The 54,291-nt window shown below is 70.0% G+C and carries 55 protein-coding genes and 1 pseudogene (1 of these 56 only partly in view); 26 read left to right on the forward strand and 30 right to left on the reverse strand.

Translation table 11 applies throughout. The annotated features are described in order from the left end of the window. Positions 1-165: pseudogene (locus ABS772_RS10825) on the forward strand (UDP-glucose 6-dehydrogenase); the annotation flags it as partial. 34 nt (positions 166-199) lie between these two features. On the opposite strand, the gene ABS772_RS10830 reads toward ABS772_RS10825, so the two are convergent. Beyond that, on the reverse strand, positions 200-544 hold the full coding sequence (locus tag ABS772_RS10830) for a hypothetical protein (RefSeq protein ID WP_238255145.1): 345 nt from the start codon (positions 542-544) through the stop codon (positions 200-202). Positions 545-1,330: 786 nt separating this feature from the next. On the opposite strand from ABS772_RS10830, the gene ABS772_RS10835 reads away from it, so the two are divergent. Next, positions 1,331-1,474 carry a hypothetical protein gene (locus tag ABS772_RS10835; RefSeq protein ID WP_350394419.1) on the forward strand — a complete coding sequence of 48 codons (144 nt, stop codon included), beginning with the start codon at positions 1,331-1,333 and terminating at the stop codon, positions 1,472-1,474. Positions 1,475-1,745: 271 nt separating this feature from the next. Further along, positions 1,746-2,018, forward strand: a complete 273-nt coding sequence (locus tag ABS772_RS10840; protein WP_238255143.1) for a hypothetical protein — start codon at positions 1,746-1,748, stop codon at positions 2,016-2,018. Positions 2,019-2,042: 24 nt separating this feature from the next. Here ABS772_RS10840 and ABS772_RS10845 read toward each other — a convergent pair whose 3' ends face one another. The 3 genes from ABS772_RS10845 to ABS772_RS10855 all read right to left on the reverse strand — a co-directional run bounded on the left by ABS772_RS10845 (position 2,043) and on the right by ABS772_RS10855 (position 4,741). Further along, positions 2,043-2,366, reverse strand: a complete 324-nt coding sequence (locus ABS772_RS10845; protein WP_350394420.1) for a hypothetical protein — start codon at positions 2,364-2,366, stop codon at positions 2,043-2,045. Positions 2,367-2,507: 141 nt separating this feature from the next. Then, entirely contained in the window at positions 2,508-4,046 is a 1,539-nt protein-coding gene (ilvA, locus tag ABS772_RS10850; RefSeq protein ID WP_350394421.1) for a threonine ammonia-lyase, biosynthetic, read from the reverse strand. A 119-nt stretch (positions 4,047-4,165) separates the two neighbouring features. Further along, positions 4,166-4,741 (reverse strand): PilZ domain-containing protein, encoded by a 576-nt coding sequence (locus ABS772_RS10855; RefSeq protein WP_350394423.1) that lies wholly within the window; start codon positions 4,739-4,741, stop codon positions 4,166-4,168. 450 nt (positions 4,742-5,191) lie between these two features. Here ABS772_RS10855 and ABS772_RS10860 point away from each other — a divergent pair, with 450 nt between their 5' ends. Both ABS772_RS10860 and ABS772_RS10865 read left to right on the forward strand, forming a co-directional pair. Further along, on the forward strand, positions 5,192-5,410 hold the full coding sequence (locus ABS772_RS10860; RefSeq protein ID WP_238256422.1) for a SlyX family protein: 219 nt from the start codon (positions 5,192-5,194) through the stop codon (positions 5,408-5,410). Positions 5,411-5,471: 61 nt separating this feature from the next. Beyond that, positions 5,472-5,795, forward strand: a complete 324-nt coding sequence (locus ABS772_RS10865) for a porin (protein ID WP_350394425.1) — start codon at positions 5,472-5,474, stop codon at positions 5,793-5,795. Between the two features lie 40 nt (positions 5,796-5,835). Here the strand turns inward: ABS772_RS10865 and dksA are convergent, their stop codons facing one another. From dksA to ABS772_RS10910, 9 genes are all read right to left on the reverse strand, one after another. Next, on the reverse strand, positions 5,836-6,255 hold the full coding sequence (dksA, locus tag ABS772_RS10870) for an RNA polymerase-binding protein DksA (RefSeq protein WP_012455095.1): 420 nt from the start codon (positions 6,253-6,255) through the stop codon (positions 5,836-5,838). A gap of 256 nt (positions 6,256-6,511) precedes the next feature. Continuing rightward, the gene (locus tag ABS772_RS10875) at positions 6,512-7,531 is read right to left on the reverse strand and encodes a hypothetical protein (RefSeq protein WP_350394427.1); all 1,020 of its coding nucleotides are present in this window, start codon (positions 7,529-7,531) and stop codon (positions 6,512-6,514) included. 142 nt (positions 7,532-7,673) lie between these two features. Continuing rightward, the gene (locus ABS772_RS10880) at positions 7,674-9,581 is read right to left on the reverse strand and encodes an AAA family ATPase (RefSeq protein WP_350394428.1); all 1,908 of its coding nucleotides are present in this window, start codon (positions 9,579-9,581) and stop codon (positions 7,674-7,676) included. A 196-nt stretch (positions 9,582-9,777) separates the two neighbouring features. Further along, positions 9,778-10,197, reverse strand: a complete 420-nt coding sequence (locus tag ABS772_RS10885; RefSeq protein WP_350394430.1) for a hypothetical protein — start codon at positions 10,195-10,197, stop codon at positions 9,778-9,780. Next, positions 10,194-10,679 carry a hypothetical protein gene (locus ABS772_RS10890; RefSeq protein WP_350394432.1) on the reverse strand — a complete coding sequence of 162 codons (486 nt, stop codon included), beginning with the start codon at positions 10,677-10,679 and terminating at the stop codon, positions 10,194-10,196. Before ABS772_RS10890 ends, ABS772_RS10885 begins: the two co-directional genes overlap by 4 nt. Positions 10,680-10,824: 145 nt before the next feature. Next, positions 10,825-12,870, reverse strand: a complete 2,046-nt coding sequence (locus ABS772_RS10895; protein ID WP_350394433.1) for a hypothetical protein — start codon at positions 12,868-12,870, stop codon at positions 10,825-10,827. Then, on the reverse strand, positions 12,867-14,387 hold the full coding sequence (locus ABS772_RS10900; RefSeq protein WP_238275878.1) for a site-specific integrase: 1,521 nt from the start codon (positions 14,385-14,387) through the stop codon (positions 12,867-12,869). Before ABS772_RS10900 ends, ABS772_RS10895 begins: the two co-directional genes overlap by 4 nt. 71 nt (positions 14,388-14,458) lie before the next feature. Then, entirely contained in the window at positions 14,459-15,496 is a 1,038-nt protein-coding gene (locus tag ABS772_RS10905; protein ID WP_350394435.1) for a tyrosine-type recombinase/integrase, read from the reverse strand. 492 nt (positions 15,497-15,988) lie between these two features. Further along, complete coding sequence (locus ABS772_RS10910; protein WP_350394437.1) at positions 15,989-17,362, reverse strand: MBOAT family O-acyltransferase; 1,374 nt, start codon at positions 17,360-17,362, stop codon at positions 15,989-15,991. Positions 17,363-17,702: 340 nt separating this feature from the next. Here ABS772_RS10910 and ABS772_RS10915 point away from each other — a divergent pair, with 340 nt between their 5' ends. Then, positions 17,703-17,996 (forward strand): GCG_CRPN prefix-to-repeats domain-containing protein, encoded by a 294-nt coding sequence (locus tag ABS772_RS10915; RefSeq protein WP_350394439.1) that lies wholly within the window; start codon positions 17,703-17,705, stop codon positions 17,994-17,996. A 60-nt stretch (positions 17,997-18,056) separates the two neighbouring features. Here the strand turns inward: ABS772_RS10915 and ABS772_RS10920 are convergent, their stop codons facing one another. Further along, positions 18,057-18,494, reverse strand: a complete 438-nt coding sequence (locus ABS772_RS10920; RefSeq protein WP_350394441.1) for a flagellar assembly protein FliX — start codon at positions 18,492-18,494, stop codon at positions 18,057-18,059. A 254-nt stretch (positions 18,495-18,748) separates the two neighbouring features. Between ABS772_RS10920 and ABS772_RS10925 the strand changes: the two genes are divergently transcribed. The 5 genes from ABS772_RS10925 to ABS772_RS10945 all read left to right on the forward strand — a co-directional run bounded on the left by ABS772_RS10925 (position 18,749) and on the right by ABS772_RS10945 (position 21,703). Further along, positions 18,749-19,879, forward strand: coding sequence for a flagellar basal body P-ring protein FlgI (locus ABS772_RS10925; protein WP_350394442.1), 1,131 nt, complete (start codon positions 18,749-18,751; stop codon positions 19,877-19,879). A gap of 23 nt (positions 19,880-19,902) precedes the next feature. After that, positions 19,903-20,262: a rod-binding protein gene (locus tag ABS772_RS10930; protein ID WP_350394444.1), complete on the forward strand. Its 360-nt coding sequence runs from the start codon at positions 19,903-19,905 to the stop codon at positions 20,260-20,262. Then, positions 20,252-20,731 (forward strand): hypothetical protein, encoded by a 480-nt coding sequence (locus ABS772_RS10935; RefSeq protein WP_350394446.1) that lies wholly within the window; start codon positions 20,252-20,254, stop codon positions 20,729-20,731. Before ABS772_RS10930 ends, ABS772_RS10935 begins: the two co-directional genes overlap by 11 nt. Before the next feature lie 134 nt (positions 20,732-20,865). Further along, positions 20,866-21,294: a hypothetical protein gene (locus tag ABS772_RS10940; protein WP_350394447.1), complete on the forward strand. Its 429-nt coding sequence runs from the start codon at positions 20,866-20,868 to the stop codon at positions 21,292-21,294. A 232-nt stretch (positions 21,295-21,526) separates the two neighbouring features. Continuing rightward, positions 21,527-21,703, forward strand: coding sequence for a hypothetical protein (locus ABS772_RS10945; protein WP_350394449.1), 177 nt, complete (start codon positions 21,527-21,529; stop codon positions 21,701-21,703). Positions 21,704-21,721: 18 nt separating this feature from the next. Here the strand turns inward: ABS772_RS10945 and flgH are convergent, their stop codons facing one another. From flgH to flgF, 4 genes are read right to left on the reverse strand one after another with little or no spacing between them, the layout of a single operon-like run. After that, positions 21,722-22,492, reverse strand: coding sequence for a flagellar basal body L-ring protein FlgH (gene flgH / locus ABS772_RS10950; RefSeq protein WP_350394451.1), 771 nt, complete (start codon positions 22,490-22,492; stop codon positions 21,722-21,724). Positions 22,493-22,544: 52 nt separating this feature from the next. Next, positions 22,545-23,594 (reverse strand): flagellar basal body P-ring formation chaperone FlgA, encoded by a 1,050-nt coding sequence (flgA, locus tag ABS772_RS10955; protein ID WP_350394453.1) that lies wholly within the window; start codon positions 23,592-23,594, stop codon positions 22,545-22,547. A gap of 11 nt (positions 23,595-23,605) precedes the next feature. Beyond that, entirely contained in the window at positions 23,606-24,397 is a 792-nt protein-coding gene (gene flgG / locus ABS772_RS10960) for a flagellar basal-body rod protein FlgG (RefSeq protein ID WP_238256913.1), read from the reverse strand. A gap of 20 nt (positions 24,398-24,417) precedes the next feature. After that, a complete protein-coding gene (gene flgF / locus ABS772_RS10965; protein ID WP_238256914.1) occupies positions 24,418-25,158 on the reverse strand; it encodes a flagellar basal-body rod protein FlgF in 741 nt (246 codons plus the stop codon). 274 nt (positions 25,159-25,432) lie between these two features. On the opposite strand from flgF, the gene fliL reads away from it, so the two are divergent. The 4 genes from fliL to ABS772_RS10985 are packed head-to-tail and all read left to right on the forward strand — an operon-like array spanning position 25,433 to position 28,542. Continuing rightward, the gene (fliL, locus tag ABS772_RS10970) at positions 25,433-25,954 is read left to right on the forward strand and encodes a flagellar basal body-associated protein FliL (RefSeq protein WP_350394455.1); all 522 of its coding nucleotides are present in this window, start codon (positions 25,433-25,435) and stop codon (positions 25,952-25,954) included. A 58-nt stretch (positions 25,955-26,012) separates the two neighbouring features. Next, a complete protein-coding gene (gene fliM / locus ABS772_RS10975; RefSeq protein WP_238256916.1) occupies positions 26,013-27,227 on the forward strand; it encodes a flagellar motor switch protein FliM in 1,215 nt (404 codons plus the stop codon). A 14-nt stretch (positions 27,228-27,241) separates the two neighbouring features. Further along, positions 27,242-27,748 (forward strand): DUF6468 domain-containing protein, encoded by a 507-nt coding sequence (locus tag ABS772_RS10980; protein ID WP_350394458.1) that lies wholly within the window; start codon positions 27,242-27,244, stop codon positions 27,746-27,748. After that, on the forward strand, positions 27,745-28,542 hold the full coding sequence (locus ABS772_RS10985; protein WP_350394460.1) for a MotE family protein: 798 nt from the start codon (positions 27,745-27,747) through the stop codon (positions 28,540-28,542). The genes ABS772_RS10980 and ABS772_RS10985 overlap by 4 nt, the downstream gene beginning before the upstream one ends. Here ABS772_RS10985 and ABS772_RS10990 read toward each other — a convergent pair. Continuing rightward, complete coding sequence (locus tag ABS772_RS10990; protein ID WP_350394462.1) at positions 28,531-29,040, reverse strand: glutathione peroxidase; 510 nt, start codon at positions 29,038-29,040, stop codon at positions 28,531-28,533. The genes ABS772_RS10985 and ABS772_RS10990 overlap by 12 nt on opposite strands. 188 nt (positions 29,041-29,228) lie before the next feature. Between ABS772_RS10990 and ABS772_RS10995 the strand changes: the two genes are divergently transcribed. Genes ABS772_RS10995 through ABS772_RS11005 form a run of 3 tightly spaced genes read left to right on the forward strand, consistent with a single transcriptional unit; the run spans position 29,229 to position 31,824 of the window. Then, positions 29,229-29,942: an invasion associated locus B family protein gene (locus ABS772_RS10995; protein ID WP_350394464.1), complete on the forward strand. Its 714-nt coding sequence runs from the start codon at positions 29,229-29,231 to the stop codon at positions 29,940-29,942. A 51-nt stretch (positions 29,943-29,993) separates the two neighbouring features. Next, positions 29,994-31,235: a lytic murein transglycosylase gene (locus ABS772_RS11000; RefSeq protein WP_350394466.1), complete on the forward strand. Its 1,242-nt coding sequence runs from the start codon at positions 29,994-29,996 to the stop codon at positions 31,233-31,235. Positions 31,236-31,239: 4 nt separating this feature from the next. Then, complete coding sequence (locus ABS772_RS11005) at positions 31,240-31,824, forward strand: NAD(P)H-dependent oxidoreductase (RefSeq protein ID WP_350394468.1); 585 nt, start codon at positions 31,240-31,242, stop codon at positions 31,822-31,824. A 21-nt stretch (positions 31,825-31,845) separates the two neighbouring features. Here the strand turns inward: ABS772_RS11005 and ABS772_RS11010 are convergent, their stop codons facing one another. The 3 genes from ABS772_RS11010 to ABS772_RS11020 form a co-directional block, all read right to left on the reverse strand. Continuing rightward, on the reverse strand, positions 31,846-32,727 hold the full coding sequence (locus ABS772_RS11010) for a translation factor GTPase family protein (protein ID WP_350394469.1): 882 nt from the start codon (positions 32,725-32,727) through the stop codon (positions 31,846-31,848). Between the two features lie 115 nt (positions 32,728-32,842). Further along, the gene (locus tag ABS772_RS11015) at positions 32,843-33,238 is read right to left on the reverse strand and encodes a GFA family protein (protein WP_350394471.1); all 396 of its coding nucleotides are present in this window, start codon (positions 33,236-33,238) and stop codon (positions 32,843-32,845) included. 158 nt (positions 33,239-33,396) lie between these two features. Beyond that, positions 33,397-34,746, reverse strand: a complete 1,350-nt coding sequence (locus tag ABS772_RS11020) for a dicarboxylate/amino acid:cation symporter (RefSeq protein ID WP_350394473.1) — start codon at positions 34,744-34,746, stop codon at positions 33,397-33,399. Between the two features lie 313 nt (positions 34,747-35,059). On the opposite strand from ABS772_RS11020, the gene ABS772_RS11025 reads away from it, so the two are divergent. Together ABS772_RS11025 and ABS772_RS11030 are read left to right on the forward strand one after the other, a co-directional pair. After that, positions 35,060-36,925 (forward strand): sensor histidine kinase, encoded by a 1,866-nt coding sequence (locus ABS772_RS11025; protein ID WP_350394475.1) that lies wholly within the window; start codon positions 35,060-35,062, stop codon positions 36,923-36,925. Next, complete coding sequence (locus ABS772_RS11030) at positions 36,922-38,298, forward strand: sigma-54-dependent transcriptional regulator (protein WP_350394477.1); 1,377 nt, start codon at positions 36,922-36,924, stop codon at positions 38,296-38,298. Before ABS772_RS11025 ends, ABS772_RS11030 begins: the two co-directional genes overlap by 4 nt. Positions 38,299-38,311: 13 nt before the next feature. Here the strand turns inward: ABS772_RS11030 and ABS772_RS11035 are convergent, their stop codons facing one another. The 4 genes from ABS772_RS11035 to ABS772_RS11050 form a co-directional block, all read right to left on the reverse strand. Next, entirely contained in the window at positions 38,312-39,376 is a 1,065-nt protein-coding gene (locus ABS772_RS11035) for a GGDEF domain-containing protein (RefSeq protein ID WP_350394480.1), read from the reverse strand. 156 nt (positions 39,377-39,532) lie between these two features. Further along, positions 39,533-42,508 (reverse strand): bifunctional diguanylate cyclase/phosphodiesterase, encoded by a 2,976-nt coding sequence (locus ABS772_RS11040; protein ID WP_350394482.1) that lies wholly within the window; start codon positions 42,506-42,508, stop codon positions 39,533-39,535. A 397-nt stretch (positions 42,509-42,905) separates the two neighbouring features. Further along, a complete protein-coding gene (gatB, locus tag ABS772_RS11045) occupies positions 42,906-44,378 on the reverse strand; it encodes an Asp-tRNA(Asn)/Glu-tRNA(Gln) amidotransferase subunit GatB (RefSeq protein WP_350394484.1) in 1,473 nt (490 codons plus the stop codon). Between the two features lie 74 nt (positions 44,379-44,452). Then, the gene (locus ABS772_RS11050; protein WP_350394485.1) at positions 44,453-45,238 is read right to left on the reverse strand and encodes a class I SAM-dependent methyltransferase; all 786 of its coding nucleotides are present in this window, start codon (positions 45,236-45,238) and stop codon (positions 44,453-44,455) included. A gap of 361 nt (positions 45,239-45,599) precedes the next feature. Here ABS772_RS11050 and ABS772_RS11055 point away from each other — a divergent pair, with 361 nt between their 5' ends. From ABS772_RS11055 to ABS772_RS11070, 4 genes are read left to right on the forward strand one after another with little or no spacing between them, the layout of a single operon-like run. Continuing rightward, a complete protein-coding gene (locus ABS772_RS11055) occupies positions 45,600-46,877 on the forward strand; it encodes a TonB-dependent siderophore receptor (RefSeq protein ID WP_350394487.1) in 1,278 nt (425 codons plus the stop codon). Beyond that, positions 46,864-47,850, forward strand: a complete 987-nt coding sequence (locus ABS772_RS11060) for a TonB-dependent siderophore receptor (protein WP_350394531.1) — start codon at positions 46,864-46,866, stop codon at positions 47,848-47,850. Before ABS772_RS11055 ends, ABS772_RS11060 begins: the two co-directional genes overlap by 14 nt. 7 nt (positions 47,851-47,857) lie before the next feature. Next, complete coding sequence (locus ABS772_RS11065) at positions 47,858-49,087, forward strand: PepSY-associated TM helix domain-containing protein (protein ID WP_350394488.1); 1,230 nt, start codon at positions 47,858-47,860, stop codon at positions 49,085-49,087. Further along, complete coding sequence (locus ABS772_RS11070) at positions 49,084-49,260, forward strand: hypothetical protein (RefSeq protein ID WP_350394490.1); 177 nt, start codon at positions 49,084-49,086, stop codon at positions 49,258-49,260. The genes ABS772_RS11065 and ABS772_RS11070 overlap by 4 nt, the downstream gene beginning before the upstream one ends. Positions 49,261-49,295: 35 nt before the next feature. Here ABS772_RS11070 and ABS772_RS11075 read toward each other — a convergent pair whose 3' ends face one another. The 4 genes from ABS772_RS11075 to ABS772_RS11090 form a co-directional block, all read right to left on the reverse strand. Beyond that, on the reverse strand, positions 49,296-50,183 hold the full coding sequence (locus ABS772_RS11075) for a cation diffusion facilitator family transporter (protein WP_238254753.1): 888 nt from the start codon (positions 50,181-50,183) through the stop codon (positions 49,296-49,298). Between the two features lie 71 nt (positions 50,184-50,254). Beyond that, on the reverse strand, positions 50,255-50,506 hold the full coding sequence (locus ABS772_RS11080; protein WP_350394491.1) for a hypothetical protein: 252 nt from the start codon (positions 50,504-50,506) through the stop codon (positions 50,255-50,257). A 33-nt stretch (positions 50,507-50,539) separates the two neighbouring features. Beyond that, positions 50,540-50,788, reverse strand: a complete 249-nt coding sequence (locus ABS772_RS11085) for a hypothetical protein (RefSeq protein ID WP_350394493.1) — start codon at positions 50,786-50,788, stop codon at positions 50,540-50,542. A 66-nt stretch (positions 50,789-50,854) separates the two neighbouring features. Continuing rightward, positions 50,855-52,315 (reverse strand): FAD-dependent monooxygenase, encoded by a 1,461-nt coding sequence (locus tag ABS772_RS11090; RefSeq protein ID WP_350394494.1) that lies wholly within the window; start codon positions 52,313-52,315, stop codon positions 50,855-50,857. Positions 52,316-52,406: 91 nt separating this feature from the next. Here ABS772_RS11090 and queA point away from each other — a divergent pair, with 91 nt between their 5' ends. Next, positions 52,407-53,498, forward strand: coding sequence for a tRNA preQ1(34) S-adenosylmethionine ribosyltransferase-isomerase QueA (gene queA, locus ABS772_RS11095; RefSeq protein WP_350394495.1), 1,092 nt, complete (start codon positions 52,407-52,409; stop codon positions 53,496-53,498). Between the two features lie 10 nt (positions 53,499-53,508). Next, on the forward strand, positions 53,509-54,291 hold the 5' portion of the coding sequence (locus ABS772_RS11100; protein WP_350394496.1) for an aminoglycoside adenylyltransferase domain-containing protein. 60 nt of this gene lie beyond the right edge of the window; the window shows 783 of its 843 coding nt (coding positions 1-783); it begins with the start codon at positions 53,509-53,511; its stop codon lies beyond the right edge, outside the window.

The raw sequence follows: 54,291 nt of genomic DNA on the forward strand, positions 1-54,291 counted from the left end.
ATCGTGACGGAGTGGAACGCGTTCCGCGCGCTGGATCTGGCGCGGCTGAAGGCGCTGATGGCCGCTCCCGTCCTCGTCGACCTGCGCAACGTCTACGCGCCGGACGAGGCCGGCCGCCAGGGTCTGCGCTATGTCGGGGTCGGCGCGCTGGCGCGCTGCGACTGATCGGACGGCCGCCGTCTCCGAAGCGGGGCCCGTCTCAGCGGGCCGTGCGGCGGGCGAGCAGGAGATGCAATCCCTGCGCGACCAGACCGCCGATCATCGCCGCGCCGCCTTTCACCATGAAATCGACCACCCGACCGTGCCGACTCGCGGTCAGACCCTGGGCGGCCTCGAGGGCCCCGGCGAGGGCCACCGCCGCGAGGAGCGCCAGCCCCCAGCGCCGCGGATAGGAGAGCGCGAGCAGGAAGCCGAACAGGGCGTAGGCGCCGGCCCGCTCCAGGTTCGGCGACGCCAGGACCGGACGCGCCTCGAGCGGCGAGAGCGTCACGGCGACGAGGCCGATGGCCACGATCCACGCCAACAGGCGAACAAGCGTCAGCATAACGTCTCGTGCGCGCAAGCCGGTGCCGAGGTCAAGCGGCGAACACGCCGCGGGCACCGTCCGCTCCGCTCGCTCCACCGTCGACGCGATCAGCGTGAACAGGACCCCGAGCGCAAGGTTGCAGGCGAGCAGGATCAGGAACAGGGTCATGACCGCCTCACGCCACGCAGGTCAGGACGATGTAGGGCCAGCGGGGCGGGCACGACGTCCGCGCCATCCCTTGCGAGCGCGTCAGGCTTCGGCCGGCCTCATGCCCGGGGGCCGATCGGACCTCCCCGGAACGACGGTCCGGTCCACCGGTCGCTGCCAGGGAGGGAGCGGCGCCGGAAACGATCAGGATGATCGAAACGGCCCGGGCGGCGACAGCGAACTTCGGCATCTTTCCCCTCGCGACGTCTCACATTTCGCAAGAAGCGGGTTAGCCTCGACTGTTTGCGGCCATGTTGCGTCAACTGTTGCGTTGCGCCCGTCGCCGGACCGTTGCGGTGCCGAGACGACCCGAGCCGCGACCAGGCGGCAAAACCTCTTTAAGGATGTCCACGACTACTTAAGTGCAAATGATGCCGGATATCCCTAATTTGGAGGATGCAATTCTCCCGAAATCGTTGCCTGCTTGAGTCGTCAGGGCACGGGCTGCCGTGAGATCGGGGCGCGCCGAGGGGTGCGCTGGCTGCGGTGTAGAAGCCCTGAGGGGGACGGGTCATGGTGAGAAGTGGAGCAGTTCATCCGCGCTGGGTTCTGCGCAGGGATGAGCGACGCGCCGGTCGCTACGACGGCGACAAGGTGGTGCGGTGGATCGCACGCCCGACCCTGATGAAGGGGCGCGCGAAGGAATCCGCGAACTCCAACGGAGACGACGGCGCCAAGGGTTACGCCGCTCCCTCCCGCCTGAACGGCTTCACGGGTCTGCGGATCGTCTCCGACTCCTGATCCGGGACGAGCATCACAGGGATCGATGCGGTCTCCGCCCGGTCCCTTTCCGCGGCACCAGGGCCCCGCGAAACGCCGCCGGGATCAGCCCGGCATGGGGCTCCCGCTTCGACGGTGCGGACAGATCCCCGGCGGTGTCAGTGTCTTCGCGCCGGATCCGTCAGGATTCAGGCTGGAGACGGCGGCGGAATCCCTTGGCAAGGCTTTCGGCGCGGTCCATGCTTCCCTTCGAAAGCCGCCGGATAACGCGGCGGCATCGGAGGATCGTCCTATGCTCGCCGCCAACCGTCTGGTCAAATCGGCCTGGATCGCCGTCGATATCACGAAGGAGCGCGCCGAACGGGTGCTCGTGGTCGAGGCCTATATCGCGGTCAGCCCGCTGGAGAAGGACTTCGACGCCCATCGCTACGAGAAGGTCGTGGAGGATGTGCGCCGTGTCCTCGCCGAACATCCCGAGATCGACCGCGCCTCGATCCTGAGCATGCACCGGGATGCCGGCTGCACGGCCCTGTTCCGCAGCCAGCCGGCGCACAGCGCGGCTTGAAACCTCGCAGATCGGCCGGACCGGTCAATCGAGCGGTGCCAGCGACGGGTCCGCGGGTCTCGGCTCATCCCGCCCGGGATTGCGCAGGCCCGGCGTAACGGCGACACTGGGCGGTCCGAGGCCGCCGTCCGGTCTGCAGCCCGAACAGATCGAGCGGGCGGCGCGGCTGCTGCGCTCGGCGATCCGCCGGTCGAACTCGGCCTGACGCGCCATCGATTCCTCGGCCCTGCGCTGCAACAGGATCGAGGCTTCCGTCGGCGGGGCCGCCCCCGCGGGTGCGGCCCGCTCCGCCGGACCGGCGAGGGCCGGCGTGACGAGAGCGAGCAGGGCGAAGGGCGCAGCGCGCATCGGTCGTCGCTCCATTCTCCGGCCGGCGGGCGCCGCCAGCCGGTCCCATGGTAGGGAATCCGGGCAACGGCGGGAAGACGGCGGCCATCGCAGGAGGCGCGGCCGGAGCCGTGCTCGACCCCGCGCGACTTGCGCCCGAATCTACCGGCGGACCTCCTCGGCGCCGATGCCGTTGTCGAGGAACAGGTGGTAGGCCGCGTTGTCGGTCTCGTCGACGTAGGGGTAGGCGAGGGCTTCGAGGGCGGCGTCGAAGCGGGCCCGCTCCGCCGGCGGCACCTCGATTCCGGCGAGCACCCGGCCATAGTCGGCGCCGTGGTTGCGGTAGTGGAACAGGCTGATGTTGAAACCGTCGCCCAGGGCCTCCAGAAACTTCATCAGCGCGCCCGGCCGCTCGGGGAACTGGAAGCGGTAGAGACGCTCGTCGGCAAGCCCCGCGGCGCGCCCGCCGACCATGTAGCGGACATGGACCTTGGCCATCTCGTTGTCGCTCATGTCGGCGACGCCGTAGCCGGCCCGCTCCAGGGCCGCGATCAGGTCGCGCTTCTCCGGCTTCCCGCCGGGCAGGTTGATGCCGACGAAGATGCGCGCGTCGCTCCCCGCGGCATAGCGGTAGTTGAACTCGGTGATCGCGCGGGGACCGAGCGCGGCGATGAAGGCGCGGTAGGCCCCCGGCCGCTCGGGAATGGTGACGCCGAGCAGGACCTCGCGCTCCTCGCCGATCTCCGCCCGCTCGGCGATGTGGCGCAGCCGGTCGAAGTTGAGGTTGGCGCCCGACGAGATCGCCACCAGCGGCCCGGCACCGGGATTCTGCGCCGCCCAGGCCTTGGCCCCGGCGAGACTCAGCGCGCCCGACGGCTCGGAGATCGCGCGGGTGTCGTCGAAGATGTCCTTGACCGCCGCGCACATCGCGTCGGTGTCGACGGTGATCACCGCGTCGAGATGCTCGCGGCAGAGACGGAAGGTCTCCTCGCCCGCCTGGCGCACCGCGACGCCGTCGGCGAACAGGCCGACGCTCGGCAGCATCACCCGGTCGTCGGCCCGGATCGCCTCCGCCATGGTGGCGGCGTCGTCCGGCTCCACGCCGATCACCTTGGTCTCGGGCCGCAGGTACTTGACGAAGGTGGCGATGCCGGCCGCCAACCCGCCGCCGCCGATCGGCACGAAGATCGCCTCGATCGGCCCGGTATGCTGGTGCAGGATCTCCATGCCGATCGTGCCCTGGCCGGCGATGACCTCGGGATCGTCGAACGGGTGCAGGAAGGTCAGGCCCCACTGCGCCTCCAGGCGCCGCGCCTCGGTGAGGGCCTCGTCGAAGGCGTCACCGTGCAGCACCACCTCGGCGCCCCGCGCCCGGCAGGCATCGACCTTGATGGCGGGCGTGGTGCGCGGCATCACGATCACCGCCCGCACCCCGAGCTTGGCCGCGCCGAGCGCCACGCCCTGCGCGTGGTTGCCGGCCGAGGCGCAGATGACGCCGCGATCGAGCTGCTCCCGCGGCAGCGACGCCATCTTGTTGTAGGCGCCCCGGAGCTTGAACGAGAAGACCGGCTGCAGATCCTCGCGCTTGAGTAGGACGGGGCGGCCGAGCCTCTTCGTCAGGCGGGGCATCGGGTCGAGGGGGCTCTCGATCGCCACGTCGTAGACGCGGGCGGAGAGGATCTTCTTGATGTAGTCGGTCACGGGCAGGCTTTCGGCCGCGTCATCGGGCAGGGCTCGCCCGGGACTTAGACCTTCCGCGGCCGGGATGCGAGGGGAGGGCTGGGACGCACCCTCCCGGCCAGAGGCGGATCAGCGCCGGATCAGAGCCGGATCCCGGCATGGACCTGCCCCGGATCGAACGGATAGGCGAAGGCGGCGCCGACGCCGTCGCGAAAGATGCGCACGACCTGCGCGGCCGTGCTGCCGATCGTGATGCTCGTTCCGGGCGGGAGCGTGTGATCGAGGGCCAGCGCCGCGCCGGAGGCCGAGACGTTGATCAGCCGGCCCGGAAGGACGCGCCCATCCTCGAGGGTGACGAGCACGTCCTTGCGCTCCGGGCTGATCCGCGGATGCGCGCGCGCCGGTTGATCGGAGCGTCCCTGCTCGCGCGACAGCGCCAGCAGGGTGCGGGCGACCTCGGCCGCCCGCTGCCGGGACGCCATCAGGCGGACGACGAACAGCTTGTCGTCGGTCCGGACGACCCGGGTGTCGAGCTGGCCGATGTAGCGGATGCTGCAGGTGAGCCGCTCGTCGAGCGCCGGCTCGAAGGCCGAGCGGAAGGTGATGCCCTCCGGGGAAAGATCCTGAGTCACCGCGTAGAAGTCGGGCTGCCGCCGGCTCCAGCAGAGGGCCGGGAGGAAGACGGTGTGGGGATCGGAGGCGGGATGCTCGGTCATGGCCCAACGTGCTGTCGTTGCGCGACATTGACGGCACAGCCCTGAAGGGAAGGCGGACAGAATCCTTCGATTTTTCCGGACTTTTCGCCAATCAGGCATTAGGCCCGAGATGAATGCGCGGCGACGGGTATCGGCCTCGCCCCTCCGGCCGACCTCAGCGCTGATCGCCGTCGATCTCACCTGAACCCGGCTGTCTTCGTCGAGAGATCTGGCGGCCTCTCGAAAATAATACACTGCGTCTAAGCTTGCGATGGGACGAATGATCGCTCGATGCGAAAGCGTGACCTGATGGACGTGATGGAAATCGCGGGATAGTCGAACGACAGTCGACTTCATGCCGAGAACACATACCCCTCATCCCGACTCGGCATGCCGACGGAATCTCGGCCATTCCGTCACTTTTCCCCGCGCCGGTTGTCAGAAGCCGGCCGCTCCGGGCATGGTCCGACGATGAGCGAAACGCCGTCCGACACCGATCGAATTGCCCGTCTCGAGATCCGGCTGACCGAGCAGGAGGCCGTGATCGAGGATCTGAACGCGGCCATCACCGCGCAATGGGGCGTCATCGACCGGCTCACCCGGCAGCTCGCGCGGGTGCAGGAGCAGGTCGAGGAGAGCGCCTTCCGGGCCGGCAGCGGCGCCCCGGAGCCGCCCCCACCGCATTATTGACACCGGACCCGTGTCGATGGTCGTGATGACGGATCGGGCCGGGCTGGCGAAGGAGGACGGGATGCGCAGAGGGATATCGGCTCTCGGCCTTTGCCTCGCGCTCGTGCCGCTCTCAGCGGGCCTGCATCCGGCCCTGGCGTTCGAGCGCGCACCGCTTCCGTCCGAAGCGCCGATGGAGACGTGCCCGAGCCAGGGGGCCGGCTTCATCCGCATCCCCGGCACGACGACCTGCATCCGCCTGTCGGGCCGGGCCTCGGCCGGCGTCGATGTCGGCACGAGCCGCAGCGCCGCCCCGGTGCAGGGCCGCATCGCCGTCGACACCCGCGGCGAGTCCGCCCTGGGACCGGTGCGCAGCTTCGTCCGGATCGACGCGGGACGGCACTGACCGGCGCCGACTCAAAGCCGGCACCGGGTCACGGGCCGGATCAATCGTCCCGGTAGACGCGCTCGCGGCGCTCGTGCCGTTCCTGGGCTTCCAGGGACAGGGTCGCGATCGGCCGCGCATCGAGCCGCTTCAGGGAGATCGGCTCGCCGGTCTCCTCGCAGAAGCCGTAGGAGCCGTCCTCCAGCCGGGCCAGCGCCGCGTCGATCTTGCTCGTCAGCTTGCGCTGGCGGTCGCGGGCGCGCAGCTCGATCGCGCGATCCGTCTCGGAGGAGGCGCGGTCGGCGAGATCGGGATGGTTCTCGTTCTCGCTCTGGAGCGCAGTCAGCGTGTCCTGCGCCTCGCGCAGGATCTCGCTCTTCCACGTGAGCAGCTTGCGCCGAAAGTACTCGCGCTGCCGCTCATTCATGAAGGGCTCGTCGTCGGAGGGCCTGTAGCCGTCCTCGATCGTGACCTTCGCCATCGTCTTTTCCTCGCGCTCCCTGCCGGTCAGCGGCGATCTTGGGCGAGGCTATAATCGAGCCGGGCAAGCTCTACAACGCGCGGATGCCGCCATGCACCGTCTCGCGCGAAAAGCTCCCGCGATGCGGCACAGACGACACGCTCGAATGGCGCCGCCGACGGCATGGGGTTGGTCCCTTCCTCGGTCTCGCAGGCGCGAGACGGTGCAGCCCCGGACAAGGGTTGCCGGAGACCGGGTCCGCCCGGGCGGTCGCCGGTCAGGGTGCGTTCCGCAACCGGACGACGGCGGCGGCGATCTCGTCGGCGAGGGGCTGCGCCAGGGCGTGCCGGTAATGGGTCTGGTCGAAGAAGAGGGCGGGATCGTGCGAGGCCGGCCGCTCGCGCCGCGCATCGATCAGGGCGCTGCGCCCGTGCCGCCGCAGCGCCACCGCCATCGCCTGCCGGCACGCGGCCTCGGCATCGGCGCGCGGCGTGCCGGGGCGGGGGAGGCCGGCGGCGTAGACCGGGGGGAAGACCATGACCACGGCGGTCTCGGCCGGCAGCGCGGCGAGGGCGTCGCCGAGGCGCTCGGCGGCGGGGAAGCCCGGCCCGGCCTTGCCCGGTTCCGCCGCGTCGGGGACCGGGGTCTCGCGGGCGGCGCGGAAGCGCTCGCCGTCGAGGGCACCGAGATTCAGGTAATCCGGCTCGTAATCCCACCAGCCGTCCGCGGCCGCCCGCTTGCGGCGCGGGCCGAGGATCCAGCCGGCCCGGCCGACCACCTCCTGGGCCACGGAGAAGCGCAGGAGGCCGCGCAGATAGGCCAGCGGATCGTGGCTGTAGAGCCAGAACGGGAACGGCTTGTCGTTGGGCAGCGCCGGATCGTCGGTGCACCAGAAGTCGTCCACCGCCAGGACGACCGCCTTCGGCGACGGATGGTGGCGCAGGAACCAGGCGAGCAGGGCGAGTTGCTCTCCCGGCCCGGTCGCGGGGACGGAGAGCTGCACGAAGGGGATGCCGGTCGCCGCCGAGAGCCGGGCCGGCTCGACGAGTTGGATGTGGGAGTTGCCGAACACCGCCCCGTCGAAGGCCGGATCGCGCCCGCGCATCGCCGCGGCGGTGCGCGGCCCCTGGGCGCGCACCGCTCCGGCGGAGAGCAGCGTCGAGCGCCCGCTGTCGTAGGGATCGATCAGGAAGGCCAGCGCGAGGTAGCCGGCGAGCAGGCCGATCGCGGTGCGGAGGAACAGGCGCGCGAAGGCCGCCCAGTCCCGCGGCCCGGCGCTGTCGGAGGCGGACACCATCTCAGTAGTATTTAGCGGCGAATGGGCTGCCAACTGTGTGTGTGAAGCCCCTGGCCGCCAACGCGTTTTTCTCCCTGAGAGGATGCCACCCCGTCAATTGAACCTCAAGGATGGTTGTTTCTGGTCCGGCGAGCATGTGACATTATCGCCTCGCCGCCGTGGCCGCCGCCATGGCGCATCCGAGACCGGTCAGACGTCGATGGGCGCTCGCCTCTGACCTCACCGCATCATCGAAGGCCTTGCGGTCGCCGAGCAGAACCACCTGCTCCCGACCGCGCGTGACGGCCGTATAGATCAGCGAGCGGTCGAGCAACCGCGTCGGGGCCACCGGGACGACGACCCGACGGAAGGCGGATCCCTGCGCCTTGTGAACGGTCACGGCGTAGGCCAGCACGGTATCTTCCAGATCCCTTCCCGTGAGTGCGTGGCGGATACCATCGAACTCCGCTTCCAAGGTATCTCCCACGAACCCCGTGACGTGGCCGAGGGAACCGTTGCGCAACCCGAGCCGGTAGTCGTTGCGTAGGAACATGACGGGCTCGCCCACCGCGAAGCCTGACCCTGCCATTCGATCCCGACCATGGGTCAGGTACCGATGGAAGCAGTCGTTGATCGATTCGGTCCCGACGGGGCCGCCCTTGGTCGGACACAGGATCCGCAGGTCGTCGCTCCACCCTCCGCAGGTCGCCACGACGTTCACGACGTCGTCGAGGGTGGCCTGACCGCGCTCCGAACCATCCAGGAACGCGACGCCGACATCCGACTCCGCCACGGTCCTTGCCATAACCGGCAACGTTCCAGCCCGAATGGCCGCGGCGACCTGTGGTATGCCGGTGGCGGCCGCCTGCCTGTGCACCCGAACCAGTGTGACCTTCGGGATGACGGGCACCGCGACCAGTTCGTGGAAGACCAGCCCGAACCCGATGGGCGGCAGCTGGGCGTCGTCGCCGACGAGGAGGAGACGGCATCCCGACGGCATCCTGCGCAGGAGGCGGTAGAATGTGGGCAGGTCGACCATCGACGCCTCGTCGACCACCACCAGCACCTGCGCTCCGAGCACGATCTCGCCCGATTCGAGGCGTGCGAGGAATGCGGCGATCGTGGATGCCGGGTATCCCGTCGCCTCGCTGATCCGGACGGCCGCTCGGCCGGCCAGGGCGATCAGGTGGACCACCTGTCCATGTGTTACAGCAGCATCGCAGACGGCCTTCAGCACGGTCGTCTTCCCGACCCCACCACCACCCACCAGAAGCCCCAGCGAAGCCTGCACGCCCATCCTGACGGCCTGGCGCTGCTCGGGGTCGAGCACCAGCCTGTCGCCTCCCCGGTCGCCCCCCAGCCATGCGTCTATCCCGGCGTCCGTGACCGGCCGGGCGACGAGGTCGCCGGTCGGCGTGTCCGTCGCCATCGTCCTGAGGCGGTCTGCGACGTATCCTTCCATCATGAAGGCTCCGGCGGGTTGGAAGCCGCCGAACGCCTCAATCGCGGCACCCTCCGCCACGGCGAGCCGAAGCGCCGCCACAGGGTCGCCGATGCCCTCGCCGATCCTGACCGTCACCTCGTCGACGAGGTCTTCGGGGCAGACCCAGGTATGGTGCTCGCCGAAGCGGTCGTAGAGGACACCCTCCACCGCCGCCACGAGCCGCGCCGGGTCGTCGACGGACACGCCGAGACGTCGAGCAGCCGCATCGACCGTCTTCCAGGGCGCCAGGGCCATGAGATCGTAGGGTCGCTCCCGAAGCCGCCGGGCAGCGCCGACGCCCCACAGGGCGAGGATGCGACCGGCGAGGCGGATGTCGAACCCGGCCTCGCCGAGCCAAACCACGATATCCCCGTGGGCTTGCCTTTCCCGCCAGGCGACCACGAGTGCGGCGGCTCGCTCCTCCCCGACGACATCCGAGAGGACGCCGGCGTCCCCGTCGGCCAGGACCCTCGGGAGTTCGTTCCCGAACCGCTCCCACAGGCGTGCGGCGGAAGCAGGCCCGATCCCAACGAAGGCCGGATCCTGGGCGAGATGGCGCACGAGGGCCTCACCGACGAGGTTCAGCATAGGGAGCCTATCCGGACCCGCGGCGCCTGCCCCGCCGACCAGCTACCATCATGCCACCGTGCTCGGTCCGGGGAAGGGACGAGCGCAAGCGTCGCGCTCCGCGCGATCCCTTCCCCTACCCTGCGCGCGATGCCCTGCTGTACGCAGGTCGGCTCCGAGGGACGGTCAGTCTTCGATCTCACCAAGGGACTGGACCTCATGGCGCGACGCGGCGCCCGGCCATCATCACCGCCTCGACGTGTTCCAGGCGACGCAGCCGTTCGCGCAGGCCGTGGTTCTCGGCACGAAGGGAGGCGTTGGCTTGTTCGAGCTGGTGGATGCGCCTGTCCCGCTTGTCGGAACGGGTGACGGGTTTGTCGTCGTCGCCCTCTGCCTGCTCCAAGCCCACGACCAAGCCGGCCCCGGCGACGGCCTCGTCGAGGAGAGCCTTGGCTCCCTCGTTCACGTAGAGCACCTGCCGGTTGAAGCCGCATGCCAGAGCGATGGCGGATCGATTGATCTCGCCGCCGCGCATCGGCAGCGGCACACCCTTCGTCCGCAACTCGTCGAGATAGACGCGCAGCTTCTCGACGTTCTCGGCGCCGGCCAGGGGACCCGACTTGCCGCTACCGCTCACTTGACGCCGCCCTTGAGCTTGGGGTCGGTCTGCCCGCGGTCCGTGGGCAGGAGCTTGGCGTCGAGTTCCCCTTCGGTCAGGCCTTTGAGGAGGAAGGCGTTGACCGCCCAGCGGGCGAACCGTTGCTCATAGGCCGCCAGCTTCTCCGCAAGCAGGCGGTTCTCCTCTTTGAGAGCCTCGACCTGCTTGGCGTAGAGGGCCATGGCGGCATCGCGAGGCGCCCGGCGGGCCTTGCGCGGGCCCTCCTCCTGGCGCTTTTGGAACGACCTCTTGATCGCGTCGTGGCCTTCGAGGGTCTGGCGTCTCCACTTGTGGCCGAACAGGCCTTCCGCGAAATCGATGACGGCGTCCCACGTCAGGGGCTCCCTGGCGTAGTCCCACGTCCGGATCTCGCGGACGAGGTCGGCGATCTCCTCCGGCTTGAGCCGACGGCGCGCGACGACCCGCTTTCGTCCAGGGCCAGTCGCCGTCCCCCGCGCCATGCCTAAGCGCCTCCTCGACCGATCCCGGCTGCCGGCGACACGCATGGCGCGCCCCGGTGCAGCCACCCTTGTGAGCAGCATGACCGTTCTCCGTTGGTGTTCGGTTAAGGATGTCGGGCGGACCTGTCCGCCGGCTTTGGGTTAGCTAGGCCGGATCGGCCTCGCCGAGCATGCGTAACGGGCCTCGCAGCGCCCCCCGCGGGTTCGCCTGGACCAACGTCCCGTCGGCGACGGCTGGGTCGTCATGTGCGGCGAGGACGGCCCTCAGGCCGGACTGCATTCGCTCCTGGTGGGCGACCCAGTTGGATGCACCGAACGATTCCTCGGCCATCTCCTCCCGCGCCTTGCCGAGGAGGAACTCCGTCTCGACGAGCAGTATCTCCGCCCGGCCCCGTTGGGTCGCATCTCCCTTCACGATTAGATGGTCGCAGCAGTCCGCGCAGGAGCCGTGGTGATGGCAGGGCGCAAGGGACCAGTCGTTCACGCACATGCCGAGGTCGGTGGTGTGGGCCGTGGCGATGCCCGCCTTCAGGAAGTCGGCCCTGTCCATCGGCGGCAACCGGTCCGCCATGTCCGCGATGGGCCCCTTGACCGATCCAGCCTCCATCAGCTCGCGCGCCTTCTCGGCCAGGGCGATCCCGCTGAGGTGGTTGTAGGCCGCGTTCTGCTCGACGGTCTTACGGCCCGACCAGCGCGCGATGTCGACCTGCGACGCCCCGCCGTCCTGAGCCAGGGTGTTCAGCCAATGGCGTAGGGCATGCGACGTCATGCGCAGCGGGGCACCCTCGGCATCGACGTGCCCAAAACGCTCGAAAATCGACGCGACGTTGGCACGCCCCGTCAGGCAGTTCTGGATCTCGTAGTACGCTAGGAAGCGCACGACCGTCGGACGCCGGAGCCATCGCGTTCCGAAGAACCCCGCGGGAAGGATCAAGAGATGATCCTCGCGCTGGACGCCCTCGTGGCCTTCGGGGATCTCGCCCATGCGGCTCAGGAGTTCAGCCTCGACGTCGCCCAAGCGAACCTCGTAGGCGACCCCGGACCGACGGTGGGGCAAGCGGTTCTTGACGATGAAGTCGCGGCCAGCGATGGGGTCCTTCTCGCCCTTGACGATGAGCGAGACCTCGTTCGTGCCGAGGATCATGTCCGGATCGGCGCCGGTCCAGGGTTCCGGCACCCAGGCCCGTCCTGGGTTCGCCGCGAGCCAGCGAGCGACGGCGCGAGAGGGCTCGGTGATGCGGCGCAGGTCGGCGATGGCACGCTTCGCCACGTCCACCATGGCGGTCGGGATCCACTTGATGTCCCAGCCGTGCCCCTTGCCCCCATGATAGCGCAGGCCGTATCCGACCACGGGCTTCCCGGAGGCGTCGATCAGGGGCTCGCCCTTCTCGGTGAGCGCCCGCGTCACCTCGCAGTCGGCGGGCATCGTAAGGACCTCGTGGATGCGCCAGGGGGCGCAGACCATCAGCTCGATGGTCCGCATCAGGACGACGTCGGTGTCGTCCACGACCCTGCTGGCGATGTCCGCCAACGCGTCCAACACGGCGTCGCTCGGAAGCTTGGCCGCTCGGACGGCCTCCATGTCCGCGCCGCCCTTCCCCTGGCCCGCCAAGACCTTGCCGGAAACCGGGTTCGGGAAATCGATGGGGACCAGTGAAATGCCGCGTCGCGTGACGAAGTTCGCGAGCCGCGAGAGGTGCGATCCCATCGCGTACCTCGCCGTGTCCCTTGCGCCTCCGGCCTCGAAGGCGGCGAAGGCCGCGGCGAAGTCTTCCGTGGTGAGGCGGCAGGGGTCGTGGTCCTTCGGCTCCAACACGTCGTGCAGCCAGCGGCCGGCGCGGATCATGTTGCCGTAGTCGCCGAGCATCTTGCGCGCCTTGTTCGCGTCGGCGAGCCTGACGTAAGCCTTCAGAAGGTCGCTGAACGGTTGCGCCAGGGGGCGATCCGTATCCGCACGCTTGGTGTGATGGACATGGGTACGCTTCCCGCCGGGCGGGTTGCGGCTGAAGTACAGCGCCCGCGCGTTGTTCATCGAGGGGTGCCGACCACGGTCGCGCGGCAGGGCCCAGATCATCGCGTCGAAGTCGAGGTCGGGCCCGAACGCTTGGCTGGCTCGGGCCTCATCGATCACATGCGCGAGGTTCGCCGCCGCGGTCCGCTGGCGGGCCGTGACAAGGACATGGACCGTCATGCGGCGTCTCCCTGCCTGAACTCGGCGACCTGTCGCACAACGGCGGCCACGGCGAGGATCGTGCGGTCCATGGTTCGGACCTGACCCTCGTCGACGCCCCGATCCATCATGTCCTGTCGACGGGCCACGTACGTCCGAAGTACCTCGTCGTGGGGCCCGTCCAGCCACGGCTGGAAGCGGACGCACTCGTAGCAGGCGGTCGGGGCGGTCAGGCCGCAGAAGGCGAACGAACCGCAGGTGCCCACCGGCTCGATGGCCCCACGGTCGCGCGCATGGTGGTAGACGCGGCTCGGAGCGCCGACGTCGCCCCGGACGGCCTCCGCCTCGGACCGTACCACCATGCCCATGAACGCCATGCCCATGGGCGCCATCTGCAAGGCGAGGGCCTCGTCCAGACGGGGCACCAGATCCCCCCGCAGGTTGACGTAGGTGATGACGGTCTGCGTGTCCGAATGGTCGGCCGCCTCGGCCGCCGCCTTTAGGCTGCCTCCCTCCCGCAGGAACCGGGTGATGAACGTGTAGCGCAGGCGCCGGGGGACCACGCGCAGCGGCTCCCCCGTCCGAGGGGAGATCACCCCGAGCTTGTCCACGGTGTTGATCAGGAGCGTCCGGACCTCGGTCGAATCGAGATGCATCGCGAAGGCCCGGTGGTCAGACTCCGCGACCGTCGATCGGGGCGACGCCCTCACGAACAGCGGCATTGCGAAGTCCCCATGGGGCCACCCGTCGCGCCGCGCCCGCTCCTCATTGGCCGCGACCAGGGCGGCGACCTTGGCGCCGATCTCCGGGTTCAGCTTCCGGGTCTTGAACGCGGTCCGGTACTTGGCGTGGCGCTTCTTGATACGGGGCACCTTCAGCCGATGGACGATGGCCCCCGTGCCCGGGTCGGACAAGGGCTGGTAATCGTCGGCGCGAAGCAATGCCAGGTTCAGGGGGTTTGAGCCGAGCGCCAGGAACAGCCACACGGCGACCGACTCCATCGGGCTCAACGTCCCGAGCTCATCGGCGGCGCGCAGAGCGTTTGCGAGCGCAGTGGTCTCCAGGTCCGTGAGCGGGCCGTCCCGGGGGTCGTCCGACAGGACCGCGCGGCCCTTTGGATCGTTGCCGATGGATACCTCGTCCAGGCGGTCGGCGACCGCGCGGTCGAAGCCGGGATAGTCGCGGCGGGCGCACCAGACGTACCACATCCGGTAATGGTGGAGGTACGTCGCACTCCAGCGACGGAGGATACGGATTTCCTCGAACGGCTCGAAGCCGATGGTCGTGCCCGGCATCGCCACCTGCCGTGGGAACGCGTCCGTGCCCATCATCCGCGACAACACGCCGAACGCCGTCGGCGCGTACACGGGCGCATGCGTGCGGATGAGCTCGACCAGATAGTCGGCCGTCGCCGAACGCACCTCGTCCCGAACGCCGGGCAGCCGCCCCCAGTCGATGCGGCTGCCCGCGCTCGCCAGGTCGTTCATTCGCCAGATCGGGCCGGTGCAGTCGACCTTCAGGCCTGCACGGTCGATCACGATGCCCCGCCCCTGCCTAAAGGGTTCGTTCGGGGAAGCTGTCGGAGCCGGACGTGTCACGCCTGCCATCATCAGGCTTCCGGTACGAGGTCGTTCTGCATGGTAAGCATCAGCCGGTCGGCCTCCTCTTGGGTCGCTCTGCGGGCGTAGGACGCTCCCTGCTCGGAGGTTTCCTTCCAGCCCATAAGGAAGTTGCGCAGTTGCTTCTCGACCGCGTCCCGCAGCTCCGCATCGTCGGCCAACCGTGAGAACCTGTCGTTCCACGTATGCCGGAGCAGATGCGCGCTCATGTTCCCTGGAACGCCCTCGCACTTGCGCAGCATGCGGAAGATCGCCTCGACAGAACTTTTCGAGAGGCCTACCCCGCGGCGGGACACGAAAACGTATTGGGATTTGCTGGCTTTCCCGTAGCGCTTCCTGTCCTTGCGATCCTTGATGATCCAGTTCCACAATACCCTGGCCATCGCCCTGGCCACCGGCAGGGGACGAGCCTTCGTCTTCACCAAGGGCTGCCGCTGGCGCGTGTCGGCGGGATCGTCGGCCCTCCGTACGACGAACAGCCTGGGGGTGGGTCCCTCCAAGCGCAGGTCGGTCGTCTTCAAGGCCAGGGCCTCCGACAGCCTGAGGCCGAGCTGGTAGTAGAGGAGCACCAGCACGAAGTTCCGGAACTGGTACTTCGCGGGGAACGGGTTCGACTCGGACCCCGGAACGATGGCGCGCAGGAGAGCAGCCTGCTGTTCCTCCGTCAGGCCCTCTCGGCTGACCGGCACGGGTGTAGGCAGATCCGCCACGAGCCACCTTTGGCAGTCGTGCAGCCGTTCGCGGGCTTCCTGGAACGAGACATTGGCGCGGTCGAGCTTCTGGATACCGAAGCCGGCGTGCCATTCGATGTACCTCGCGATGATCCGGCAGCGCGTGATCCAGACGGTACTGGACACCGTAGGATCCCCACGGCGCGAGCCGCCGCCGGCGGACCGAAGGGATTGCCGGAGGCCCTCGATCTCGAACGTCTGGAAGAAGCGGAGCCCCTGAAGCCGTTCGAGCAAGTCGATGCCGCTTCTCTCCGCCCAGGTGTGGAACTGGGCGATGACGCGAGCCTTGCCGATCATCGTACCGGAGGAATGCCCCGGCGAACGCAGGCGTGTGACCGCGTAGAGAACGGGCCAGTATGCGCCGAGACCGTCCGGGCCCTCGGTGAACGCGAAGCGCTCCCCGTTGTCCCAGATCGTTTCCTTAACCTTGTAGGCGAATTCGTCTTTCAGTAGCAGAGGCTTACCCCGCTTATTGGACGACGAATTATAGAGGAAAATTGCTCCGTCGCATATCGCGGAGGATGCGCTCGGTTAACGGGCGAACCTAAAAAGGCGGTTTTGAAGCAGCAACGGGTGCTGAGCCCGGACGAGCCCGGATTGACCGACTTGAGGACGTTTGTCCGGAAAAGACATTTTTTATCAGAAGTTTGACGACAATTTTTGACGACAAATCGTACTGTGGGTATTCTAACGTCCGCTGGCCGACGACGTAAAAGACGCCGTCCGCTTAAAAGCGAACGGCGTCAATGGTTTAGACCAGATAGTTTACTTTACAAAACGTACGGTGATCTAGAACTGGAAGTAGATGAACTCGTAGTTCGCATCGTCCCCGATCTTGAGGAGGACGACGACGAACAACAGGGCGAAGCCGGCCGCGAGCCACCGGTTCGGCGGCAGGCGGTGGACGGCGGCCCAGGCGGTCGGGCCGATCATCGCGACCGCCGCGGCGATGGCGATAGTGCGCCACTTGAAGCCGGAGCCGGTCGGGGCCAGCCCGAACAGTCCCTTGTAGATCGCGAGCGCCGCCTCGAACGAGGTCGCGCGGAACAGCACCCAGGTCAGGATCACGAAGCCCGCGGTCAGCGCCCAGCCGAGGAGGTGCGGCATCCGCCCACCCGCCCGGCGCCACAGCACGCCCGCGCCGAGGCCGACGCCGTGGGCGGCGCCCCAGGCGACGAAGGTCAGCCCGGCCCCGTGCCACAGGCCTCCGAGGGTCATGGTGGCGAACAGCGCGCCGACCTGGATCGCGAGGCCGCGGCGGTTTCCTCCGAACGCGATGTAGAGGTAGTCGCGCAGGAAGCGCGACAGCGTCATGTGCCAGCGCCGCCAGAAGTCGCGCAGCGAGGTGGCGCGGTAGGGCACGTCGAAGTTCTGCGGCAGCACGATCCCGAACAGGAGCGCCAGGCCGAGCGCCATGTCGGTGTAGCCGGAGAAGTCGAAATAGATCTGGAAGGTAAAGCCGAGCGTCGCCTGCCACGCCTCGGCGACGGTGACGGCCTTGCCCGCGGCCGCCGCCTGGAAGACCGGGTTGACGTAGACCGAGAGCGGATCGCCGAGGAACACCTTCTTGGCGAGCCCGACGGTGAGCAGCATCACCCCGCGCCCGATCCGCTCGGCGGCATCGGGCCGCGCGTAGGGGCGCTCCTCGAACTGGTGCATGATCTCGCTCCAGCGCACGAGCGGGCCGGCGAGAACCTGCGGGAAGAAGGCGATGTAGAGGGCGTAGCGGGTCAGCCCGAAGGCCGGGGCGCGCCCGGCCCTCAGGTCCGTCAGGTACATGATGTGGTGGAAGGTGAAGAACGAGATCCCGAGCGGCAGGGCGAGGTCGATCCGCGGAAGATCGATGCCGGGGATCAGGTCGGCGAGATCGGTGAGGAAACCGAGATACTTGAAGAAGCCCAGCACCGCGAGGTTGCCCGCGAGCGCCGCCGGGAACAGCCAGCCGGTGCGGTCCCGCGGCAGGACGCGGGCCACGAGCCAGTTCACGCCGATGGAGACGAGGAGCAGCGGCAGGAAGCGCCAGTCCCACCACGCGTAGAAGACGAAGGACAGCCCGACGAGCAGCGGCAGGCGCGCCTGCGGCCGGTAGCGCTCGGCGGCGGCGTGCAGCACCAGCGCGACCGGAAGGAAGGCGAGCAGGAAGATGAAGGAGTTGAACAGCATCGCGGCGCGGACGATTCCCTTGGCGATCCGGCGAGACCGGCGCGCGCCCGCTCACGCGGCCAGCCTTGTCGAGGATCGAAGCGGAGCCGTCAATCGCGGCGACGCCGCGCGGGTCGTTCCGCCGCCCGGTATGCGCAACCCGCATTCGAGAGGCGTCGATGGGGGAAAGATCGACAAGTCACCGACGTCGCTCGTCCCGATCACGCCGATGTGCACGCCGGCGCACATCAATGACCGCGCGGCACCGCCAAGGAGACGATCCAGTCAGCTTCGGTTCATCGAGCAAGGTCTAGCTTTGCCCATCGGCCGTAAGCTTCGGCCTGAACGGAGAAATCGTACGATGATGCACGCGAAGGCGTTCGCATTGGCTGCGGTGATCGCCGGCAGCCTCGGTGTGGCGGGTACCGCCCAGGCGGCACCCTTCAGCCCCGCTCCCCTCACGACCGCGACGGACAACCCGCTCGTCGAGCGCACCGCCGGCGGCTGCGGACCGGGGTTCCACCCCAATCCCTGGGGCATCTGCCGCCCGAACTGGGGTCCGCGCCGCTTCTACGGCGGGCCTTACGGCTATTACCGCCCGCGGCCGTTCTACCGGCCCTACGGCTTTTACCGTCCGCGTCCCTATTACTGGTGATCGCGCCGATCGTGACGCTTCCGGGCCGGATCCCAACGAGGGGTCCGGCCCTTTTCGTCGTCAGATGCCCCGCGCGGCTTCGAGCTTGGCGAGTTCCACGGAGGCGCGCAGCTCGATCTCGGCCACGAGGCCGTCGAGGCGCGGATCGCCGCTCTCCGCCATCCGCTCGGCGAGGCGGCCGGCGATGGCCTGGAGGTCGCGCGTCGCCACCCGGCCGCCGATCAGGGCGGCCTTGAGCCGGTCGAGCCCGTCGAGCAGGTCGTGCCCGCGCTGCACCGAGCGGCGGCGGCGCTCCTTCTGCGCCTCGGCCCCGTCCTGTCCCTGGAGCGTGAGGAGGGCGTCGAGACCGGTCAGCATGCCGGTCTGGCTCGTGCCCGCGGTCGCCGCCCGGGGCGCTTCCTCCGTCCCGGCGGGAGCGAAGGCGCCCGGCGCGGCGGCGCGGCGGGAGGCGTTGAGCGCCCCCGCGGCGGCGGCGGCAAAGCGAGTGTCGACGCGCATGATTGTTCGAGACCTTTTCGCGCGCGCCGCGGCACGGCGCGCGCTCAGAGCTCAAGACATCGTCCGGTACGGTTAAGCGCCGGTAAACAACCCGGCAGAAGCTGCCGGGGCGGCAGGAAACGCGCCGCTCCCATGCGGGATCTCGACCGCGCCCTGCGAAACAAAGCGATTTGATATCAGTCTCTTAGCTTTTGGCACGGCCCTGGCAAGGTTGGGTGCAGCGTGAAGACGCCGTCACCGGTCACCGAGTTCCGATGCCCCTGCCTCGCTTCGCCTTCGCCCGCCGTCTCGTCGCGGTGCTCGCCTGCCTGACGGCCCTGTTGCCGCCGGCGCCCGCCCATGCGCTGTCGCGGGTCAAGGATCTCGCCGCCGTCGAGGGGGTGCGCACCAACCAGCTCGTCGGCTACGGCATCGTGGTCGGCCTCAACGGCACCGGCGACACCCTCAACAACATCCCCTTCACCAAGCAGTCCCTGCAGGCGATGCTGGAGCGGCTCGGCATCAACACCCGGGGCGCGACCATGCGCACCCAGAACCTCGCCGCGGTGATGGTGACGGCAAACCTTCCGCCCTTCGCCACCCAGGGCACGCATATCGACGTGACGGTCTCCTCGCTCGGCGACGCCAAGTCGCTCCAGGGCGGCACCCTGGTGGCGACCTCGCTGCTCGGCGCCGACGGCGAGATCTACGCCCTGGCGCAGGGCTCGGTGGCGATCGCCGGCTTCTCGGCCGAGGGCGAGGCCGCCAAGATCACCCGCGGCGTGCCGACCAACGGGCGCATCTCCAACGGCGCGCTGATCGAGCGCGAGATGGCGTTCAAGCTCAACGAGGCGCGCTCGCTTCGCCTGTCGCTGCGCAACCCCGACTTCACGACGGCCAAGCGCATCGCCTCGGCGATCAACGACTTCATGGGCGCCGACACCGCCGAGCCGACCGATCCGGCGACCATCACGCTCCAGATTCCGGCCAAGTACCGCGGCAACATGATCCGCCTCATCACCGAGGTGGAGCAGCTCAAGGTCGAGCCCGACCAGACCGCGCGGGTGGTGGTGGACGAGCGCTCCGGCATCATCGTGATGGGCCGCGACGTGCGGGTCTCCACCGTCGCCATCGCCCAGGGCAACCTCACGGTCACGATCACCGAGCAGCCGATGGTGAGCCAGCCGGCGCCGCTCTCGAACGGGCAGACCGCGATCGTGCCGCGCACCGGCGTGAAGGTCGATACCGGCGACGGCAACAAGCTCGCTCTGGTGAAGGAGGGCGTGAGCCTGCGCGAACTGGTCGACGGCCTCAACGCGCTCGGCGTCGGCCCGCGCGACCTGATCTCGATCCTTCAGGCGATCAAGACGGCCGGCGCGCTTCAGGCCGACATCGAGCTGATGTAATTTTGTTCTCGGGAGACCGCACCATGCTGCCCCTCGCAACCTTCGCGGCCTCCGCCGCGGTCGGCGTCGGCAAGAGCCTGATCGGCTCGCTCGCCAAGACCGACACCGACACGATGGACACCGCCAAGGCCGGCGCCTCGGCCAAGGCCCGCAAGACGGCGGACGACTTCGAAAAGATGTTCCTCGAGGACAGCCTGGAGAAGCTGACGCAGAGCGCGGGCACGGAAGGCCCGCTCGGCGAGAACGGCACCGGCGGCGGCGTCTGGCGCTCGATGCTGACCAAGGAATACGCCAACGCCATCGTGAAGACCGGCGGCGTCGGCATCAGCAACCAGGTCTATTCCGAGATGATGCGCATGCAGGAGGCGGGCGGTGGCCGCTGATCCGACCCTTCCCCTGCGCCTGACCGACCGCGCCGCCGCCCTCGGCTTCGTGCAGAACCTGCTCGCCACCATGGGCGAGCTGGAGAGCGTGCTGGCCCGCGAGAGCGAGGGCGTGCGCGCCGGGCGCATCGCCCAGGCGCTGGCGGAGTCGACGCCGAAATCGGAACTCGCCTCGGCCTACATGAACGGCCTGGAAGCGGCCAAGGCCAACGCCATCGCGCTCGCCCGCTTCGCGCCGGAGGGGCTCGAGGCGCTGAAGGCCGCCCAGCACCGCTTCGCCGCCGTGGTCGAGACCAACCAGCAGGTGCTCGCCACCGCCCGCGCCGTCTCCGAGGGGCTCGTGAAGGCGCTCGCCGAGGAAGTCGCCAAGACGCGTACGCCCTCCGTCTACGGACGCCCCTCGGTCTCGCCCTCGCCCTACGGCCGGGGCGCGCAGGGCGGACCGCTGGTCCTGTCGCGCAACCTCTGACGACGGCGCGACCGATCCGCCCTCCGTTGACGGTTCGGCAACGAGACACCGATCTTATGGTTGCAGCGCGCACCGGGCCGTGACGATCCGCGACGCTTCCCGGCCGCCCGGTTCAACCCGCGGGAGGAGCGTCGATGTCCGTCGTCATGGCTAGCCAGGCGGGAGGACTGGCAAGTCCGCCGACCACCGCGCTCAACCCCGCCGCTGCGACCAGGGGCGGCCAGCCGGAGGCCGCGCCGACACATCGCGACCTCCCGCCCGCGACAGCGGTCGTGAAACGCTCCGAGACCGAGCAGGCGGCCCTCGATCGCCTCAAGACGGCGCAAGAGGCGGTCGCCAATGCCACCCGATCCTTCGATGAGCGACTGAAGGCGCGCTCCGATGCGCTGGCGAGCCGGCTGACCACAGCCTTCGCGGAGAAGGGCATTCCCGTCATCACCACCGCCGTCATTCCGGGGCCGCGTAGCGGAACCCGGAATCCACGACTGGGCACGCCCGCTCGTCAGGACTCTCGGCATCTCGGGTGGATTCCGGGTTCTCGCCTGCGGCGAGCCCCGGAATGACGGAGGCAGGGCATCGATCACGGTGGCCGGGAATTCAGTGAATCGCTGAACATCCACAGTTCCGACATCCGCCACGCTGCGAACGGCGAGGACTTCAGTCTTATTTCAATGCGGCGAAGCCCTACGAGCTGATATCCCAGGGCTTCTACGCTCTCCGACGATGACTTGACTATTCGGAACTTTCCTTTCGCACGCCACTTGCCCCCGAACACAATCATCGGAGGAAATGGCCATGTCGAACGACGTGCTCATCCCGTTGCTCGCGATCGTGACCATCGTCCTCGTCGCGGGCTTCGCCGTCTGGCAGCGGGGCCGGGTGGCGCAGTCGAAGCGCGATCCGCAGCGCTCCGCCTTCACCGAGCACCACGGGGAAGCGCCGCGCCCGAACCGGCCCGGCACCGAGCATTGAGGGCGCGGCGCCCTCCGATCAGAACGGAAGCAGGATGTCGACGAGTTGCTGGCCGTAGCGGGGCTGCTGCACGTCGGTGATCTGGCCGCGGCCGCCGTAGGCGATGCGCGCTTGCGCGATCTTGGTCGAGTCGATGGTGTTGTCCGACTCGATGTCCTCGGGCCGGACCACGCCGGCGACGACGAGCTCGCGTACCTCGAAGTTGATGCGGATCTCCTGCTTGCCCTCCACCACGAGGTTGCCGTTGGGCAGCACCTGCGTGACGACGGCGGCGACGTTGGTGGTCACCGTCTCGGCGCGCTGAACCGAGCCCGCCCCGTCGCTCGACGAGGTCGAGGTACCGTTGAGGAGCTTGTCGGCGGAGATGCCGGCGGCGGCCACCCCCGCGCTCTTCTCCAGACCAAAGGCGTTGGGCAGGCCGAAGCCTTCCGCGTTGGTGCGCGAGCGCTTGGTCTCGTTGTTGAGGTTGGCCTTGTCCGTCACGTTGACCTTGACGGTCAGCAAGTCGCCGATCCGCGCGGCGCGCTGATCCTTGAAGAAGGCCCGCGAGCCCGTGCGCCACAGGGAGTTCGGCGCGTAGGAGACGGGCGCGACGTCCGGCATCGCCATCCGCACCGGCCGGTAGCCGGGCTGGGCGGTCGGGTCCTCGATCGCCGAGAGCGTCGGCGTCGCGCCGACCTGCGAGAGCCGGTCCACGGTGTTGCAGGCCCCGAGCGGCGCGAGCGCCAGGATCACGGCGAGGCGTGGCAGGGGCCGGAGGAGGGGGCGGAAGGAGCGGCGAGCGGTCATCGGAGGGGTCCGGCGCTGGCGAGACGGGAAGGGCGAGGGAATTGCGAGCGGCCTACGGGGCCGCGCTGGCCTGGAGCACGGGCTGGGGCTGCGGCGCGGGGCTGACCGAGACGCGGCCGGGGCCGACCACCACGGCCTGAAGCACCTTCTTCGAGGCGCCGTTCGTCACCGAAACGCTGGCGCCGAGCCGGCCGCTCTCGTTGGCGACGCCACGCATCGAGAGCGACACGCCGGGCGTCTCGAACACGATGGCCACGCTCTCGCCGCGGGAGACCAGTTCGGGCGGCGCCACGTCGCCCGAGCGCAGGATCGAACCGGCGCTCAAGGGGCGCTGCGCCACTTGGCCCGCAACCAGGCTCGGCGCGCCCTGCATGTCGGCGGGCACAGCGTCGCGCGGGCGGCGCTCAAGGGAGAGGTCGGCGCTGGCGATCGCCTCGCCGCGGGCGAGGCTGCGGGTCAGCACCGCCACCTCGCGGGTCTCGACCGCGACGCCGCCGACGCGGAGCGAAGCCTGCCGCTCGCCGAGCACGATCAGGCCGGCGAACCGGCGGGTGCGGGGATCGTAGGTGACATCGACGGCCGCCGCCTGCCCGTCGAGGTCGAGCGGGGCGAGCAGCACCGGCGCGTCGCCGTCGAGCCGCACCGACAGTGCCTTCGCGTCGAGACCGTAACCGGTCTCGAGCGCGCGCTTCAGGGCCGCCTCGATCTCCGGCGGCCCGACGCGGCGGGCGGCGCGCTGCACCGTGACCTGCACGCGGCCGCCGGTCTCGATCCCGGTAAGGCCGAGGGCGGCGACCGATTCGATGATGCGGCGGGCCTGGATCGTGCCGATCGCGCCGAGCGCCGGGGCGCGGAACAGCGGGCGGGCGGCCAGCTCGGCCGGCGCCCCCTCGACGAGATCGCCGAGGCTGAGGGTGTCGCCCCGCGCGGTCACGTCGCCGCGCAGCCGCAGCGGGTTGCCGGCGGCCATCAGCGGCAGGGCGAAGAGGGTCATCGCCATGAAGGCGACGAGCGCCACGAGGGTCCGGCCGATCACGCCGCGGGACAGGGGCGTGACGGCGAGGGCGGCGGGTCGGCGGATCGGCCTGAGGGCGTGCTTCACGGGTCGGATCCTCAGCCGCGGAACATCTGCGAGGTGGTGGAGAGCATCTGGTCGGCGGCGGTGACGACCTTCGAGTTCATCTCGTAGGCGCGCTGCGCCGCGATCAGCGACGAGATCTCGGTGACCGCGTTGACGTTGGCCTCTTCGAGGTAGTTCTGTTGCAGGTTGCCGAAGCCTTCCGAGCCCGGCAGGCCGGTGATGGCGGGGCCCGACGCCGCGGTCTCCACGAACAGGTTGTCGCCGATCGATTCGAGGCCGACCTTGTTGACGAAGCGGGCGAGCTGGAACTGGCCGAGCGCCTGCGGCGCGGTCTGGCCCGGCAGGGTCGCCTGCACCGCGCCGGTGGCCGAGATCGTCACCGAGGTCGCGGTGTTGGGCACCGTCACGCCGGGATCGAGCAGGTAGCCGTCGCGGGTCACCAGCTGACCCTGCGCGTCGAGGTCGAACGAACCGTCGCGGCTGTAGGCGGTGCGCCCGTCGGGCAGGCGCACGCGGAAGAAGCCCTCGCCGCGGATCGCGACGTCGTAGTCCTTGTCCGTCTGCGCCAGCGGCCCCTGGGTCATGGCGCGGGCCGTCGAAGTGGTCTTCACGCCCGAGCCGAGGGCGAGGCCGGCCGGCAGGATCGTGTTCTGGTCCGAGGTCGAGGAGCCGGAGCGGCGCAGGTTCTGATAGAGCAGATCCTGGAAATGCACCTGCTGGCGCTTGTAGCCGGTGGTACGCAGGTTCGCGATGTTGTTCGAGATGACCTGGACGTTGAGTTCCTGGGCCGCCATGCCCGTGGCGGCGGCGTAGAGGGCGCGCATCGGGGTGTTCCTTCAGGGCGTTAGGCGACGTCGGCGAGGCGACGGATCGCCGTGCCGCGCAGGTCGTCGAGGCGCGAGATCACGCTCGAGACCATCGTGTAGGTGCGGTTCACGTCCATCAGCCGGGTCATTTCGACCACCGGTTTCACGTTGGAGCGCTCCAGCGCGCCGGGCTCGAGATGCGCGCCGGGACCGGCGGGCCGCGCGGGCGTGTCGGACGAGAATAGGTTGGCCCCCTCCGACTTGAGCGCCTGCGGGTTGGCGAAGGTGACGAGGCGCAGCCGGCCGCGGATGCCGAGATTGGTCGAGACCGTGCCGTCCGGCGCGATGGCGAGGCCCGTCTCCTGCTGGCCGATGGTGATCGGGCCGCCGTCGCCCTGCACCGCGTAGCCGTCCGAGGTGACGAGGTTGCCCTGCGCGTCGAGCTCGAAGGCGCCGTTGCGGGTGAAGCGCGGGCCCTGCGGCGTCTGGACCGCGAGGAAGGCGTCGCCGCGCAGGGCCACGTGCATCGGGTTGCCGTCGGGCTCCACCGGCCCCTGCGAGAGGTCGAGGGGCGTGCCCTGGTCGATGACGTAGGAGAGGCGCCGGTCGGTCCGCTGGAAGCTGTCGGCGGAGGCCACCGGCATCAGGTATTCCTGGAAGCGGGCGGAGCGCGCCTTGAAGCCGGTGGTCGAGACGTTCGCCATGTTGTTGGCGATGACGTCGAGTTCGCGGGCGAGCGCGGCCTGAGCGGAGACTCCGACGAAGAGCGCGTTCTGCATGGGGTGCCTCGGATGGCGACGGGTTCGCTCCCTCCACCGCAGGGGCCGTGCCAAGTCGGGCCCACTCGTTTTTACCTTAACGGACAGTGACTTGGTGCGATTTCCCCTGTGCCGCGGCACCGGTCGGCCCCGGACCGGCGGCAAGTCCGACCCGGCAAGTTCTGCCGGCTTAACCGTGGGTTAACCACGTCGGCAGACAAGGGAGGACAGGGGATTGCGCCTCGCGCGCGGGCCCCGCCCCATCGTCCCGATCCGGTCTGCCGACGAGCATCACATGGCCAAGAAGCCGAAGAAGGCGCCCGCGGCCGAGGGCGAAGAGGGCGCGGCGGAAGCGCCGAAGTCCAAGAAGAAGCTCATCATCATCGCCGCTGCCGCGGTGCTGCTGCTCGGCGGCGGCGGGGGCGGGTTCTTCTTCATGAAGGGCCGGGGGGCGCATGCCGACGCCCACGGCGAGCACGCGGCCGAGAAGGCAGACCCGAAGGCGCAGGCCGTGTTCCTCGACATGCGCGACATGATGGTCAACCTCAGCCCCGATCCGGGTGCGACCAAGGCCAACGTGCTCAAGCTGCGCGTCGCGCTGGAACTGAAGGACGCCAAGGTCGAGGCCACCGTCAAGCCGCTGATGCCGCGGGTGGAGGACGCCTTCCAGACCTATCTGCGCGAGATCCGGGCGAGCGACCTGGCCGGCTCGACCGGCCTGTACCGCCTGCGCGAGGAGCTGCTGCGGCGGGTCAACATCGCGCTGCATCCGACCAAGGCCGAGGCGGTGCTGTTCAAGGACGTGATCGTCCAGTGACCGGCCCCGCTTCCCTCCGACCCCGAACGCTGAAGACAGACGCGAGCGCGCGACAGGCATGACCGGCCCCGAGGACGAGCTGGACGACGATTGGGCGGCCGCCTTCGCCGAGCAGGGCGCCGAGGGCGGCGACGCGTCGCTGGCCGAGGAATGGGGCGCGGCGCTCGCGGAGCAGGGCACGACCAAGAGCGCGGGCGACGTCGCCGCCGAATGGGCGACGATGATCGAGGACGGGGAGACCGAGAATCTCCCCGAACTCGCCGGCAACGACCGCATCCTGAACCAGGACGAGATCGACGGCGTCCTCGGCTTCTCGCTGCGCGAGCTCTCCGCCTCCGGCGCGGGGGGCGTGCGCGCCATCGTCGATTCGGGCGTCGTCCAGTACGAACGCCTGCCGATGCTGGAAATCGTCTTCGACCGGATGATCCGGTTGCTGTCGACCAGCCTTCGCAACTTCTTCCAGGACAACGTCGAGGTGACCCTCGACAACATCACCTCGGTCCGGTTCGGCGACTATCTCAACGCGATCCCGCTCCCGACCCTGCTCGGCGTGTTCAAGGCGGATTCCTGGGAGGGCTCCGGCCTCGTCACCGTCGAGCAGACGCTGGCCTACTCGACCATGGACCTCCTGCTCGGGGGCAAGCGCGGCGGCTCGTCGAGCCGGCTCGACGGGCGGCCCTTCACCACGATCGAGATGAGCCTCGTGCGCCGCCTCGTCGAGATCATCCTCACCGACCTCGAACTCTCGTTCCAGCCGCTCTCGCCGGTGCGGTTCGGCATCGACCGCATCGAGACCAACCCGCGCTTCGCCACCATCACCCGGCCCGGCAACGCCGCCATCCTGATCACGCTCAAGCTCGACATGGACGGGCGCGGCGGCGGGATGCAGATCCTGTTCCCCTACGCGACGATCGAGCCGATCCGCGACCTGCTCATGCAGAGCTTCATGGGCGAGCGGCTCGGGCGCGATCAGGTGTGGGAAAGCCACCTCGCCACCGAGATCTGGCAGGCGGACGTGGAGATGGAGGCGGTGCTGCACGAGGTGACGCTGCCGCTGAAGAAGGTTCTCAATCTCAAGGTCGGCGACACCCTGATGTTCGACCGCAAGCCCTCCGACCTGATCACCGTGCGCTGCGGCGACTGGGCGCTGACCCAAGGGAGGATCGGCCGGATCGACGACGCCATCGCGGTGCAGGTCGCCCGGCCCCTGCGGCAGTCGCGCACGACGCTGCAGGCCTACGAAATCTCCATGCAGAACCGAAACGACGGCTGAGCGGCGGGCAGACTATGATGACCTTCTTCGTCTCGATGGCCGCGGATGTCCTCGTCGCCGTGCTGCTCGTCGCCACCATCGTCTCCTCGGTGAAGCTGTCGCGGCGCATCAGCCGGCTCAAGGCGGACGAGACGGCCCTGCGCTCCACCATCGGCGACCTCGTGGTGGCGAGCGCGACCGCCGAGCGTGCCATCGCGGGCCTGCGGGCGACCCTCGACGAGTGCGACCGGACGCTCACCGAACGCCTCGCCGCCGCCGATCGCACCAGCACGGACCTCGTCGCCCACGTCCAGGCGGGTGAGAGCGTCATCAGCCGCATCGCGGCCATCGTCGGTCAGGCGCGGACCGCCACCGTGGCCGCGCCCGCCGCGTCGTCCGCTGGTCCGCCCGCCGGGCCGCGCCCGGTTGCAGTCGAGACCGCCCCCACCGGCGGCAACGGCGAGCGCGTCGGCGCGGCCCTCGCCGCCGCCCAGGCGCTGTCCGAGCGCGCCCTCGACCGTCTCCGGGCCAGGGCCGCATGACTCTGCCGGCGCGCCGACTCGCACGCCTCGCGAGCCTTCCGGCGCGCCCCTTCCGGCTGCGCCTGATCGACGCCGTGACCCTGGCGGCGATCGGGCTTCTCGTGCTCAAGCTCACGGCCCTGCTGGCCGAGGACCCGGCGCCGCCCGGCACGCCGCTGCCGGATTTCGCCCGGGTGCTGGCCAAGGCGCGGACCAACTACGAGCCGACCGACCCAACGACCACCGGCTCCGTTTCGGCGCCGCCGAAGAAGGCGGAGCCCGCTCCGCCGCCGGTCTACCAGCCGCAGGTGCCGGAACCGGTCTCGGAGAGCGAGCGGGCGATTCTCGAAAAGCTCGCCGCCCGCCGCGAGACTCTCAAGCACCGCGGAGAGGAACTCGATCTGCGCGAGCAGATGCTCAAGGATGCCGAGCGCAAGCTCGAGACCGGCGTGGCCGACTTGAAGGGCGTGGAGGACAAGGCCGGGTCGGAGGGAACCCGCCGGACCGAGGCCGAGAAGGCAGGGATGAAGAGCATCGTCACGATGTACGAGACGATGAAGCCGAAGGACGCGGCCCGGGTGTTCGACCGCCTGAGCCTCGACACGCTGGTGCCGATCGTGATGGCGATGAACCCGCGCAAGATGGCCGAGGTGCTGGCCCTGATGGGATCCGAGCCCGCCGAGAAGCTGACCGTGGCGCTCGCCAACCGCGCCCGCGGCGTCGACGCCCCGCAGGTGGCCGCCGCCGCGCCGGGCCTGCCGCCGGGCGAACTGCCGGCGATCGATCCGGGTCCGGCGGTTCGGTCAGGGCGGTGAGATCGACCCGCCCGGCTCGGCCAGAGCCCGCTCGATCGCGCCCTCCAGGGCCGCGGGCTTCGTCGAGGGCGAGAAGCGGTCGATCACCCGGCCGTCGCGGCCGACCAGGAACTTCGTGAAATTCCACTTGATGCCTTGCGTGCCGAGCAGGCCGGGCTTCGCCCGCTTCAGATCGACGTAGAGCGGGTCGGCCCCCGGTCCGTTGACCTCCACCTTGGCGAGGACCGGAAAGGTCACGTCGTAGGTGAGCGAGCAGAATTGCTCGATGGCGGCGGCATCGCCCGGCTCCTGCGCGCCGAACTGGTTGCAGGGCAGGCCGAGCACCACGAAGCCGCGGGCGCGATGCCGGCGCCAGAGCGCCTCCAGCCCCTCGTATTGCGGCGTGAACCCGCATTTCGAGGCGGTGTTGACCACCAGAAGCACCTTGCCGCGATACTGCGCCAGAGGATGCGGCACGCCGCTGGCGTCGCGCGGGGCGTGGTCGAAGATGCTGGTCATCAGCGCTTGGAGCCTCTTTCCTTGCACAATAATCCCGCCGTCATCCGGGATATTGTCCTTAATTTCGTGGAACGATTCCAGACTTGACCGCAAATGTCATCGTCGCAGTGCAGTGCGGCGTCGATGCAATTGCATCCTTTCGCAAGCGGGGCTAGGCGCCCCCGGACGACACCCTCTGGAGCCCGACCATGCCGCCTCTTTCCCGCGGAACCGCGTCTGCCGCCGCGCTTCTGCTCGCCGGATCGATGGTCCTGACATGGCCGGGCCTCGCCACGGCGCAGGAGGACGCCGCGCCCGAGGCCGCCCCCGCGGAGCCCGCCGCCAAGCCGAAACCGCGCCCGCGCAAGCCGGCTCCGAAGAAGGAAGAGCACAAGGAGACGGCGAAGGAGCCGGCGCCCCCCGCTTCGTCCGGCACCGTGCTGGAGCCCGCCGCGTCCTCCGGCTCCGCCCATTGGCCGGCCGGCGCCAGCTCCGTCAGCGAGAGCTACGGCGACTGGACCATGAACTGCAACCGCGCGGAGGCGCGGACCGACTGCGTCATCATCCAGTCCCAGGGCGACCGGCGCACGGGCAAGCGGCTGTTCAGCATGGAGCTTCGTCCGCCCAAGGACGGCAAGAGCGAGGGCCTGATCCTGATGCCGTTCGGTCTGCAGATCGAGCCCGGCGTCTCGTTCAAGCTCGACGACCGGCAACTCGGCAAGGGCGCGCCGTTCTCGTTCTGCGTCAGCGACGGCTGCCTCGTGCCGGTCAGCCTGCCGACGCTCGCCACCGACACGATGAAGACGGCGACGAACCTCACGATCTCGGCGACGAAGCCGGACGCCAAGGAGCCCACGATCATCACCGTGCCGCTCTCGGGCTTCGCCGCGGCCTTTGCCCGGGCGAGCGCCTTCGGAAGCTGAACCCTCCGCGCCGGCCTGCCGATCGGCCGGAGACATGGTAAGGCTTCCCCCATGCGGCCCTCAGCCAGAGCACTCCTTCTCGCCATCCTGACCCTCGCCGGCGCGAGCCCGGTGCGGTCCGAGGCGCCGGCCGCTGCGGCGTCGCCGGATTTCGCGGGCTGCGTCGGCGGGTTGAAGACGCTCGCCGAGGAGCGCGGCGTGCCGCGGCCGGTGGCCGAGACCGCCCTGTCGGGGATCGCCCCCGACCCGGCGGTGGTGCCCGCGACGCAGTCCCAGGCCGAGTTCGTCAAACCGGTCTGGGAGTATGTCGAGGCGAGCGTGACGCCGGAGCGGATCGCGACGGGGCAGGCCAAGCTCGCCGAATGGTCCGAGGTGCTGGGGCGGATCGAGGCGGCCTACGGCGTCGACCGGCACATCCTGGTCGCCTTCTGGGGCGTCGAATCGAATTACGGGGCGGCGCTCGAAGGAGCCGGCATCCGCCCGGTGGTGCCGGCGCTCGCGACGCTCGCCTGCGGCGATCCCGCCCGCCCCGGCCTGTGGCGCGACGAGCTCGTCGCGGCCCTGAAAATCCTCGCCGACGGCGATGCCGACGCCGAGCGGATGCGCGGGTCCTGGGCCGGCGCGATGGGCCACACTCAGTTCATGCCGACCGCCTTCCTGCGCCACGCGGTCGATTTCGACGGCGACGGCAAGCGCGACATCTGGCACGCGGTGCCCGACGCGCTCGCCTCGACCGCCAACTTCCTCAAGCAATCCGGCTGGCGCGCGGGCGAGGGCTGGGGCCTCGAAGTGCTTCTGCCGGACGGCTTCGACTACCGGCTCGCCGACGAGACCACCGAGCGGCCGTTCGCCGAGTGGCGGACGCTCGGCCTCAAGCCGGCCGGCGGCGCCTTCCCCGACGGTGCGGAGCGCCGCGCCGTCCTGCTGCTGCCCACCGGCGCCAAGGGGCCGGCCTTCCTGCTGGAGCCGAACTTCCGGGTGATCCTGCGCTACAACACGGCGCTCGCCTACGCGCTCACCGTGGCCCATCTCTCGGACCGACTGCGCGGCGCGCCCGGCTTCACCCGCGACTGGCCACGGGGCGACCGCATGCTCTCGACCGAGGAGCGCACCGACCTCCAGACCCGGCTGTCCGCCCTCGGCCATCCGGTCGGCGGCGCCGACGGCAAGATCGGTCCCAAGACCCGCGCCGCGATCCGCGCCTTTCAGGCGGCGAAGGGCCTCGTGCCCGACGGCTACGCCGACGCCGCGCTGTTCGACCGGGTGCGGGCGGCGGGCGCGCCCGCCCCCTGACCCAATGCGCGTCCTGCTGGTCCACTGCCATCCCCGGCCCGACAGCTTCAACGCGGCCCTGCGCGAGGCGGCGGCCTCGGCGCTCGAAGCCGCCGGCCACGCGGTCGAGACGATCGATCTCTACGCGGAGAACTTCGACCCGCGCCTGAGCGCGCGGGAGCGGGGCGCCTACTACGACGAGAGCGCCGAGCGGCCGGATCTCGCCGGCCACATCGCCGCCCTGCGCCGGGCCGAGGCTCTGGTCCTCGTCTACCCGACTTGGTGGTTCGGGCCGCCGGCCATGCTGAAGGGCTGGTTCGACCGGGTCTGGCTCCCCGGCGTCGCCTTCGCCCTGGGCGGGGCGAAGGTGCTTCAGCCGCGCCTCACCAACATCCGCAAGATCGCGGTGGTGACGACCTACGGCTCGCCACGCTGGCTGCTCTGGCTCGTCGGCTGGCCCGATTGGCGGCTGTTCCGCTTCGGCATCCGCCCGCTCTGCGCCCCGCGTTGCCGGCTCGACTGGATCGCGCTCACCGGCATGGACGGCGCGACCGAGCAGATGCGGACGCGCTTCCTCGCCCGGCTGCACCGACGATTGTCCGTGTTCTGATTTTTTTCGCGCGGACGATCCCTACGCCCTCAGCGCGGCGTCCGCCGGCGGTGGGTCGCGATCCGCCGCCGGCACCGGGGCATAGTGGCTGAACGCCATCGCGACGTGGGCGTCGCTGCCCGCCACGGTGCGCAGGCGCGAACCGAAACCGAGCATCTCGGCGAGCGGCACCGTCGCTGTGACGACGCTCAGGCCGCCGCGCGCGCTCCTGTCCCCGATCAGGCCGCGGCGCGCTCGCAGGTCGCTCACGACCCCGTCCGCATATCGCTCCGGCACGGCGATCTCGACCGCCATGACCGGCTCCAAGAGCACGGAGTTGCCCTGGAGCGCCTCCCGGAACGCCGCGCGGGCGGCGATCTCGAAGGCGAGCGGCGAGGAATCGATGGCGTGAGAGGCGCCGTCGATCAGTTCAGCCCTGACGTCGATGACGGGAAAACCGGCGAGGACGCCGGCCATCCGCACCGATCGGAGACCCTTCTCGACACCGCGGACGTAGTCTCCCGGCAGGGTCGATTCGTTGATCTTCGATTCGAAGGCGGAGCCGGCTCCGGGCGCGTTCGGTTCGAACAGGAGTTTTACGCGAGCGAACTGGCCTCGGCCGCCGGGCACGCGTTTGTGCGTGTGGTCGATCTCTCGCCGTCGGGTCAACGTCTCACGGTAGGCGACTTGCGGCTGACCGAAGTGGAACGCGGTGGGGCATGATCGGAGACGCTCGACGGCGGTGGCGAGACAGGTCTCGGTCACCGCCTTGAGGATGAACTGGTCCGCCGCCGCATCGGTCGAGAAATCGAGTTCCGGGTTCTGGAGCATCAGTCCCAGCAGGGCGCCGCGCAGGCTGCTCCGGCCGGCCTTGGACGTCGGTGCGACAGCGATCTCGAGCAATGGCCACGGCGCAGCCGGCATGACGGGCTCTTGACGGGCGAGGAAGCGCCGATCGGCGCCTCCTGCATCGCAGAGGCGTCGAGCCAATGCAACATTTGATTGTTTATAAATCCCTCCGGCTCTCCTGGAAGACGCGTCAGGCCGACGGATACCGCTCGAAGCTCGGCAAGCGGTGCGCCTCATCCATCCAGGCGATGCGCTCGGCCGTCTGGATATGCGCCTGCGGCGGCAGGGCCTCCGGCGTGTCGAGGGTGCCGGTCTGCACGTCGATCATGCTCGGCAGCGTCTGCTCGTTGACGTAGAACAGGCCGGTGCCGCAGCGGCCGCAGAAATGCCGACGCCCGTGCTCGGAGGAGGCGTAGACCGAGGGCTCGCCGGAGATCGTCACGCGCTCGGCCGGGACCATCGCCCAGCCGACCATCGGCGCGCCGGCATGGCGCCGGCAATCCGCGCAGTGGCAGAGCACGTTGTGCACCACCTCCGCGGACATCTCGTAGGTGATGGCCCCGCAATGGCAGCGTCCCGTGAGCATGGCGCTTCCTCCCCAAATCCCGAAACCTCGCCGCGACGCGCCGGACGATAGAGGCTGGGGACGGCCTCAGAAAGCGAGAAACCGCGACAGCCGTCGTCCGGCTGCCGCGGCTCCCATACCGGACGGAGGACGCAGGACGGTGCGCCCTCCTGCCCGGATCACTCGGCCGGCTGCAGGGCGGGGACCGGGGCGGGACCCACCTCGGCGACCGGCTTGCCGGCCAGCGCGGCGCGGAGCTTGTCCTCGTCGACCTCGCCCTCCCAGCGGGCGACGACGATGCAGGCCACCGCGTTGCCGATGAAGTTGGTGAGCGCGCGGCACTCCGACATGAAGCGGTCGATGCCGAGGATCAGCGCCATGCCGACGACCGGCACGGACGGGACGACGGCGAGCGTCGCGGCCAGCGTGATGAAGCCGGAGCCGGTCACGCCCGCCGCGCCCTTCGAGGAGAGCATGGCGACGAGGAGCAGCAGGATCTGCTCGCCGAAGGTGATCGGGGTGTCGGTGGCCTGGGCGATGAAGAGCGCCGCCATCGTCATGTAGATGTTGGTGCCGTCGAGGTTGAACGAGTAGCCGGTGGGGACGACGAGGCCGACCACGGGGCGCGAGCAGCCGGCGCGCTCCATCTTCTCGATGAGCGAGGGCAGGGCCGACTCCGAGGAGGAGGTGCCGAGCACCAGCATCAGCTCTTCCTTGATGTAGCGGATGAGCTTGAGGATCGAGAAGCCGTTGTAGCGGGCGACCGCGCCGAGCACGCCGAGGACGAAGATCGCCGAGGTCAGGTAGAAGGCGCCGACGAGGTAGGCGAGGTTGGCGAGCGAGGAGATGCCGTACTTGCCGATGGTGAAGGCCATCGCGCCGAAGGCGCCGATGGGGGCGACCTTCATGATGATGTTGACGACGCCGAAGACGGCTTCCGAGAGCACCTTGATGATGTCGAGCACCGGCTTGCCGCGGTCGCCGAGGAAGGCGAGGCCGAAGCCGAACAGCACCGAGAAGAACAGCACCTGAAGGATCTCGCCGCCCGCGAACGCACCGACCGCGGTGGTCGGGATGATGTTCATCAGGAAGTCGGCGATGTTCTGCTCCTTCGCCTTGCCGGCATAGGTCGCGACCGCCTTCGGATCGAGCGAGTTCGGGTCGATGTGCAGACCGTGACCCGGCTGGAGCACGTTGGCGACGATGAGGCCGACGATCAGCGCCAGCGTCGAGAAGGTGAGGAAGTAGGCGAGCGCCTTGCCACCGACGCGGCCGACCTTCTCCAGGTTGGTCATGCCGGCGATGCCGGAGACCACGGTGAGGAAGATCACCGGCGCGATGATCATCTTGACGAGCTTGATGAAGGCGTCGCCGAGCGGCTTCATGTCGGCGCCGAGCTTCGGGTAGAAATGCCCGAGGGTGATGCCGATGGCGACGGCGACCAGCACCTGGAAGTAGAGCGTACGGTAGATGGGCTTGGGCGCGGACGGCGCGTGGGGCGCGGTCAGCGGGGACGGCACGGTGGCCATGGGCGTTTCTCCCTGTCGCAGCGGTGGACGGTCTCGCCGGATCGGTCCGCCGGGGGCACCCTCAAGGGGTTCCCGACACCGTCCGCTCTTGCTTTTGGCCCTTCGGCACACAGCTCTGCAGTTTGGTCATGGCTGCGTTTCGACCGGGGAATGGCAACCGGCATGCCAGTTCGAAAATGCCGATAACTTTTCGTTAAAGCGTTGAAATGAATGATAATTCCTCCCCGCTCACGGATCGCGTCCCGTCGCCCGTTGCGGTGATCCGCACGCGCGGCAATCCGGCGTTCCGGAATTCCGCACAGGGCCCGGCGACGTGATCGTGCCCGCCTCGCCCACCGCGACGGAGTACCGCCGCGCCGTCGTCGTGCTGGCGGGGCTGGCCGTCCTGGTGCTGGCGGGCTGGCTCGGCGGACGGGTGGCGGAACGGTGGGCCCTTGCGGACCTGCGGCGCGCGGCCTCCACGTCGCTCGGGCTGCAGGTCGCGGCGTTCCGGGCCGAGATGCAGACGCAGAGTTCGCTGCCCCTCGCGCTCGCCGCGGACCCCGAGATTGCCCGCGTCGTGGCGCCGACGCCGGAACCCGGTCTCGTCGAGGGGGTGAACCGGCGCCTCGCGCAGATCGCTGAGGCGACCGGCGCGGCGGTGATCTACGTGATCCGCGGCGACGGCGTGACGATCGCCGCGAGCAATGCGGGCGCGGAGAGGAGCTTCATCGGCCGCGATTACAGGTTTCGACCCTACTTCAGGGACTCGATGGCGGCCGGCTCCGCCTCGCAATTCGCCCTCGGCACGGTCAGCGGCCGGCCCGGCTACTACCTTGCCCGCAGGCTGCCCGAGGCCGCCGGGGTCGTCGTCGTCAAGATCGAGTTCGATGCGATCGAGGCGGCCTGGCGCGCGAGCCACGAGAGGGTGTTCGTCACCGATCCCCGCGGCATCGTGCTGGTAGCGAGCGAGCCGAGCTGGCGCTTCAGGGCCTCCCGCACCGTCGATGAGGCGGAGCGCAAGCGCATCCGGGAGGCGCTCGACTTCGGCGAGGCGCCGCTGCAGCCCCTGCCGGTCTACGCCGCATCGGATGCCGGCGACCTCGTGCGGGTCGGCGGCGGTGCCAGACCCGCTTGGCCGGCGCTGATGCTCGACGCCCCGATCCCCGGCACCGAGTGGCGCCTGCACACCCTCACGCCCATCGCCGCCGCGGTCCAGCGCGAGCGGGCGCAGGGCCGGGTCATCGCCCTGCTGGCGACCGGGCTCGCCTGGGCCGGGCTCGCCACGCTGCTGGGCCGGCGGCGCCGGATGCGAACGCGCCTGGCCGAAGCAGCGACCCGGCGCGAAGAGCTGGAAGCCCGGGTGACGGAGCGCACGCAGGCGCTCAGCGAGGCCAACCGACAGCTCGTCGCGGAGATCGAGGAGCGCCGCCGGGCCGAGGCCGAGCGCGAGCGGATGGGGCGCGAACTGGCCCAGGCCGGGCGGCTCGCCGCACTCGGGCAGTTCGCTGCCAGCATGGCCCATGAGATCAACCAGCCGCTCGCCGCGATCCGTTCCTACGCCGACAACACCGCGATCCTCGTGCGCCGCGGGCGTGTCGAGGACGCGGCGGAGAACGTCTCAGCGATCGGCCGGCTGACCGAGCGCATCGGCACCCTGACGCGCCAGCTCAAGGGCTTCGCGCGCCGCGCCTCGGGCCGGCGCGAACCGGTGCGGCTCGCCGACATCGTGCGCGGAAGCCTCGAAGTGGTTTCCTGGCGCGCGGCGCAGGCGGGCATCGCCCTCAAGGTGCCGTCCGTGGCCCCGGACTTCGCCGTGCTCGGCGACGGGCCGCGCCTCGAACAGGTGGTCGTCAACCTCCTGCAGAACGCCCTCGACGCGGTGACCGGACGCCCCGAGCCGTGGGTCGCCCTGCGGATCGAGGCGACGGAGGAGCGGGTCGCCGTCGAGGTCGCTGATAACGGACCGGGCATTCCGGAGGCGGTCCGGGCGCAGGTGTTCGATCCGTTCTTCACCACGAAATCCGAAGGGCTCGGCCTCGGTCTGGCGATCTGCCGCGGCATCGTCGAGGAATGCGACGGAACGCTCGGCCTCCGCTCGGACGCCGACGGCACGATCTTCCGGATGGAGCTGACACGGGCCGTCGCACCGGACGACGCACCGGTCGCGAGCCCGGTCGCAAGCCTGGAGTCCACATGAGCAGCGAGCCGAACAGCCCGTCCGATCCCGGCTCCCACGACGTCTCCGAGCGGGTCGTCTTCATCGACGACGAGGAGGACGTGCGGCGCGCCAACCGGCAGAGCCTCGAACTCGACGGCTTCCGGGTCGAGACCTTCGAGGCGGCCGAGCCCGCCCTGGCGGCGATCCGGGCCGAGCCGCCGGGCGTCGTCGTCACCGACGTGCGCCTGCCGGGGCTCGACGGGCGCGCCCTGTTCGAGCGGATCCGCGCCGTGGATGCCGACCTGCCGGTGATCCTCATCACCGGCCACGGCGACATCTCGATGGCGGTCGCGGCGATGCGCGCGGGCGCCTACGACTTCCTCGCCAAGCCCTATCCGGCGGAGGCGCTGATGGGCTCGGTGCGGCGCGCCCTCGACCATCGCCGCCTCGTTCTGGAGAACCGCCGCCTCAACGCCCAGCTCGACGCGGCGATCGAGGAGGACCCCGCCTTCCTCGGCGTCTCGCCGGAGATCGTCGCGCTCCGCCGCCTCGTGCGCGACGTGGCCGGCGCCGACGTCGACGTGCTCGTTCTCGGCGAGACCGGGTCGGGCAAGGAGGTGGTGGCGAACGCCCTGCACCGCTGGAGCCGGCGCGCATCGAAGAACTTCGTCGCGATGAATTGCGGCGCGCTGCCCGACAGCGTGGTGGAAAGCGAATTGTTCGGCCACGAGGCCGGCGCCTTCACCGGTGCCCTGAAGCGCCGGGTCGGGCGGATCGAGCACGCGCAGGGGGGCACGCTGTTCCTCGACGAAATCGAGAGCATGCCGCTGGCGCTGCAGGTGAAGCTGCTGCGGGTGCTGCAGGAGCGGGTGGTCGAGCCGCTGGGCACCAACGAGCGCCGGCCGGTCGACATGCGCGTCGTCTCGGCCACCAAGGTCGATCTCGGCCAGGAGGCCGCCGCCGGCACGTTCCGCGACGACCTCTACCACCGCCTCAACGTCGTCACCGTCGCGATCCCCCCCTTGCGCGAGCGGCGCGAGGACATCCTGCTGCTGTTCCAGCACTTCCTGGCCCGCGCCGCGGCCCGGTTCGGGCGCGAGGCGCCCCCCGTGACGGCGGCGATGCGCGACCATCTCCTGCGCCATGCCTGGCCGGGCAACGTGCGCGAACTCGACCATTTCGCCGAGCGCTGCGCCCTGGGCCTCTCCGGTCAGAGCGCCCCGGAAGCGCCTCCGGCGGCGGCCCCCAGCCTGTCCGAGCAGGTCGAGCGGTTCGAGCGCGGCCTGATCCGCGAGGAGCTGATCATGGCCGGCGGCGACGTGCGGCTGGCCGCGGAATCCCTCGGCATCCCGCGAAAAACCCTCTACGACAAGATCGCCCGCTACGGCCTCGCGCCGACCGACTTCCGCTGATCGGCGCGGGCGGTCAGGCGACCGCGGCCTGCGGCGTGGGGCAGACGCAGTCGCGGCCGGTCCGCTTGGCCTCGTAGAGCGCGCGGTCCGCCCGCTCGACCACGTCGTGGGCGGCCTCGCCCGGCCGGTACTGCGCGACGCCGGCCGAGATCGTCACCTGTCCCACGACGTCGCCGGAGCCGCGCTTGACCAGCCGCTGGGCGCGCAGCCGGCCGCAGATCTCCTGCGCGAGGGCGACGCCGGCGCCGATGCCGGCCTCGCCGAGCACGATGGCGAATTCCTCGCCGCCGTAGCGCGCGGCGAGGTCGCGCACGGTCGTCTTCTCGCACAGGAGCCGCCCGACCAGCCGCAGCACCTGATCGCCGAAGCGGTGGCCGTGCCGGTCGTTGAGATCCTTGAAGCGGTCGATGTCGAGCAGGATGAGGGAGAAGGTGCTGCCGGCGTCAGCCCGGGTCCGGGCGATCGAGTCGCGCAGAAACCCGTCGAAGGCCTTGCGATTGGCCAGTCCCGTCAGGGCGTCGGTCGCCGCCGCGCGCCGCGTCTCGACGAGATCCCGGTGCAGCTCGGCAATGTGTCCGGCGGAGGCCGAGAGCTGCTCCTCGAGCAGCCGATTGCGGGTCTGCGCCGCTTCGGTCTCGCTGATCAGGGCGACGAGCGCCGTCATGAGCTCGTCGGGCGTCGGTCGCGCGATCAGGCGGCCGGACCAGTGGGTCAGCGCGTCCCCGTATCCCGCGAGCGCGGTCCGGCTGCCCGCGACGCGCTCCGCCAGGGCTTCCGCCACGTCCGCCAGCCGACCGGCCCCGTCGAGGATGCGCACCTCCGTCGCGGTCCCGGCGATGCAGGCGTCGTAGAGCGCGCTCGCCAGATCCTCCGTCAGCGTTCCGCCGGGGCGAAGGCAGGGGGCGAGGCGTTCGGTGAGCGGCGGGCTGGCGCCGCTGAAGAACGTGTGCAGCAGTTCGTAGTTTCGAGGGGACGGCGTCAGCCCGTGTCGGGCAAGCGCCTCCCAGGCGGATTGGGCGGAGCTCCGGGCCGGGTCGAGACTTGCATCCGCCCGCTGCTGCATCTGCCCCGGCATCATCACCCAAACCTGGTCAAGGACGCGACGGGCAAGCTCATACACGTCTACTGTTAAATTTCAGTCTTCCCCGCGGACGCTCGAACCTTTCCGAGATCAGGATTGGCCCGGAGACTGACCTCGATGGAGGGCGCCGTCCGCCCGGCCTCCCGCGCCGGCTCAGGCGGCCGCCTGTCCCGCGACGAGGGCCTTGGCCTCCGGAGCGGGGAGCGGCCTGCCGAGCAGGAAGCCTTGGGCCTCGGTACAGCCCTTGCGCCGTACCCGCGCCAGCTGCTCCGGCGTCTCCACGCCCTCGGCGGTGATGGCCATGCCGAGGCGCTCGCCGAGGCCCACCACGGCCCGAACCACCGCCGCCGCCTCCGGCTCGTCAATGCCGCGGATGAAGGAGCGATCGATCTTGATCTTGTCGAAGGGGAACCGGCACAGGTAGCTCAGGGACGAGTAGCCGGTGCCGAAATCGTCGAGCGCGATCCGCACGCCCATGGTGCGCAGGCGGTGGAGACAGCCGATCACGGCGTCCGAATCCTGCATCAGCACGCTCTCGGTGATCTCCAGTTCCAGCCGCCCGGCCGGCAGCCCCGAGAAGGCGAGGGCGCGCAGGACGCTCTGCTCCAGCCCGGTCTTGCGGAACTGCACCGCGGACACGTTGACGGCGACCCGCAGATCCCCCGGCCAGGTGGCCGCCTCGCGGCAGGCCTCGTGCAGCGCCCAGGCGCCGAGCTGCGTGATGAGGCCGGTCTCCTCCGCCAGCGGAATGAAGTCGCCCGGCGAGACCGGGCCGTGCACCGGATGCTCCCAGCGCAGCAGCGCCTCGAAGCCGCTCGGGGCACCGTCGGCGAGGCCGAAGATCGGCTGGTAATGCAGCGCGAATCCGCCGGAGCGGATCGACTCGCGCATGTCGATCTCCAGCAGGTTGCGGGTCGCGACCGCGAGATCCATGCCGCTCTCGTAGAACCGGAAGGTGTTGCGCCCGGAATCCTTGGCTCGATAGAGGGCGATGTCGGCGTTCTTGAACAAGGTGTCGGCGCCGTCGCCATGTCTCGGCCAGACCGCGACGCCGATGCTGACGCCGACGGTGGTGGCGCGACCGCCGAGATCGATCGGCTGGCCGACGGTCTCGATCAGGCGGCGCGCGACCGCGGCGATGCGGCGGGGCTCCCCCCGCCCCGGCATGATGATGGCGAACTCGTCGCCGCCGAGCCGCGCGACCACGTCGCCCTCCCGCAGTGCCTCGCGCAGGCGATGGGCGACGATGCAGAGCAGGGCGTCGCCGGCCGGATGGCCGAAGGTGTCGTTGACCGCCTTGAAGCGGTCGAGGTCGCAGCACAGCACGGCGACCCGGCCGCCGTCGCGGCGCGCGCGCGCGATCTCGCGGCTCAGGGTCTCCTGGAACAGACGGCGGTTGGGCAGAGCCGTCAGCGTATCGTGCCGGGCCATGTGCTCGATCAGGGCCTGGGCGCGCTTGCGCTCGGTCGCGTCCGCGACGGTGCCCTCGAACCAGATCGGCCGGCCCTCGGGGTCGCGCACCACCCAGGCCGTCTCCGCGACCCAGATGCGCTCGCCGCCGACATGGCGACGGACCTCGGACACGAAGTCCTCGACATGGCCCTCTTCGTCCAGGCATCGCAGGAAGGCCGCATGCCGATCCGGCTCGACATACCAGTCGTGGCTGAAGTCGCCGGCCGGCAGGGACACCGCCGCGTCGCCGTAGCCGTGCAGCCGGGCCAGCGCCCGGTTGGCCTGGACGATGCTGCCGTCGAGCCGCGCCCGGTAGACGCCGATCACCGCGTTCTGAAACAGCGACTGGTAACCCGCCTCGGCCGAGCGGAGGGCCGCCTCGCTCTTCCGACGCTCGGTCAGGTCGGTATAGGTGCAGACGAGGCCGCCGGCCGCCATGGGCGCGAGCCGAACCTCCAGGATCGTGCCGTTGGGCCGCGTGCCCTCGAAGCTCTGGACCCCCGGCAGGGCATCGCCCCGTTCCGGCCATTCCTGCCCCGCGGGCGGAGCGTTCCGGAACTCGCCGCGCCGGGCGAGGTAGCGCCGGACCTCCGCGTAGGAGACGCCCTCGTGCAAGACCTCCTCCGGCAGTTCGAGGAGGTCGCGGACACGCTGGTTGTGGACCTGCACCCGGCCATCGGGGCCGATCATCACGAGCCCCTGGTCCATCGCCTCGAGGGTGGCGCGCATCACCTCGCCGGTCTCGCGCAGGCGCCGCTCGGACCGGGCCAGCTCGGTCACGTCGAGACACACGCCGAAGACCGAGACGAGGCGCCCCGCATCGTCGTGCTCGCCGACCCCGTGCACCGCCACCACCCGCACCTCGCCGTCGGGCCGAAGGAGACGGGAGCGGTGCTCGTAGCCGCCCCCCAGCGTCCGGCTGCGGCCCGCGAGGGCCTCTTCGATGGCGTATCGGACCCGCTCGACATCGTCCGGGTGATAGAAGCCGACATGGGTGTCGAGCGGCAGCGGGTCGAGGGCGCTGTTGCGGCCGAAGATCCGGGCGATCCCGTCCGACCAGGTGATGGTCCGGGTGGCGACATCGATCCGCCAATGCCCGAAGGCGGCGATGCGCTCGGCCATGGCGTGCGCCGCCTGGATCGCGCGCAGGCCCGCCTCCCACTCCACGAGGCGTGCCTCCGCATTCCGGCGCTCGGTCGCCTCGGCCTCGGCCGCGAGCCGGGCCTCGTCGAGCCGGAGATGGGCCTCGGCCACGAGCGCCAGCTCATGCAGGGATCGCAGCCGCTCGGGGGACAGGTCGCTCCGCGGCTGCAGGTCCATCAGGCAGAGCGTGCCGATGACGCGACCCGAGGTCGAGCCGATCGCCACCCCCGCGTAGAAGCGGGCATGGGGATCGCCGACGACGAGCGGGTTCTCGACGAAGCGCTGGTCCCGGATCAGGTCGGGCACGACGAGGGATTGCCCGCGCTGCCGCCGGATCGTGTGATTGCAGAAGGCGACCTCGCGATCGACGCCCTCCGCCGCGATGCCGTAGCGGGCCCGGAAGCGGAAGCGATCCTCGTCCACGAGGGCGACCATCGCCATCGGAACCGCGAAGAGTTCGGCGGCGGCGCGGCACAGGGTGTCCAGGTGGCCCTCCAGGCCGGCCTCCGGCGCAGCGGGCCGATCGGGTGCCACGGCTCCACGGTCGCTGGTCGACCCCGGACGGGACGCTGTCATCGCTCGATTTCCCCGCAAGCGCCCGACCGAAACGCGATGCCGTTGCGGTCGACGAAGTGCGGCGGAGCATCCCAGCCTAAAGTTAAGACTGCCTCACAAAACCGCCGAACAACGAGAGTTTCGCCCCAAACTCGACGAGACAGCGCCTATGTTCGAAAGCCGACAATAAGGGGTAGCGATTCGACACAAATCTCGAAAAGAGCTTTTCCCGAACGACAGGGGGTGGCTGCGGGGAATGTCGGAAATTGTCTCATGAATTGGCTCGGCGCCGATTCAAGGATCGCAAGAAAACCCTCGAACCGGCGCGAACGTTCTTGTCGTCACCCGGAGCATAAGCGCGTCAACGGCCCTCGGCCTATTCGATACCGAGCTTGTCCTTGAGCAACGCGTTGACGGCGGCCGGATTGGCCTTGCCGCCGGTCGCCTTCATCGTCTGGCCGACGAACCAGCCGAGCAGGGTCGGCTTGGCCTTGGCCTGCTCCACCTTGTCGGGGTTGGCGGCGATGATCGCGTCCACCGCCGCCTCGATGGCGCCGGTATCGGTGACCTGCTTCATGCCGCGGGCCTCGACGATGTCGCGCGGGTCGCCGCCCTCCGCCCAGACGATCTCGAACAGGTCCTTGGCGATCTTGCCGGAGATCACGCCCTCGCCGATCAGATCGACGATGCCCCCGAGCTGCTCGGCGGAGACCGGCGTGTCCTCGATGGTGCGGCCCTCCTTGTTGAGGCGGCCGAATAGCTCGTTGATCACCCAGTTCGCGGCGGCCTTGCCGTCGCGTCCGCGCGCCACCGCCTCGAAGTAGTCGGCCGACGCCCGCTCGGCGACGAGCACGCCGGCATCGTAGGCCGAGAGCCCGTAATCCTTGATGAAGCGCGCCTTCTTGGCGTCCGGCAGTTCGGGGAGGCCGGCGGCGAGACGATCGACGTAGGCCTGATCGAATTCGAGCGGCAGCAGGTCGGGATCGGGGAAGTAGCGGTAGTCGTGCGCCTCCTCCTTCGAGCGCATCGAACGGGTCTCGCCCTTGCCCGGATCGAACAGGCGCGTCTCCTGGTCGATCCGGCCGCCATCCTCCAGGATCGCGATCTGGCGGCGCGCCTCGACCTCGATCGCCTGACCGATGAAGCGGATCGAGTTGACGTTCTTGATCTCGCAGCGGGTGCCGAGCGGCTCACCGGGGCGGCGCACCGAGACGTTCACGTCGGCGCGAAGGTTCCCCTTCTCCATGTCGCCGTCGCAGGTGCCGAGGTAGCGCAGGATCGTGCGCAGCTTCGTCACGTAGGCCTTCGCCTCCTCCGACGAGCGGAGATCCGGTCGCGAGACGATCTCCATCAGGGCGACGCCCGAGCGGTTGAGATCGACGAAGCTCTTGGTCGGGTCCTGATCGTGCAGGGATTTGCCGGCATCCTGCTCCAGATGCAGGCGCTCGATGCCCACCGTGATCGACTCGCCCTCGGGCAGATCGACCAGCACCTCGCCCTCGCCGACGATCGGGTCCTTGTACTGCGAGATCTGGTAGCCCTGCGGCAGGTCCGGGTAGAAGTAGTTCTTCCGGTCGAACACCGACCGGTGGTGGATCCGCGCCTTGAGCCCGAGACCGGTGCGCACGGCCTGGGCGACGCATTCCTCGTTGATGACGGGAAGCATGCCAGGCATGGCCGCATCGACCAGCGAGACGTGATCGTTGGGCTCGCCGCCGAAGGCGGTCGAGGCGCCGGAGAACAGCTTGGAGCGGCTGGTGACCTGGGCGTGGATCTCCATGCCGATCACGACCTCCCAGTCGTGCAGGCCGCCCTTGATGAGCTTCTTCGGATCGACGCGCTCGGTCATTCTCTTCGACTTCGGTGCCGGCGCCGCTGGATCGGCGCCTGTATCCGGTGTGTAGGGAGCCCGTGCGGGACGGGTCAAGCGGGCGCGGGGCTTCCGGGCCGCCACGCCGCCAGCGTCACGGCCGGGCCGTTCACGAAGTCGGGGGCGTCCGCGATGACACGCGTCTCGGTCAGCCCGTGATGGGCGAGCACGCGGATCAGGTCCGGCAGCTCCATCCACCGGGTCTTGCCCTGGTTGCCGCCCCAGAAGGTCGCAAGGCCGCGGTCGCGGTAGGTCAACTCGTGGAGGGTGAGCCGCATCCCCTCCTGCTCGACCGGGCGCGGCACGTGCCGGTTCAGGCGGGGCTGCGGCGCGTAGTAATGCGTCCAGAGGAACAGCCGGTCGGAGCGGGCGGCGGCGAGCCGGATCAGTTCGAGCGGGTCGAACATGTGGTAGAGGATGCCGCAGGCGAAGATCAGATCGTAGCGCGGCCCCGGCGCGGCGAGGTGCCGGCTGACATCGCCGAGCAGGAAGGTCGAGCGGGTAAGGCCGGCGATGTTCTTGACGATGAGCGACTTGAGGAAGGCTTCGGAGTTCGACTCCACCGCCGTGACGCTGTTGGCGCCGAGGGCTTCGAGCTGGCAGGTATGGGCACCTTCCAGCGGCCCGAGTTCGAGGATGTCGTAGCCGTCGAAGCGCCCGTCGCGGCCGAGAACTTCTGCCGCCTGCCGCGGGCGGGGATCGGCGCGGAAGCCCGGCAGGCCGCCGCCGACCGGCAGATCGGGGACGAGTTCGCTCAGATCGCTCGCCCAGCGCCCGTCGAACAGATCGTAGGCGTTGCGGTGGCTGGGGACGTCGGTGTTGAAGGTCCGCTTGATCATGCCGTCCTGCCGCTGAGCCCCGCCGCACCTGCGCGCCGCGGCCCCTGGCGTCAAGTCCCTGTATCCTCAGCGCAACACTCATGGCCGGCCGCGACGCGTCATGGCGGCGATCGGGCAACCGAACAGCGTGCAATAGAGAATTTGCCTTTATCCTCGATGACGTTAGCCGCACCCACCAGAACTGTTGTCAACGGATTTAGATTTGTAATTATTCCAGTCAGATAACATAGCGTTTGCGTCACACCTGATCTTGCGGTCTCAGCGTAACACCTTTGCGTCCCGGCGCGCGAGGATTTCGGGGAGCCGGATCGGTCGATCGTCCATGAGGCATCTGCGCCCATCATTCCGTGCGGACGTGTCCGTGCGCGCTCTTCTCGCGTTCGGCTTCGCCGGGTCCGTGATCCTGGCCGCCCTCGGCCAAGCGCAGGCGCAAGCCTCGAAACCGCGCGGCGCCTCGAACACGCCGACGCCGGTCGGCGCCGCGGAAGCTTCGGTGCAGCTCGAAGAACTCTCGGTCGAGGGGCAGCAGCCGACCTACGGCACGACCGGCTTCGTTGCGACGCGCTCGACCGCCGGCACGAAGGGCAACGGATCGATCCTCGAGACCCCCGCCACCGTCAGCGTCATCACCCGCGAGGAACTCGACGTGCGCGGGGTGCAGGATCTCAACACGGCGGTGGCCTACACGCCGAACGTCCAGGCGGTCGACTATCCCGGCGGCCAGGGCGGCCCGACCTTTACCCTGCGCGGCTTCACCGCGAACAACTTCGACAATGTCTACGAGGACGGCCTGCGCTACGGCTTCAACTCGTTCGACCAGAACGTCGAGCCCTACGCCTACGAGCGCATCGACGTCGTGAAGGGCCCGATCTCGGTGCTTTACGGCGCCGGCCAGCCGGGCGGCATCATCAACCTCGTCTCGAAGCGGCCCTCCTTCACGCCCTTCAACGAGGTCTTCCTGCAGGGCGGCAACCGCAGCCGGATCCAGGCGGGCTTCGACCTGACCGGACCGGTCGAGGGCGCGCCCCAGTTCGCCTACCGCATCACCGGCCTGATCCGGAACGCCGACAGCCAAGTCCGCTACACGCCGGACGACCGGACCTTCATCGCCCCGGCGATCACGTGGCGGCCGGACGCCGACACCTCGCTCACCCTGCTCGCCAAGTATGCCGAGTTCCGCGGCGGCGGTTCGGAACAGAGCCTGCCGATCGTCGGCAGCATCATTCCGAGCGCCCGCGGCTTCTACGAGCGGGGCGTCTTCGTCGGCCAGCCGAACTTCAACACCGGCCTCCTCGAAAACAAGGAAATCGGCTACATCCTCGACCACACCTTCGCGCCGGGATGGCTGTTCCACTCGGCTTTCCGCGCCTACGAGACGACGGCGAAATACGATGCCGTCGGGGCTTCGCCGGCCCTGACGCCCGCTGGCTTCCAGTCGGTCTCGGTCTTCCCCTATCTTCGCGACCAGTCGAGCCAGGGCCTGCTCGCCGACAACCACGTCGAAGGCGTGTTCGACACGCTGGGCATCCAGCACAACGTCGCCTTCGGCGTCGACTTCCAGAACTATCTCCGCCGCGACGCGCACCTTCCCGCTCGGCTACCCGACCGCCGCCGCCAACCGGCTGATCGATCTCTATAATCCCGTCTACAATCTCGCCATCGCCTTCCCGCAGCGGACGAACGTCGCCACCCGCGCGACGCAGCAGCAGACCGGCCTCTACTTCCAAGACCAGATGAAGTGGAACGGCTTCATCTTCACCGGCAGCGTGCGCAAGGACTGGGTCGATCAGGAAATCCGCACCACCTTCAACTTCCCCAACCTGCCGCTCCCGACCCTGAACCGGACCACGGTCGACCAGCAGAGCTTCTCCGCGCTGAGCTACCGCGTCGCGCTCGGCTACGAGTTCGATGCCGGCGTGGTGCCCTACGTCTCGTACTCGACCTCCTTCAACCCGCAGATCGCGGGCCAGCGCGCCGACGGCTCGGCGCTGGACCCGCGCGAGGCGAAGCAGATCGAGGGCGGCGTGAAGTGGCAGCCGGTGGGCAGCAACGCGCTCTACACCGCCTCGTATTTCGAGATCACACAGACCAACATCCCGCTCGCCGATCCGCTCAATCCGGGCTTCTTCATCCAGACCGGCGAAGCGGTGGCGAAGGGCTTCGAACTCGAGGGCAAGGCCAGCCTGTTCGAGGGCTTCAACCTGATCTTCGGCTTCGCGCATCTCGACACGAAGGTCACGAAGAACCCGTCGAACCCGGCCCTGGTCGGAAACCGACTGGCCAACGCCCCGGCCAACACCCTCTCGCTGTTCGCCGACTACGCCTTCCCGCTCGGGTCGCCCTTCGGCGGCTTCCGCGCCGGGGCCGGCGTGCGCTACGTCGGCGCCCGCACCGACGCGACCAATGTCGACTGCATCCCGGCCTACGCCCTGGTCGATGCCTCGCTCAGCTACGACCTCGCCCGGCTGGACCCGGCCTGGAACGGGGCGATCCTGTCGGTGAACGCGACCAACCTGTTCGACCAGCGCTACTTCACCTCCGGCTTCTACACCGGCTACGTCTTCGAGGGCTTCCGCCGCAGCGTCTTCGGAACGCTGACCTATCGCTGGTAGGTGGGCCGTGACGCAGCCGGCGCACAGCGTGGCGGAGACGACGGCGCAGCGGCCGCCCGGTACGGCGGCGGCCGGCCCGGTCCGCTTCACGACCTCGCGCGCCTTCCGGGTCGGGCTGTGGCTGCACCGCTGGACCGGACTGATCGCGGCGCCGTTCTTCCTGATCCTCTGCATCACCGGCACGATCCTGATCTTCCACGAGGAGATCGACGAGGGATTGGGCTACGCGGCACACGCGGAGGCGCCCGCACCGGGCACGCCCGAGCGCCCGCTCTCCGAGATCGTCGCCGCCGCGAAGGCCGTGGCGCCGGGACGGCAGCCGCTGGCCCTGGTCTTCGACGCGGACCATCCCGAGCGCGTCACGGTCAGCCTCGTGGAGCCGGGCGCCCGCACCTTCGACGGGGCCAAGCCCGTCGTGATCGACCGGTATCGCGGCACGACGATCGCGGCGCCCGATCCGCGCTCGACGCCGACCGGCATCATCCTCACCCTGCACGCCAACTGGTTCCTCGGCCTGCCGGGCGAGCTGGCGGGCGGGGTCGTCGCCCTGCTGGTGGTGATCTGCCTCGTCTCGGGGGTCGTGATCTACGGTCCCTTCATCCGGGGGCTCGCCTTCGGCCTGATCCGGCGCGGCCGGGGCGAGCGCCTGCGCCAGCGCGACCTGCACAACTTCCTCGGCACGGTGACCCTCGGCTGGGCGCTCCTCGTCAGCGCCACCGGGGTCACCCTCGCGCTCGGCGACATCGCCCTGAAGGTCTGGCAGGCGACCGAGTTGCAGCGCCTCGCCGCCGCTCACGGTGGACAAGGCCACGACCTCGCGGCCGGACCGGGCGCCTCCCTCGACGCGGTTCGCGCCGCGGCGGAAGCGGCCAAGCCCGGCTGGCGGACGAGCCTGATGCTCTATCCCGGCAGCGCCTTCTCCACCGGGCGGCATTTCACGGTGCTGCTGCTGGGGCCGGAAGGTCTTCAGAAGCGGCTGTTCGAGATCGCCCTGGTCGATGCGGCGGATGCGCGGGTGGCCGAGATCGCGACGCTGCCCTGGTACCTCGTGGTGACGCAGCTCTCGCACCCGCTGCATTTCGGCGATTACGGCGGCCTGCCGCTCAAGCTGCTCTGGACCGCCTGCGCGTGGTTCACCCTCTTCATCACCGGCAACGGGGCGTGGCTCTGGTACGCGCGCCGCCCGCGCCGCCGAACCTCCGCCGAGGCGGGGCGCGGGGCGGGGCAAGCGGCATGACCTGGGCTCGCCATCCCACCCGCGTCGCGCTGGCGGTGACGGGTGTCACGATCGCCGGGCTCGCCGTCATGCTGGCCGAAGGGGCGGCGTGGAAGGTCGCGGGCTTCGTCCTCGCGGCGGCCCCTCCCGTGGCAGGGCTCGCAGCCTACCTGGCTCATCGGAGCAGCCGGTAGGAACGCCCGTACCGCGTCGCGAGCCGAACCGGCCGTCAGATCACCGGCACGCCGCGGCCCTTGGCCTGATCGCCGGGCTCGACGTGGATCACCACCACCGCGCCCTCGATCTCCGCCTCGATCACCCCTTCCAGACGGTCGCAGATCGCGTGGGATTCGAACACGGTCATCTCGCCCGGCACGACGAGGTGGAAGTCGATGAAGGTGGCGCTGCCCGCGTGGCGGGTGCGCACGTCGTGGGCCTCCAGCGCACCTTCGCTGTGGGCCGAGATCAGGCCGCGGATGCGGCTGACCATCTCCGGCGAGGCCGCCTGATCCATCAGGCCGTTGACCGAATCGCGCACCATCGTCCAGCCCGACCACAGGATGTTGAGGGCGACCAGGCCCGCGACGATCGGATCGAGCACCAGGGTTCCGGTGGCGAGGACGAGGCCGAGGCCGGCGAGCACGCCGACCGAGGTGACCACGTCGGCGAAGATGTGGCGGGCATCGGCCATCAGGGCGGGCGAGCGCAGCCGCCGGCCGCGCCGGAACAGCAGCAGCGCCCAGACCGCGTTGACGACGGTGGCGACGCCGTTCACCGCCAGGCCGAGCGCGGGCGCATCGAGCGGCTTCGGGTCGAGGATGCCGAAATAGGCTTCGCGCAGGATCAGCAGGGCGGCGACGATGACGAGCGCCCCCTCGATCACCGCGGAGAAATACTCGGCCTTGTGGTGGCCGTAGGGATGGTCCTCGTCGGCCGGCTGCGCGGCGACGCGCACGGCCAGGAACGCGCAGGCCGCGGCCACGACGTTGATGATGCTTTCCAGCGCGTCGGAATAGAGCGCGAGGCTGCCGGTGAGCCAGTAGGCAGTGAACTTCAGCGCGGTGACGAGCACGCCGACGGCAGCGCTCGCCAGGGCGGCCTTCTCGGTTCCGGTCATGCGACTTCAGGGCGCGGGGAGGGATGCCCCGCCCTTACGATCCGCGCCTCCGGAAGGCCACGGCAAAGGTTTTAGCTCGGGCTATCGCCTCCCACGTGCGGCGCGAGCGCGGAGGCGGGCAGGCGGCCGCGGGCGACCTCCTTCGCGCGGGAGCGCTCGGCCTTCTCGCGGGCCCGCTGTGCCCGGCGCGCATAGTTGCGGGCGATCCAGCCGAAGCTCGCCCGCGCGGACAGCTCATCGAAGCGGGCCGCCTCCCGCTCCCAGTAGCGCACAAGCTGCGCGTCGAGCGTCTCGTGCGGCGGCTTCTTGCCGGTTTCGGTCATGGCGCGACCATCCTCGGGGGCCGGCGGTGCATGTCAGGCCTCCGGCGCGGGCGGCGCATCGGTCTCCTCGACCACCAGTGCCTCCGCATCGCCCCGGAAGCTGCCGAGCCCGACATCGCCGGTCGGATGACCCGGTGTGCCGAAGGGCTCGCTCGGATAGGCCTCCTCGAAGCGGCGGCGGGCGTCGTCCGGATCCTCGGCCTTGAGGGTGATCCGCGGCGTCTCCGGCAGGGGCCAGCGCGGGTCGGCGGGATCGCGCGGGCTTACGGCGTACCATCTCATCGTGGGCGGTTTCCTCCGTCGAAACGGTGGATCAACGCGCGAGAACGCGGCTCGGCTGCGCCGCGCTCAGACTGTCCCGCATTCTTTCAGGTATCGCTCGGCGGCATCCCAATCGGCGGCGCCGGCGGCGAGGCCGACATAGCCGTCGGGCCGGACCAGATGCAGGCGTCCGGGCTCCGGATTGTTTCGCGGCGCGGGCTGGACCAGGCCGGGAAAGCGTGCGGCCAGCGCCGTCCCGCGCTCGGGATCCGCGGCGTAGAGAACGAAGCGCGGGTCGGCGCCGGCACCGGGCGGGGGCCCGGCCGCATCCTCCGGCCGCCAGCGCCGGCCGGCGCCCGGCCCGACCGAGAGCGGGGAGGCGGGATAGGCGATCTCGATCTCGCTCATCGTCGCCGCCATCCGCCGTCTCACCGCGTGAAGACCGAGAAGCAGATGCAGGGCTCGATTGCGCACCGCCTGGGCGAGGGGGTTGGCGAGCGTCGCCATCACGGTGAGCCGCCCGGCATTGCGCAGGACCATCTCGCCGACGGCGTTTCGCTCAGGGCTGTAGCTGTCGAGGAGGCCCGGGGCGGCCGCCCCGCGCAGCACAAGGGCGAGCTTCCAGGCGAGGTTCACCGCGTCCTGCATGCCGGTGTTCATGCCCTGGCCGCCGGCCGGGCTGTGGATATGCGCGGCGTCGCCCGCCAGGAAGACGCGGTCGCGCCTGTACTCTGAGACCTTGCGCTCGTGGATGCGGAAGCGGCTGAGCCAGACCGGGTCGGACACCCGGATGCCGGGACCGGCCCGCGCGGCGACCAGGGCCTGCACCTCGGACAGCGTCGGATCCGGCTTCGGCCGCCCGTCCGCCCGGCCGACCGTGGCGACGACCCGCGCCCGCCCGCCGGGGATCGGGAAGATCACGAAGGGACCGTCCCGGTGGAAATAGACCGCGATCTCGTCGTCGGGCGGGGCGCCCGCGCCGTCGAGGCGGATGTCGGCAAGCAGCCAGTCGTCGCCCTGGGCCGTGCCGCGGAAGGGCAGGCCGAGGCCGTGGCGCACGGCGCTGTGGGCGCCGTCGCAGCCGACCAGGAACGGCGCCGCCACCCGCTCCTCGCGCCCGTCGCCATGGGAGAGCCGCGCCTCGACCCCGTCGGGCGTCTGCGCGAAGCCGGTGAGTTCGACCTCGCGCTCGACCGCGGCCCCGAATTCCCGCAGGTGCTCGGCCAGCAGCCGCTCGGTGTCGCGCTGCGGGATCATCAGGCCGAAGGCGTAGGGGCTGGCGATATCGGAGAAGTCGGGACCGCCGAGCACCCGGCCGCCGCCGCGCAGGGTCGCGCCGCGGGCGCGCAGGCCCGCCGCGAGGAAGGCCGCGGTGCAGCCCATCCGGTCCATCAGCTCGAGGGTGCGCGACCAGACGACGAGCGCCTTCGAGGTCTGCGTCGCCTCGCGCGCCCGATCGATCAGCCGGACGCCGACGCCGTAGCGCGCGAGTTCGCAGGCGAGCGTCAGGCCGACCGGCCCGGCGCCGACGATCAGGACGTCTGCCATCTGCCCGTCTCCCGGCCGCATGCTGCCCTCGGCCGCCGCTGCGATCAATCCGCCATTTGCGTCGGGCGCGCATCCGTGCTGATGCGCTCAGATGCGCGTGGACCTGTTCGATTTCGAGTTGCCGGAGGCTTCGATCGCGCTGCGGCCGGCGAGCCCGCGCGACGCGAGCCGCCTGCTCGTGGTGCGCCCCGGCGAAAGCCTCGCGGATCGCGGCGTGCGCGACCTGCCCGCGCTCCTGAACCCCGGCGACGCCCTCGTCTTCAACGACACGCGGGTGATCCCGGCCCGGCTCTCCGGCATCCGCCACCGGGCGGGCGGCGCGGGGCAGCGCTGCGAGGCGATGCTGCACCTGCGCGAGGCGCCCGACCGCTGGCGCGCCTTCGCCCGCCCGGCCAAGCGCCTCGCGCCCGGCGACCGCATCCGCTTCGGCGAGGGCGAGACGACCAGCGAGGTCTGCGCCATGGCCGGGCTCGACGCCACGGTGGAGGAGCGGGGGGAGGGCGGCGAGATCCTGCTGCGCTTCGACCTCGCCGGGCCGGCGCTCGACGAGGCCATCGCGGCGCTCGGCGCCCTGCCGCTGCCCCCCTACATCGCGGGCAAGCGGCCCACCGACGCGCGGGACACCACCGACTACCAGACCGTCTACGCCCGCGAGCCCGGCGCGGTCGCCGCCCCCACCGCCGGACTGCATTTCTCGGACGCCCTGCTCGGCGCGATCGACGCGGCGGGGATCGAGCGGGTCCACGTCACCCTGCATGTCGGGGCCGGCACCTTCCTGCCCGTGAAGGCGGACGACACCGACGCCCACCGGATGCACGCGGAGATCGGCATCCTCGACGCCGCCACCGCCGCTCGGCTCGACGCCGTCCGGGCGCGGGGCAACCGGATCGTCGCCGTCGGCACCACCGCCCTGCGGCTGCTGGAGAGCGCGGCGGGGCCCGATGGGACCCTCCGCCCGTTCTCGGGGGCCACCGACATCTTCATCACGCCGGGCTACCGCTTCCGCGCGGTCGATGCCCTGGTGACGAACTTCCACTTGCCGCGCTCGACCCTGTTCATGCTGGTCTCGGCCTTCTCCGGCCTCGACACCATGCGCGCGGCCTACGCCCACGCGATCGCCTCGGGCTACCGTTTCTACTCCTACGGCGATGCCAGCCTGCTGTTTCCGGAGGGCGCGCCATGAGGGCTCCCCGATGAGCAGCCGGCGCCCGCCGCTGCGGGTCGACGTCGCCCGCAGGGTCGATCGCTTCCTCGGCCTGATGGCGGGCGAGGGGGGACCGAGGCTGCGCGGCCTCTACCTCGTCGGCTCGGTGGCGCTCGGCGATTTCCGGCCCGGCCGCAGCGACATCGACTTCGTCGCCCTCCTCGACGGGCCGCCGGGCGAGGCGGACACGCAGGCGCTGGGGCGGGTCCACGCTGCGCTCGCCCAGGCCGGCGGGCCGCATTTCGACGGCGTCTACCTGCCGATCGACGCCCTGCGGCAACCGCCGCAGCCGGGCGCCGTCCTGCCCTTCAGTGAGGACGGGCAGCTCCGCACCAGCGAACCCTGCCGCGAAGTCAGCCCGGTCCTCTGGCGCTGCCTCGCCCGCTCGGGCCGGCCGATCCTCGGCGCCACGCCCGCCGCGCTCGGCATCGCCGACGACGACGCGGCGCTTCGCGCCCACGCCCTGGCCGATCTCGACCGATACTGGCGGCCCTGGATCGAAGAGTGCGACGCGGCGCTCGCCTTAAAGGCACCGGACGCCGCCTGCGACGCGAAAACTCTCGAACGGGGTGTGTTGGGCGTGAGCCGAATCCTCTGCACCCTCGCCACCGGGCGGATCGTCTCGAAGAGCGAGGGCGGACGCTTCGTGCTGGATCGCCTGCCGGAGGACCATCGGCAGGCGGTGTGGGACGCGCTCGACGCCCGCGACGGCGCGCTGGAGCAGGTCTCCCCGGCGGAGATGCGGGCCGGCCTCGCCACGATGCGTTTCCTG

The sequence above is a fragment of the Methylorubrum podarium genome (assembly GCF_040270385.1).
GTDB classification, from domain to species: domain Bacteria; phylum Pseudomonadota; class Alphaproteobacteria; order Rhizobiales; family Beijerinckiaceae; genus Methylobacterium; species Methylobacterium podarium.

Excerpts from the sequence above, each read along its gene's own strand:
- ABS772_RS10860 (WP_238256422.1), top strand. The coding sequence starts at position 5,192 with ATGAGCGAAACGCCGTCCGACACCGATCGAATTGCCCGTCTCGAGATC.
- ABS772_RS10990 (WP_350394462.1), bottom strand. The coding sequence starts at position 29,040 with ATGACCAGCATCTTCGACCACGCCCCGCGCGACGCCAGCGGCGTGCCG.
- queA (WP_350394495.1), top strand. The coding sequence starts at position 52,407 with ATGCGCGTGGACCTGTTCGATTTCGAGTTGCCGGAGGCTTCGATCGCG.
- ABS772_RS10995 (WP_350394464.1), top strand. The coding sequence starts at position 29,229 with ATGCCGCCTCTTTCCCGCGGAACCGCGTCTGCCGCCGCGCTTCTGCTC.
- fliM (WP_238256916.1), top strand. The coding sequence starts at position 26,013 with ATGACCGGCCCCGAGGACGAGCTGGACGACGATTGGGCGGCCGCCTTC.
- flgF (WP_238256914.1), bottom strand. The coding sequence starts at position 25,158 with ATGCAGAACGCGCTCTTCGTCGGAGTCTCCGCTCAGGCCGCGCTCGCC.
- ABS772_RS11010 (WP_350394469.1), bottom strand. The coding sequence starts at position 32,727 with ATGCCGGCTGCGCCGTGGCCATTGCTCGAGATCGCTGTCGCACCGACG.
- ABS772_RS11015 (WP_350394471.1), bottom strand. The coding sequence starts at position 33,238 with ATGCTCACGGGACGCTGCCATTGCGGGGCCATCACCTACGAGATGTCC.
- ABS772_RS11075 (WP_238254753.1), bottom strand. The coding sequence starts at position 50,183 with ATGACCGGAACCGAGAAGGCCGCCCTGGCGAGCGCTGCCGTCGGCGTG.
- ABS772_RS10945 (WP_350394449.1), top strand. The coding sequence starts at position 21,527 with ATGTCGAACGACGTGCTCATCCCGTTGCTCGCGATCGTGACCATCGTC.
- ABS772_RS11035 (WP_350394480.1), bottom strand. The coding sequence starts at position 39,376 with ATGATGCCGGGGCAGATGCAGCAGCGGGCGGATGCAAGTCTCGACCCG.
- ABS772_RS11005 (WP_350394468.1), top strand. The coding sequence starts at position 31,240 with ATGCGCGTCCTGCTGGTCCACTGCCATCCCCGGCCCGACAGCTTCAAC.
- flgG (WP_238256913.1), bottom strand. The coding sequence starts at position 24,397 with ATGCGCGCCCTCTACGCCGCCGCCACGGGCATGGCGGCCCAGGAACTC.
- ABS772_RS11050 (WP_350394485.1), bottom strand. The coding sequence starts at position 45,238 with ATGATCAAGCGGACCTTCAACACCGACGTCCCCAGCCACCGCAACGCC.
- ABS772_RS11080 (WP_350394491.1), bottom strand. The coding sequence starts at position 50,506 with ATGACCGAAACCGGCAAGAAGCCGCCGCACGAGACGCTCGACGCGCAG.
- ABS772_RS11085 (WP_350394493.1), bottom strand. The coding sequence starts at position 50,788 with ATGAGATGGTACGCCGTAAGCCCGCGCGATCCCGCCGACCCGCGCTGG.
- flgH (WP_350394451.1), bottom strand. The coding sequence starts at position 22,492 with ATGACCGCTCGCCGCTCCTTCCGCCCCCTCCTCCGGCCCCTGCCACGC.
- ABS772_RS10855 (WP_350394423.1), bottom strand. The coding sequence starts at position 4,741 with ATGACCGAGCATCCCGCCTCCGATCCCCACACCGTCTTCCTCCCGGCC.
- ABS772_RS10830 (WP_238255145.1), bottom strand. The coding sequence starts at position 544 with ATGCTGACGCTTGTTCGCCTGTTGGCGTGGATCGTGGCCATCGGCCTC.
- ABS772_RS10930 (WP_350394444.1), top strand. The coding sequence starts at position 19,903 with ATGCTGCCCCTCGCAACCTTCGCGGCCTCCGCCGCGGTCGGCGTCGGC.
- ABS772_RS10915 (WP_350394439.1), top strand. The coding sequence starts at position 17,703 with ATGATGCACGCGAAGGCGTTCGCATTGGCTGCGGTGATCGCCGGCAGC.
- ABS772_RS10920 (WP_350394441.1), bottom strand. The coding sequence starts at position 18,494 with ATGCGCGTCGACACTCGCTTTGCCGCCGCCGCCGCGGGGGCGCTCAAC.
- ABS772_RS10910 (WP_350394437.1), bottom strand. The coding sequence starts at position 17,362 with ATGCTGTTCAACTCCTTCATCTTCCTGCTCGCCTTCCTTCCGGTCGCG.
- ABS772_RS10980 (WP_350394458.1), top strand. The coding sequence starts at position 27,242 with ATGATGACCTTCTTCGTCTCGATGGCCGCGGATGTCCTCGTCGCCGTG.
- gatB (WP_350394484.1), bottom strand. The coding sequence starts at position 44,378 with ATGACCGAGCGCGTCGATCCGAAGAAGCTCATCAAGGGCGGCCTGCAC.
- ABS772_RS11000 (WP_350394466.1), top strand. The coding sequence starts at position 29,994 with ATGCGGCCCTCAGCCAGAGCACTCCTTCTCGCCATCCTGACCCTCGCC.
- fliL (WP_350394455.1), top strand. The coding sequence starts at position 25,433 with ATGGCCAAGAAGCCGAAGAAGGCGCCCGCGGCCGAGGGCGAAGAGGGC.
- dksA (WP_012455095.1), bottom strand. The coding sequence starts at position 6,255 with ATGGCGAAGGTCACGATCGAGGACGGCTACAGGCCCTCCGACGACGAG.
- ABS772_RS11030 (WP_350394477.1), top strand. The coding sequence starts at position 36,922 with ATGAGCAGCGAGCCGAACAGCCCGTCCGATCCCGGCTCCCACGACGTC.
- ABS772_RS10865 (WP_350394425.1), top strand. The coding sequence starts at position 5,472 with ATGCGCAGAGGGATATCGGCTCTCGGCCTTTGCCTCGCGCTCGTGCCG.
- ABS772_RS10940 (WP_350394447.1), top strand. The coding sequence starts at position 20,866 with ATGTCCGTCGTCATGGCTAGCCAGGCGGGAGGACTGGCAAGTCCGCCG.
- ABS772_RS10875 (WP_350394427.1), bottom strand. The coding sequence starts at position 7,531 with ATGGTGTCCGCCTCCGACAGCGCCGGGCCGCGGGACTGGGCGGCCTTC.
- ABS772_RS10890 (WP_350394432.1), bottom strand. The coding sequence starts at position 10,679 with ATGGCGCGGGGGACGGCGACTGGCCCTGGACGAAAGCGGGTCGTCGCG.
- ABS772_RS10840 (WP_238255143.1), top strand. The coding sequence starts at position 1,746 with ATGCTCGCCGCCAACCGTCTGGTCAAATCGGCCTGGATCGCCGTCGAT.
- ABS772_RS10985 (WP_350394460.1), top strand. The coding sequence starts at position 27,745 with ATGACTCTGCCGGCGCGCCGACTCGCACGCCTCGCGAGCCTTCCGGCG.
- ABS772_RS11070 (WP_350394490.1), top strand. The coding sequence starts at position 49,084 with ATGACCTGGGCTCGCCATCCCACCCGCGTCGCGCTGGCGGTGACGGGT.
- ABS772_RS10895 (WP_350394433.1), bottom strand. The coding sequence starts at position 12,870 with ATGACGGTCCATGTCCTTGTCACGGCCCGCCAGCGGACCGCGGCGGCG.
- ABS772_RS10845 (WP_350394420.1), bottom strand. The coding sequence starts at position 2,366 with ATGCGCGCTGCGCCCTTCGCCCTGCTCGCTCTCGTCACGCCGGCCCTC.
- ABS772_RS11020 (WP_350394473.1), bottom strand. The coding sequence starts at position 34,746 with ATGGCCACCGTGCCGTCCCCGCTGACCGCGCCCCACGCGCCGTCCGCG.
- ABS772_RS10905 (WP_350394435.1), bottom strand. The coding sequence starts at position 15,496 with ATGATCGGCAAGGCTCGCGTCATCGCCCAGTTCCACACCTGGGCGGAG.
- ABS772_RS10880 (WP_350394428.1), bottom strand. The coding sequence starts at position 9,581 with ATGCTGAACCTCGTCGGTGAGGCCCTCGTGCGCCATCTCGCCCAGGAT.
- ABS772_RS10925 (WP_350394442.1), top strand. The coding sequence starts at position 18,749 with ATGCCCCTGCCTCGCTTCGCCTTCGCCCGCCGTCTCGTCGCGGTGCTC.
- ABS772_RS11090 (WP_350394494.1), bottom strand. The coding sequence starts at position 52,315 with ATGGCAGACGTCCTGATCGTCGGCGCCGGGCCGGTCGGCCTGACGCTC.